The following is a 57671-nucleotide window of genomic DNA, read 5'->3' as shown; positions in this document are numbered from 1 at the left end:
GGCGCTGGATCTGCCGACCGGGTCGCTCTACCCCGCGCTGCGGCGCCTCGATCGGGCGGGACTCGTGGAGAGTGAGTGGAGCACGGTGGGTGGCCGGCGGCGCCGCACCTACCAGCTCACCGCCGCGGGCCGTCGGGCGCTGACCAACGAGCGGACGAAATGGCGGGATTTCTCCACCATGGTCGAGGGTGTCCTGCGCCCAGGGTCCGCGCCGGCTTGAGGGCCGCGAGGAGAGCGACGACCGGCACGGTTCACGAGCCGTGCCGGTGCTTTCGCATGACGTGCCCCCGGGGCGTCAGGGAGCAGGGAGACGCGGGGTCAGGAGCTTCCCGGTCCGGGAGCGCGCGTGCCCGGCCTCACGACGCCCGGCCGATCCGGAGGACGGGAACCGGGCCCTGTCACCTCGGCGCGGCGCCGACGAGCCGTGCACGCACGTACACGGTCAGGACGCGGCCAGGCAACGACGGCCCGCCACGGCGACCCCGGCCAGCGGAACGCCGAGCAGCAGGGCCGTCATCGGCAGGCCCGTGAGGCCCAGCAGCGAGTCCGTGGCCGGGCTGTAGAGCGTCAGCAGCAGGCCGAGGACGGCGAAGACCGCGCAGACGAGGAACGCGAAGAAACCGGCCGCACGGACCAGACGCCGGCGTGCGCCCACGTAGCGCACCCCGGCGCCGGTGGCGATCGCCACCGCGAGCGCCGTGCCGATGGCCCCGGCGCCGGTCCAGCGCACCACGTCGTCGACCAGGGCGTAATCCGTGTCGGCGCGGGCGTCCGCGCCGTGTCCGGCGAGGGTCAGCAGCAGCCACCACGCGACCGGCTGGACGGTCAGGACGACGCAGATCAGCAGTGCCGTACGCCGGCCCTCGGCCAGGGCCAGCTCCGGCTGGTACTCGGGAGCGATGATGTCGACGGGGCCGAAGTCGGCCACGGCACGCTGCTCGGCGCTGGTGCGGTCCAGGCCGCTCTCCTCGTACGCCTCGGCGGCATCGACGAGCCCGTCACGAGCCTCCGCGAGCATGTCCGCCTTGACCGCCCGTGGGCCGCGCAGGGCCTTGTCCAGTTCGGCGACGTATCGGTCAATCACCCGGGTCTCCCTGGAGTCCTCCGCCGCGTACGGTCCTTGGCAAGTATAGGGAGTTGAGAGCGAAGGGAGTTCAGGGAAATCCCTGAGGCGTCCCTGAACCGGCCCTCCTCCCCGCGGGCGGTCGCGGCCCCCGCCCGGCCGCGGTACGTGGAGCAGCGCGGCCCCGCGGCCCGTCACGGGTGTCCCGCACACGGTGCCCGAACCCCCGTCGGGGCCCGGACGCCACCCGGGCCCCGTGTCTGCCCCGGGTCAGCCCCCGCCGACGGGCGAGAGCAGCGCCGGGTCGTCGAGGAGATGGTCGGTCAGGTCGGGCACCGTGGGACGGTCGAAGACCAGTGTCGCGGGCAGCCGCAGGCCGGTCGCCGCGGTCAGGCGGTTGCGCAGCTCGACCCCGGCCAGGGAGTCGAACCCCATGTCCTTGAAGGACTGGTCGACATCGATCTCCTCGTCGTCGCCGTAGCCCAGAACGGTCGCCACCTCGCGCGTCAGCAACTCCGACAGGGCCGCGCGACGGCGGTCGGCGGGCAGCGCCGCCAGCTGCCGGGACCAGGCGGGAGCGTCCCCGGTGTCGTCCTGGCGGGCGGTGCGCCGGGCCGTCGGACGGATGCCGCCGAGGCCGCGCAGCAGCGGCGGCAAACTGTCCCGGCCCGCGAGGTCGCCCAGCGCCGGCCGGTCCCACCGGACCGGCAGCACCTGCGTGCCGCCCGTCGCCAGCGCCGCGTCGAACAGGGCCAGCCCCTCCGGCACCGAGAGCGCGGCCACCCCGCCGCGGCTCATGCGGGCCCGGTCGGCCTCGGACAGGTGCCCCGTCATACCCCCGGCCTGCGCCCACAGCCCCCAGCCGAGCGACGTGCCGGACAGGCCCTCGGCCCTGCGGCGGTGCGCCAGCGCGTCCAGGAACGAGTTGGCGGCGGCGTAGTTCGCCTGTCCCGCCGAGCCCAGCGTCGCGACCACCGAGGAGAAGGACACGAAGGCGGACAGTCTGGTCCCCCGGGTCAGCTCGTGCAGGTGCCAGGCCGCATCCGCCTTGGGAGCGAGCACCCGGTCCACCGCGTCCGGCGTGAGCGTCTCGACGGTGCCGTCCGCGAGAACGCCCGCCGCGTGCACGACCGCGGTCAGCGGATGGGTGTCCGGGACGTCCCGCAGCAGGCGGGCCACCGTCGCCCGGTCCGCGAGGTCACAGGCCGCGAACGACACCCGGGCACCGTGCGCCGCCAGCTCCTCGGCCAGTTCCGCGGCCCCGTCGGCGCTCGCGCCCCGGCGACCGGCCAGCAGCAGCCGCCGTACCCCGTGCCGGGTCACCAGGTGGCGGGTCAGCAGCCGGCCGAGGACGCCGGTGCCGCCGGTGATCAGGACCGTGCCGTGAGGGTCGAAGCCGGGCGGCGGCGTCAGCACCACCTTGCCCGTGTGCCGCGCCTGGGCCATGTGACGCAGGGCCTGTCCGCCCTCGTGCACCGGCCACGTGGTCACCGGCAGCAGTCCCGGCACGCCCCGGTCGAACAGGGCGAGGACCTCGGTCAGCATCCGCGCCACGTGGTCGGGTTCGGCCCGCAGCAGGTCGAAGACGTCGTAACGGACTCCAGGATGCCGCCGGCCGACCTCCTCGGCGTCCCGGACGTCGGTCTTGCCGATCTCGACCAGGTGCCCCGAGGATCCCAGCAGCCGCAGCGAGGCGTCCAGCAGCGGACCGGTGAGCGAGTTGAGCACGACGTCCATGCCCGCGCCGTCCGTCGCCCGGCGGAACGTCTCCTCGAACGCGTCGGTGCGCGAGCTCGCGATGTGGCTGTCGGCGAGCCCCTCCGCGCGCAGGACGTCCCACTTGCCGGGCGAGGCGGTGGCGAACACCTCCGCGCCCAGGTGCCGGGCGAGCCGGATCGCCGCGATGCCCACCCCGCCGGCTCCGGAGTGCACCAGGACCCGGTCGCCGGGACGGACCCCGGCCAGCTCGGCCAGGCAGTGGTACGCCGTCAGGAACACCACCGGCACCGCCGCCGCCTGCGTGAACGACCAGCCCCGCGGGATCCGCGCCAGCAGCCGCCGGTCCGTGACGGCCACCGGGCCGAACGCGTTCCTCGGCACCAGGCCCATGACATGGTCGCCGGGAGCCAGGTCCCGCACCCCGGCACCCGTCTCCAGGACCACGCCCGCGCCCTCCAGCCCCATGCCCTCCTGACCCGGGACCATGTCCAGAGCCACCACGACGTCACGGAAGTTGACGCCCGCCGCACGCATCGCCACCCGGACCTCCCCCGCGCCGAGCGGCCGCGAGCCGTGGTCGTCCGGGACCAGCGCGAGGCCGTCCAGGGTGCCCTTCGTACGGATGTCCAGGTGCCAGCTGCCGTCCGGGGGCGGCGTGAGCGTGCGGCGCGCGGATAGCGGGGCCAGCCGGGGAGCGTGCCAGGCGCCCCGGCGCCACGCCAGTTGCGGCTCCCCGGTCATGAGGGCGACGGCCACCTGGTCCGCCCCGCTGTCCGCGTCCTCGTCGGCGCCCTCGGCGTCCAGGTCGAGGAGCACGAAGCGGCCGGGATGCTCGCTCTGGGCGCTCTTCAGCAGCCCCCACACCGTGGCGGCCGCGAGATCCGGGCCGGGCTCCCCGGGACCGGTGGCGACCGCGCCGCGGGTCACCACCACCAGCCGCGCCGAGCGCAGCCGCCCCGCGGCCAGCACCTCCTGGACGAGCGCGAGCGCGGACCGGGCGGCCTCGTGGGCGGCCGCCACCGCGCGGCCCCCCTCGGACACGGCCCCTGCCGGACCGGGCGGCCAGAAGGCCACCAGCGCGTCGGGTGCGGTGTCCCGCTCGCCGAGCGCCGACAGCAGGGTCGGCAGATCGGCGTGGACCGGGGCCTGCGGCAGCCGCGGGTGGGCGGCACCGAGCACCGCCCAGCGCACGGCCGGTCCGGGCACCTCGGCAGGCACCGGTTGCCAGGTCACCTCGAAGAGGGCGTCCGCCGAAACGTCGTCCTGCGCGCGCAGCGCGGCACGCGAGGTCGGGCGCAGCGACACCTCCTGGACGGTGGCGACCGGCGCCCCGGACCGGTCGGTGAGCAGCAGCCGGGCGTGTCGCGGCCCGGTGGGCGTCACGCGGACGCGCACCTCGTCCGCCTCCACCGCGTGCACCCGTACTCCGGCGAAGGAGAACGGCAGCAGGATGCTCTCCGCGTCCTCCGCCGCGTCCAGCGCGTGCAGCACCAGGGCGTGCAAGGCCGCGTCCAGCAGCGCCGGGTGCACGGCGAATCCGGTCGGGTCGGTGTCCGGGGCGAGCCGGACCTCGGCGTACAGCTCCCCCTCCCGCCGCCAGGCGGCGCGCAGGTTCCGGAAGGCCGGGCCGTACCAGTAGCCGACGGCGGCGAGGCGGTCGTAGACCTCGGTGACGTCGAGCGTTTCGGCCCCGGCCGGCGGCCACTGCTCCGGCGCGGACGGATCCGGATCGGCGAGCGGGGCGAGGGTGCCCGAGGCATGGCGGGTCCACCGGGCGCCCGTCGCGTCCTCCCGCCCGGCGGGGCGGGAGTGCACGGTGAACGTACGACGGCGTGCGGCGTCGGGGCCGGCCACGGCGAGCTGCACGTCCACCGCGCCGTCGACGGGCAGCACGAGAGGCGCCTCCAGGACGAGATCGTCCACGGAGCCGTCGAGCCGGTCGGCGGCGTGCAGCGCCCAGTCCACCAGCGTCGTGCCCGACAGGAGCACCGACTCGTGCACGACGTGGTCGGCGAGCCAGGGCTGCTCGGCCACCGAGATCCGCCCGGTGAGCAACAGGCCCTCGTCGGCGGCCGACTCGACCACGGCGCCCAGCAGCGGATGCCCGGTCGCCGCCACACCGAGCCGGGCGGGATCGGTGCCCGACGGCTGCTCCAACCAGTAGCGGCGGCGCTCGAAGGCGTACGTGGGCAGCTCCGCCGCCTCCGGCCGTCCCGGGGGCAGCAGCGTGGACCAGTCCACGGGCGCGCCGCGCACATACCCCTCGGCGAGCGAGACCAGCAACCGGCGCCGGCCACCGGCGCCGCGGTTCAGGGTGCCCAGGGCGGCGCCGCGTACCCCGGCGGCGTCGAGAGCGTCCTGGACGGCGATGGTGAGCACCGGGTGCGGACTGCACTCGACGAACAGGTCGTGGCCCGTGTCGATCAGGGCGGTCACCGCGTCGTGGAACCGCACGGGGGCGCGCAGACCGCGGAACCAGTGCTCGGCGTCCATCGGCGTGGCCTCGTCCAGCAGGCCGCCGGTGAGCGTCGAGTAGAGGGGGACGTCGGGGCGGCGCGGGGCGACCGGGGCCAGCAGGTCCAGCACCTCCGGACGCAGCGCCTCCACGTCCGGGCTGTGCGAGGAGTAGTCGACGGGGACCACGCGGGCGTGCACGCCTGACGCCTCCCACGCGGCGACCAGCGACGACAGGAGTGCCGCCGGGCCCGCGATCACCGTGGCCGCGGGGCCGTTGACCCCGGCGAGGTGCACCCGGCCGGCCAGGTCGGGATCGGCGAGCCGCTCGCGCACCCGGTCGGCGGGCAGGGCCACCGACGCCATCCCACCGGTGCCCGCCAGTCGGATCAGGGCGCGGCTGCGCAGAGCCACCACGCGCGCGGCGTCCGACAGCGACAGGGCGCCCGCCACGCACGCGGCGGCGATCTCCCCCTGCGAGTGCCCCACGACGGCGTCGGGCTGCACACCGTGGGCACGCCACACCTCCGCCAGGGCCACCATGACCGCCCACAGCGCGGGCTGCACCACGTCGACCCGGTCGAGCGGAGGGGCCTTCGGCGCCTCGGTGAGCACGTCGGTCAGTGACCAGTCGGTGTACGGGGCGAGGGCCTCGGCGCACTGGTGGACGCGGTCCCGGAACACGGGGGACGTCTGGAGCAGTTCGCGCGCCATCCCCGCCCACTGCGAGCCCTGCCCCGGGAAGACGAACACCGTGCGCCCGGCCCTCGTCCGGCCTCGCACCACGCCCGGCACGTCCTCGCCGCGCGCCAGACGGGACAACAGCGCGCGGAACCCGGCCAGATCCTCGGCGAGCACCACGGCCCGGTGCTCCAGCGCGGCCCGGGTGCCGACCAGGGCGTGCGCCACGTCGGCGGGTCGGGGCGGGAGCGCGGTGGACCGGGTGCCGTCCGGGGCGTGGCCCGCGTCGGCCGGGCCCGATGCCGGTGCCTCGCCCAGGCTCTCGGCGAGCCGTGCCGCCTGCCGGGCCAGGGCCGGGGCGGTGCGCGCGGACAGGGGCCACGGGAGGGGGAACGGCTCCGGCTCCGGTGCGGTGGGTGACGTGGCCGGGGTCGGCTCCGGCTCCCGCGCGGTGGCCGCCGTCGCGTGGTCCCGTTCCGGCGCCTGTGCGGTGGCCGGTCTCGCCTGGTCGGGTGCCGTCTCCCCTGCGGTGGCCTTCGCCTGGCCCGGTGGCTGCTCCCGTGAGGTGGGCGACCTCGCCGGTTCCGGCTCCGGTGCCTCTTCGAGGATCAGGTGCGCGTTGGTCCCGCTGATGCCGAAGGACGAGACGCCCGCCCGGCGCGGGGTGCCGCGGCGCGGCCACGGACGGGCCTCGGTGAGCAGCCGTACGCCGCCCTCCCGCCACTCCACGTGCGGGGTGGGCGCGTCCACGTGCAGGGTGCGCGGCAGCTGCTCGTGGCGCAGGGCCTGCACCGTCTTGATGACGCCGCCGATCCCCGCGGCCGCCTGCGCGTGCCCGATGTTCGACTTCAGCGAGCCGAGCAACAGCGGGCGGTCCGCGGGCCGCTCCCGGCCGTAGACGGCGAGCAGCGCGCCGGCCTCGATCGGGTCACCGAGCCGGGTGCCCGTGCCGTGCGCCTCCACGGCGTCCACGTCCTCGGGCCGCAGCCCGGCCGAGTGCAGCGCGTCGCGCAGGACCCGCTCCTGGGCAGGCCCGCTCGGGGCGGTCAGTCCGTTGCTGGCGCCGTCCTGGTTGACGGCGGAACCGCGGATGACGGCCAGGATCCGGTGGCCGCGCCGGCGGGCCGCCGACAGCCGCTCCAGCACGATCAATCCGACGCCCTCCGCCCACGAGGTGCCGTCGGCGGCGGCCGCGAACGGCTTGCAGCGACCGTCCGCGGCCAGTCCCTGCTGCCGGGTGAACTCCAGGAACATCCCCGGCGTCGCCATCACACAGGCCCCGCCCGCCAGCGCGAGATCGCACTCGCCGGCCCGCAGCGAACGGCAGGCGAGGTGCAGCGCGACCAGCGAGGACGAGCAGGCGGTGTCGACGGTGAGCGCGGGGCCGCGCAGCCCGAGGGTGTAGGCGACGCGTCCGGAGGCGACGCTCGCGGTGGTCCCCGACAGCAGGTAGCCCTCCACGCCCTCGTGCCCGGTCCGGCTCAGCGACGCGTACTCCTGCGCCGTGACTCCGGCGAACACGCCGGTACGGCTCTCCCGCAGTCCGGTCGGGTCGATGCCCGCGTGCTCCACGGCCTCCCAGGCGCTCTCCAGGAGCAGCCGCTGCTGGGGGTCCATGGCCAGGGCCTCGCGCGGGCTGATGCCGAAGAACTCCGCGTCGAACTCGTCGGCGTCGTGCAGGAAGCCGCCGTGGGGCACGGGGGTGCCGGTGTCCCCGGCCGCGTCGGCGAGCCCGTCGAGCCGCCAGCTCCGGTTCGCCGGGAACGGCGAGATGGCGTCGGTGCCGGAGGCGACGAGCCGCCACAGGTCTTCCGGGCCGCGCACCCCGCCGGGAAAGCGGCAGGCCATGCCGACGATCGCGAGGGGTTCGCGGTCCCGGTCACGGAGCTCGGCGAGCTCCTGCCGCGTCCGGTACAGCTCCGTCGTGGCCCGTTTCAGATACGTCCGCAGTCTGGCCTCTGTCATGGCTGCCCCGTTTCCCGCCGCGGGGTCCGGCGTCGGCTCAGGCGTCGAACTCGTGGTCGAGGAGGGCGAAGATTTCGTCATCGGTGGCGGTTCCGATCTTCTCGGTGATGTCAGTGACGTCGCCGGGCACGGCGTGCGGCCGGCCGGAGGCATCCGGGCCGCCCGCGAGGGTGGACAGCAGCTCACGCAGTCCGTCGGCGAGCCGGTCGCCCGTGACGGGGTCCAACGGTGCGTCGGACAGCGCCGCCCGCAGCCGTTCGAGGGCCGACAGGGCGGCGGAGGACTCCTCCGGCGGGTGGGGCGTGAGCTCGGCGAGGAGGTGCTCGGTGAGGGCCGCGGGGGTGGGCCGGTCGAAGACGAGGGTGGCCGGCAGCGGCAGGCCGGTGAGCTCCCGCAGCCGGTCCCGGTACTCCACGCCGGTGACCGAGTCGAAGCCGGCGTCTCGGAAGGAACGCCGCGGGTCGACCGCGTCCGGCCCGGGATGTTCGAGTACGGCGGCGGCCTCGGCCCGGACCAGCTCCAGCGCGAGCCGGTACCGCTCCCGGCCGGTACGGCCCGCCAGCAGACGCTGCCAGTAGGGCTGGTCGGAGGGCTCGTCGGGTTCCGGGGACGGGCCGGTCTCCGGCAGGGCGGGTCCGCCGGTCCGCCGTGGTGGGGGCGCGGTGCCGTCCGCCGCGGTCGTGGCGGCCCGGATGCCGTCGTCGGCCGGTTGCTGCGGGAGCCAGTGGCGGCGGCGCTGGAAGGCGTACGTCGGCAGGTCGGCGCGGGGGCCCGGGCCCAGCAGCGCGGACCAGTCCACGTCCTGGCCCGCGACGTGCAGTCGCGCGACCGCGGTGAGCAGGGCCGTGGGTTCGTCGTGGCCGGGGCGGAGCGTGGCCGTGAGGGTGGGAGGCGGCGGGCCGTCCGGGTCGGCGGGGGGCAGACAGCGGGCGGCCTGGGGGGTGAGGGCCGGTTCGGGGCCGAGCTCCACGTAGGCGCCGGTCCCCTGCGCGTCGAGCGCGCGCACCGCGTCGGCGAACCGGACGGTGGCCCTGACGTGCCGGGTCCAGTAGTCCGGCGAACACAACTGCTCGGGGGTGGCCAGGGCGCCGGTGACGTTCGACAGGACCGGGAGCCGGGGCGGCCGGTAGGCGACAGTGCGGGCCACCCGCCGGAACTCCTCCAGGACGGGCTCCATCAGCGGCGAGTGGAAGGCATGCCCGACGCGCAGCCGCCGGGTTCTGCGGCCCCGCGCGGCCCAGTGTGCGGCGACCTGCTCGACCGCTTCGACCGTGCCCGAGACGACCACGGACCCGGGCGCGTTGACAGCGGCGATGTCGACGGCGCCGGCGGGCAGGGCCGCCCGTGCCTCCTCCTCGGTCGTCTGGACGGCGAGCATGGCGCCCTCGCCCGGGGCCTCGTGCATCAGCCGGCCCCGGGTGGCGACCAGTGCGGCCGCGTCCCGCAGCGAGAACACGCCCGCCGCGTGCGCCGCGGTCAGCTCGCCGACGGAGTGCCCGGCGAGCACGGCCGGTCGCAGGCCCCAGGACTCCAGCAACCGCAGCAGCGCCGTCTCCAGGGCGAACAGGGCGGGTTGGGCGTGGTCGGTCCGCTGGACGAGGTCGTCCGGGTCCGCCGGGTGGAGCAGCAGATCGCGCAGGGGCCGGTCGAGGTGTGGGTCGAACTGCTCGCAGACCTCGTCCAGGGCTCGCGCGAAGGCGGGGAAGGCCGCATACAGGCCGCGGCCCGCGCCCGGCCAGCGAACCCCCTGGCCGGTGAACAGCACCGCGAGCCCGGCCCCGGCACGGGCCCGGCCCCGGAGCACCGACGGATCGGGGCGCCCCTCGGCGAGCGCGTCGAGCGCGTCCGTGGGCAACCGCCCGGCGGGCACCCGCAGTACGGCCCGGTGATCGTGATGGGCGCGGCCGGTGGCCAGTGTGCGGGCGGCCGCTGAGGGGTCGGTCGCAGGGCGGCGGCGCAGGTGATCGGCCAGGGCACGGGCCTGGGCCCGCAGGGCGGACGCGGTACGGGCGGACAGCAGCCACGGCACCGGCGTGGGCCCGGGGTGGGGCATGCCGGGCGCCGGGCCAGGGGCGTGCGGTCGAGGGCGTGTCCCTCCCGACGGCGTGTCCGGGGCCGAGTGCGGCGCGTCGGCCATGCCCTCCTGCGCCACGAGCCCCACCTGCGCCGAGAGCCCCACCTGCGCCACGAGCCCCTCCTGGGCCGCGCCGGGCGCGGCCTGGACGGGCCCCCCGCCGGTGACCGCCTCCGGTGGCGGTGCGCCGAGTACGACATGGCAGTTCGCTCCGCCCATGCCGAAGGAGGACACGCCCGCGAGCGGGGGTTCGTCCGGGTGGGGCCAGTCCGTGAGGGCCGTCTGGACGCGCAGGCCCAGGTCGATGAGGGGGATGGCCGGGTTCGCGGTGCCGAAGTGGAGGCTGGGGACGAGTTGCCCGTGGCGCAGGCACAGGGCCGTCTTGAGCAGGCCCACCATGCCGGCGGCACCCTCCAGATGCCCCACGTTGGTCTTCGCCGACCCCACGCGCAGCGCGTCGGCGGGGTCGCGGCCGGTACCGAGGACCTCGCCCAGCGCCGCGGCCTCCACGGGGTCGCCGACCCGCGTCCCGGTGCCGTGCAGTTCGACGTACCGCACCCGGTCGGGGGCGACGCCGGCCGCCGCGCAGGCGTGGCGCAGCACCTCCTCCTGGGCCCGGCGGCCGGGCACCGTCAGCGGGTCCGGACCGCCGTCGGTGGTCATGGCCGAACCGAGGACGACGCAGTGCACGCGGTCGCCGTCGGCGAGGGCCCGGGTGAGCGGCTTGAGCACCACCAGGACGCCGCCCTCGCCCCGCGCGTAACCGTTGGCCCGGACGTCGAAGGTGTGGCAGCGGCCGTCCGGCGACAGCGCCCCGGAACGCTGGGCCGCGAGGAGGCTCCCGGGGGCGAGGTTGAGGTGCACGGCCCCCACGAGCGCGGTGTCGGTCTCCTCACGCCACAGCGACGCGCAGGCCACGTGCACCGCGGCGAGGCCGGACGACTGGCCGGTGTCCACGGTGAGACTGGGTCCGCCCAGCCCCAGGACGTGGCTGATCCGGTTGGCGATGAGGCCGCGGAGCAGGCCCGGCAGGGTGTGCGGGGTGACGGCGGCGCCGCCTCGCGCGTGGGCCAGCTGAGCGTAGTCGTCGGCCATCGCACCCACGAAGACACCGGTGTGCGTGCCGCGAAGCCTGTCGGGTACGACGTACGCGTCCTCCAGGGCCTCCCAGGCCAACTCCAGCATCAGCCGCTGCTGGGGGTCCATGGCGGCGGCCTCACGCGGGGAGATCCCGAAGAAGCCGGCGTCGAAACCGGCCACGTCGGACAGGAAGCCACCGCGCGGCGCCGTGTCCGGACCACCGAACCGCTCCGGCGGTGCTTCGGTGAGGGCGTCGCGGCTCTCGCGCAGCAGGTCCCAGAAGGCGTCGGGGTGCGGCGCGCCGGGCAGTCGGCAGGCCATGCCGATCACTGCGATCGGGTCGGGACGCACGGAGGTGCTCATGGTGGGTGCTCCCTCGTGGGTCGGGTCGCTGTGCCAGCCGATCGTGGGGGCAGGACATGGAAGACGCCTGAAGAATCGTTGGGGCGCACGGGCGCGGACAGCCCCGTGGGCGCCCGTGGCCGACGCCCTCCCGAACAGGCCGTGGTTCAGTCCCGGGCGAGGACGCGGGTGAGGACTGTCTCCAGGGCGTGCTCGGGGGAGGGGACCGCGGCCGTCGTACGCCAGGCGACGAAGCCGTCGGGGCGCAGCAGGACCGCGTCGCTCTCCGTCACCCCCATGGCGTCGTGCCAGGACCGCTCCCGCTCCCTGACGTCCTCGCCCAGGCGCAGGACGTCGAGGGCGACACCGGTCCGCCGGGCCACCGCGTGCGCGGCCTCGTACCACTCCGCGGCCTTGGCGCCCGCCATGAGCAGCGGCCGGCGGCCCACCAGGGAGAGCGTGGAGACCGTACGGCCGTCCTCGGTGACCAGCCACAGGTGCGGTGCCCGGGTGCCGGGGGCGCCCGACAGGGTGCGGGGCTCGGCGAAGTCGGCTGCGGCGTCCGTCTGTTCACCCTCGTCGGCGATCACCGCAGCCGACCGGTAGCGGTATCCGAACATGACGCTCAGGGTGTCCGCGACGGCCGCGCCCCCCGGGGCGCCGCCGCTGCCGGCCCGCGCCGCGAGGCGCAGCGCCGCCTGGCGCATGGTCGCCCTCCCCACGGGGAGGCGCTCGGTGTCGTAGGTGTCGAGCAGTGCCTGCCCCGCCTGTCCGTGCAGCACGGCGGCCAGCTTCCAGGCGAGGTTGTGGGCGTCCTGGATCCCGGTGTTGGCGCCGTAGCCGCCCACCGGCGGGATGACGTGGGCGGCGTCCCCGACGAGGAAGATCCGGCCCTCGGTGTAGCGCTCGGCGACCAGGGCGGCCATCTCCCACGGCAGCGTGCTCACGATCTCCACGGGCAGGTCGGGTACGCCGACGGCGGCGCGCACCAGCTCCGTGCAGCGCTCGGGCGTGTAGGCCGTGAACGGGTCGGTGCGCGGGTCGTGGGTGACGATGAGCGTGCCCCTGCGCAGGGTGTCGTCGTGCCCCAGCACCCCGTCCACCAGCGGGTTGGCGATCCGGCACACGGCGAAGCGGCGTTCGCCCAGGGGGCCGCGCAGGTCGGCGCGGAAGACGATGCTGATCTGGTGGCGCAGGGTGCCGCGGCCCTGCCGGGCGATGCCGAGGCGTTCGCGCACCGGGCTGTGGGCGCCGTCGGCCGCGACCAGGTACCGCGCCCGCACACGTCGCTCGGCGCCGGTCTCCCGGTCGTGCAGCGTGGCGGTGACGCCGTCGGCGTCCTGCTCCGGGTCGCGCAGCTCGGTGCCGAAGCGCACCTCGGCGCCGAGTTCGCGGACGCGGCGCAGCAGGATCGGCTCGATGCGGTCCTGGCTCAGCGAGAGGACGCGGGCCACGGGGCTGATGTCGCCGATGTCCTCGGGTTCCGGGATGCGGGTCACCGAAATCTCCCGCCCGGTCAGCGACTCGACCTTGCCGTTGAGGGTGTGTCCGGCGAAGCCGGCCGCCTCGGCCAGCAGGTCGTCGCTCACGCCGACGGCGTCGAGCAGTTCCAGGGTGCGCGGGTACAGGCCCCACGCGCGGGGATGGACGGAGGTGCCGGCGTGCCGCTCGACCAGGATGTGCCGCACGCCGTGCCAGGACAGGAACAACGACGTGGACAGTCCGACCAGGCCGCCGCCGACGACCAGAACGGGAGTGGTGTCCTCGTGCACGTCAGGCCCCTTCCACGAGTGCCGGGCCCCGGCCGGGGCCCCCGGTCCCGGCGAGCCTGACAGCGCCCTGTGAAGGACGGCTCGAACCGCGCTCGCGCGCCGGGACCCAGGGGCCCGAAGTGGCATCACCTCACCCGGAAGTTGGCCATCATCCCCATGTCCTCGTGCTCCAGGTTGTGGCAGTGGAAGACGTACCTGCCGCGGTAGCCGGTGAAGCGGGCGATGATCTCCATCTCCTTGCCGGACTCCAGGTCGATGGTGTCCTTCCAGCCCGAATCGTAGGGGCCCGGGTCGTTCTGGTTGCGGCTGAGCACCTGGAAGTGGGCGAGGTGCAGATGGATCGGATGGTGGGCGTCGCCGTCGAAGCGCCAGATCTCGGTCGCGCCGAGTTCCGGTACGGCGTCGTCCCGCTCGGGGTCGTACGCCTTGCCGTTGATGTCCCAGCCGTCGTCGCTGCGCTGGTTGAAGTCGAACTTGCGGGTCACGGTGGCGGAGGAACGGCTGAGTGGCTCGAAGTCGACGAGTTTGGTGGGCACCCGGCTGTTGTCGGCGGCCTTGCGCACCACATGGAACTGCATGACCTTGCCGGTGTCGCCGTCGTCCAGCTTGTTGACCATGTCGATCCGGGTGCCGACGGGGAACTTGGAGAAGTCCACCACCACGTCGAAGCGTTCGGCCGGGGCCATCTGGATCTCGTCGTGCCCGATGGGCCGGCCCAGCAGCCCCACGTCGCTGCCGACCTGCACGAAGGCGCTGCCCGACTGCGGGCCGGGGTCGAGGGCGAGCCGGTAGCGACGGGCGTTGGAGGCGTTGAGCAGCCGGAAGCGGTAGCGGGCGGCGTCGACCTCCAGGACCGGCCAGGGCGCCCCGTTCACCAGGATGACGTCGCCGAGGACGCCCTCCATGAAGTCCTCGGTGACACCGTGTTCGCCCTTCAGGCTCGGTTCGACGGCCGGGTAGTCGAAGGCGCCGTCCGCCGTGAACGAGCGGTCGCATATCATCAGCGGAATGTCACGCTCGCCCTTGGGCAGCGGGAGGTTGTCCTCCGCCTCGTCGTGGACGAGATGGAAGCCGGCGAGGCCGTAGTAGACCTGCGGGCCGGTGAAGTCCATCCGGTGGTCGTGGTACCAGAGGGTCGCGGCCGGCTGCTCCAGCGGGTAGTGGTACTCCCGGCTGCCGCGGGAGAGGTCGCCGCCGTGGGTGTCGTGCCCCTCCCAGCCGTTGCCCGGCAGGATCAGGTCGGTCGGGAAGCCGTCGTGCTCGGGCGGGGTCTTGCCGCCGTGCAGATGGACGGCGACCGGCACCTCCAGCTCGTTGGTGTGGCGTACGACGATCGGCCGGCCGCTGCGGGTGGCGAGTGTGGGCCCCGGGAACTGGCCGTTGTAGCCCCAGATCTCCGTCTTGGTGCCGGGCAGGATCTCCACCTGGGCGGGCTTCTGGACGATGTCGTAGTAGTCGACGCCGCCCTGTGTCCTGGAGGGCTTCAGGACGGACGGGACGGGCAGCGGCGTCCTGAACGGGGCCGGGGTGCGGGCCCGGCTCTTGCGCACCGCGCCCGTGCTCCCTCCCCCGTCGCTGCAACCGGTCAGGGCGGACGCGACGGGCAGTGCCACGGCGGCGCCCCCGGCGAGCCGCAGCATCTTCCGACGGGTCAGGGACATCCCAGGCTCCTCACTGATGGTGGGAGCGGCCGCCGGTGTGCGTCCGGCCTGTGCGCGTGCCGACGGCCGGCCCCTTGGTGATAGGCATTCTACATGTAGGTCTTCTACCTATGGACGTATCCAGGCACCGTCCTCAGGACCCGCTCCGGGTGGGTGCCGGCGCCCCGGCGTCGGCGTGCGCGGCCAGCCGGGTGCGCAACCTTCCCGAGGCCGCGGTGAGCGCGGTGCCCGCCAGCAGCCCCAGCACGGCCAGCAGCAGGTAGTAGACGGCGTCCGGGACGACGTCGATCAGCTGCGCCAGCCGGCCGCCGGCGGCCGCGCCCACGGCGGCGAAGAGCCAGAACAGGCCGAGCATCCGGCCCGCGTAGCCGGGCGGGGCGACCTCGGCCGCCAGACTCAGCCCGATCGGCGCGACGGCCAGTTCACCGCAGACCAGCAGCAGATAGACCACCACCAGCCACAGCGGCGACACCCGACCCTGGGTCGCGGCGGACGCCGCCGCGGCCATCGCCACGAAAGCCGCGCCGCCCAGCAGCAGTCCGGCGGCGAACTTGGCCGGCGCGCCCGCCCGGCGGCCCAGCCGCACCCACAGCGCGGCCGCGACCGGCGACAGCAACAGCAGGAACAGTGGCTGCACGGACTGGAACCAGCTGGCCGGCACCTCGAACGTCCCCAGGGTGCGGTCCACGTCGTCCCGCGCGAACAGGTTGAGCAGCGCGGGCCCCTGGGCGAACAGCAGCCAGAACACCGAGGACGCCGACAGCATCCAGGCCATCGCCCGCAGCCGTACCCGCTCCACGGGACCGACCGCCGGTGCCCGCAGCAGCGCCCGGTAGTACAGCACCGGGACCGCCAGCACGACCAGTCCGACCAGCATCAGCACCCGCTCCGGCGGCAGCGCGCCGCTCACCGCGGCGACCGTCACCGCCACCGCGGGCAACCCGCCGAGCAGTCCGGCGCGGCGCAGCACCGGCCGCAACTCCCCGTCGGCCAGCGGTCGTTCCGGCCGTGCGCCCACCTCACCGAAGTGCGACCACCCGGCCGCGTAGCAGACCACGCCGATGACCATGCCCAGCGCCGCGGCGCCGAACCCCAGATGCCAGTGGACCGTCTCCCCGAGGAAGCCCGTCACCAGGGGCGCGAGGAGCGCGCTGACCTGGATGCTCATGTAGAAGAGGGAGAACGCCGCCTCCCGGCGCTCCGGGCGTCCCTGGTACAGGCGGCCGACCATCGCCGCCATACCGGGCTTGACCAGTCCGCTGCCCGCGATCACCAGCCCGAGCCCCGGATACAGCCACCCCTCGGACGGCACGGCCAGCAGGCCGTGCCCCGCGGTGATCAGCAGCCCGCCGTACAGGGTGGCCCGGCGGGCGCCGAACAGCCGGTCGGCCAGCCAGCCGCCCGGCAACGCCGACATGAAGACGAGGGCCATGTACAGACCGGACAGCGCCGCGGCGTCGGCCTCCGACAGACCGAGCCCGCCCTCGTCCGGGTCCGCCACCAGATAGAGGTAGAGAATGGCCAGCATCCCGTAGAAGCTGAACCGCTCCCACAGATCGACCACGAACAGGGTGCCGAACCAGCGCGGCTGTCCCAGGAATCCGGTACGCGCCCGCCCGCTCACCGCGTCTCCTCGCCCCCGGCCGCCTCCGGCCGGTGCAACAGCTCCACGACCGCACAGGACCAGGAGAAACCGGCGCCCACCCCGGCCAGCAGGCACAGCTGACCCGGTGCCAGCGTGCCGGAGTCCACCAGGTGCCCGAAGCCCGCGAACTGGTCCCCGGCGCCCAGGTGTCCCACGCGCCGGCCCCACGACCACGTCGTCCTGTCCACGTCGATGCCGAGCGGCCTCAGGAAATGGGCCTCCAGACGGGGACGGCCCAGGTGCGGCAGCACGAACCAGTCCAGGTCCGCAGCCGTCACCCCGGCGTCGGCCAGGCAGCGCTTGAGCACCGCGCGCTGGCCGTCGTCGATTCGGCCGAGCACGGTGTCGAGGCCGGTCGCGGCCACGAAGTCGCGGCGCGGCGGCTCCAGGTCGACCGGCCGGCGGACCGCGAACGGCTCCTCGCTGAACGGGTCGTCACCCCGGTGCATCCGCTCCAGCCCCGGATCGGAGTGCGTCGCCAGGGCCCGCACCCGCGCGAAACCGCCCCGCCGCGACAGCACCAGGGCCGTCCCGCCGTCGCCGTACGGGGTGCCTGCGTCGCTGCGCCAGCGGTCGAAGCCCGGCGGGCAGAACCGGTCCCCGGTGGTGATCAGGGCCCCGGAGCGGTCCGGGGCGCCGGCGAGGTAGCCGGCCGCCAGGTCCAGGGCGGCCATCCCGCCGTTGGACATCTGGCGCACCTCGATCGCCGGGCAGGTGTTGCCCAGGGCCGTCCGTTGCACGTAGGAGGCGGGCGCCCACATGTCGTGGCCCTGATAGAAGGTGGTGGCGTGCAGCACCAGGTCGATGTCGGCGGGGGCGGAGCCGGACTGCGCCAGGGCCGCCCGGGCCGCCCGCGCCGCCATCTCCGGCCCGGACTCCCCGCGGGAAACACGGACCGACTCGACCTCGGTACGCCACAGCGCCCGCCGCCGGCCCGGCCCGGCGGCCTCGGCCACGGTCACCGCCGGCGGGAGCCGACGGCCGACGCCGGCGATGTAGAGGTCGGTGAGGCTCACGTGGGCGCCTCCACGAAGGCGGCGACGACCTCGTACACCTCGAAGAACCTCTCCCGCGCACGGTCCTGGTAGGGGCGCAGCGGCGAGGTGGACGGCCGGTGCTGAGTGGTCTCCTCCCAGGCCCGGAAGGCCGCGAGGCTCTCCCACTCGCTCATCACGACGAGGCTGCCCGCATCGTCCGCGGACCGCAGCAGCTCATTGCCCAGCAGCCCCGGCGTGCCCGAGAGATGACGGCTGATCTGCTCGTACGCCCGTTCCACCGCGCCCGGGTCGCCCGCGGGGGCCCGGTGCCACAGCAGCACACGGGCCCGCGCGGTCATCGGGCGCCCCCGGCGGAGGCCGGGGCGGAGGCCGCGGGCAGGAAGTGCACCCCGCTCATGATGTGCATGGCGCCGCCGCGCCGGTACGGATGCAGCTTCGTACGGTGCTCCACATGGGCGTCGCTGTGCTCGAACTCCCTGAAGCGCTTCTCGTCGACCCAGTCGCTGATCACGTAGTACACCGACTCCTCCTCGGCGCTGCGCATCAGCCACTGGCCCAGGTTGGCCGGGTGCCCGGTGATGACGTTGCCGATGGACAGCCAGGTGCGCTCGAAGTCCGCCTCCATCCCCGGGTTGATCTCGAACCGCAGCAGTACCCGGAAGAGTTCGCCGTCGTTGTCCGGCATCCTCAGATCCCCCCGTCCACCGCGATGGCACCGCCGGTCACGTACCGGGACAGGTCGCCGACGAGGAACAGCACCACGTCCGCGACCTCGTCGGGGGCGCCGAGCCGCCCCAGCGAGGTCAGCGCCCGGTAGCGGGCCTGCAGCGCCTCGTACTGCTCGGGCGGGAGCTCGGCCGCCGCCTCCGTCTCGATCACGCCCGGGTCGACCATGTTGACCCGGATCCCGCGTCCGCCCAGCTCCTTGCAGAGCGTCCGGGTCAGACCGATCAGGCCGGCCTTGGCGGCCGTGTAGTGCGCCCGCTGGGGGAGACCGACCGTGGCCACCCGGGAGCCCACGTTGACCACCGAAGCGCCCTCGCCGAGCAGCGGCAGCGCCTGCTGCGTCACCAGGTAGGCGGCCGTGAGATGGGTGTCGAGCACCCGGTGCCACTCGTCCTCGGGAAGCTTCTCGAAGGGGATGTGGCTGATGACACCGGCGTTGTTGACCACGGCGTCCAGCGAGCCGTACCGGGAACGCGCCTCCTCCAGCAGCCGCCGCACCTGCGCCGGATCCCCGACGTCCGCGCGGACCAGGTGGTGGTCGCCCGGTATCTCCTTCAGCTCGCGGGCGAGCGAGGAGGCCGCCTCGTTCTCCTGCCGGTGGCAGGTCAGGACGTTGGCCCCGGCCCGCGCCAGGGTGAGCACGATCGCCCGCCCGATGCCCCGGGTGCCGCCCGTCACCAGCACGTTCCGGTCCGTCAACTGCACGCTCGTCATGGCCTCTCCACAGTCCGTGCGGCGGCGGCCGCCTCGACGCGTTCCTTGATGTGCGCCATCTGCACGGCGCTGTTCTTCTCCAGGTGCGCGGCCATCGCCCCGTCGTCGAAGGGCATCTCGTCCTTGACGTGGAACTCCTGGACCCAGCGCATCTCCACGCCGCCGTCGGTCTCGCGGTAGTCCCAGAACAGGCGCATGAACTCGAACGGGCCGGTCTCCACCCGGTGTGCCCGCACCGTGCGGGTCGCCGGGTCGGCCGTGCGCAGCGAGACCCAGCTGTTCACCTCGCCGTTCTCGTCCGGGTACATCGTCAGGCGGAACCGCACGGTGTCGCCCTCGCGCTCCAGGACGTCGACCCGGGCGTACTCGGTGAACAGCCGCGGCCACGACTCCACGTCGTTGGTCATGTCCCAGACCAGGTCCATCGGCGCGTCGATACGCACCGAGCACTCCGTGCGGGCGGTCACGAGGCCACCGCCCCGGGCAGCCGGCCGCGGACGTACTCCGCCAGCTTCCCGGGCGTGGTCAGGTCCTGGACCGCGTCCTCGGGGATGGCCGTGCCGTACTCTTTGTCGATCTTGGCGACGATCTCCAGCAGGGCCAGCGAGTCGTAGCCCAGGTCGGTGAACTCGGTGTCGGCGATGTCCGACTCCAGTTCCACCGAGTCGTCGACGCCCACCGACGCGCGCATCACGCGCCGCAGGTCGTCCAGGGTGAAGTCCTGCATGAGTTCCTCCAGTTGGCGTGCGGGTGGGTTCAGTCCTGCGCGGCCCGGACCACGAGGGCGGAGTTGAAGCCGCCGTGCCCCCGGGCGAGCACCAGCGCCGTGGAGACGGGCGCAGGCCGAGGGCGTTCGACCACCAGATCGATGTCGTAGTCCGGGGCGGGCTCGGTGACGTTGGCGGTGGGCGGGACGACGCCGTCGCGGATCGACAGCAGCGCCGCCACCACGTCGAGGGCGCCGGCCCCGGCGTAGAGCCGCCCCGTCATCGACTTGGGCGCGGTCACCGGCACCCGGTGCGGGCCGAAGACCGCCGAGATCGCCTCGGCCTCCGCGCGGTCCAGGTGCGGGACCCCGTAGGCGTCCGCGAACACCACGTCCACGTCGGCGGGGGCCACCCCGGCATCCGCCAGGGCCCGTTCCATGGCCACGCGCAGCGTCGGCGGCCGCCCGCGCCCGGGAGCCGGGTCGAAGGTGGCGGCGTATCCGGCGATCTCGCCGTAGCGGTGCGCGGCACCGCGCTCGGCGGCCCGCCGCGCGTCCTCGACGATCAGGATGGCGCCGCCCTCGCCCGGCACGTAACCACAGGCGTCGGCGGCGAAGGGCAGATACGCCCGGGCCGGGTCGTCGCGCCGGCTGAGGTGCCCGGGCAGCTGGGCGACCAGGCCCGCCGGCGACATGGCCGACTCGGTCCCGCCCACCATGACCATCCGGTGCCCGCCCCGCAGCAGCCGACGGCCCTGACCGATGGCGTCGAGGCCGCCGGCCTGCTCGCTGACCACGACACCGCACTGTCCGCGCAACTTGTGCCGGATCGACAACTGCCCGGTGGTCGCCGCGAAGAACCAGGCGATCGACATGTAGGCGCCCACGTCCGAGGGCGAGCCGCTCCACAGGTTCTGCAGCTCCCGCTGGCCGAACTCCACGCCACCGGTGGCGTTCGCAGTGACCACGCCCATCTCGTACTCGGGCAGCTCGGCCGGCACCACACCGGCGTCCTCGATCGCCATCTGCCCGGCCGCCAGCGCCAGATGACTCATGGTGGAGGTCTCCACCAGCAGCCGGCTCGGCACATGGTCCGCCGGATCGAATCCGCTGACCTCGCCGGCCAGCGTCACCGGGTACGACGAGGGGTCGAACCGCTCGATGCGGTCGATGCCGCTCTTGCAGTCCAGCGTCGCCGCCCAGTACGCCTCGGTGTCCGTCCCGTTGGGGGCCATCACGCCCAGCCCCGTGACCACGGCCGTCATGCGGGCACCGCCTCGGGATCGGCCACCACGATGGCGCTCTGGAAACCACCGAACCCGCTGCCGACGGACAGCGCGACGTCCGTACGGTGCTCACGCGCCGTCACCGGCACGTAGTCCAGGTCACACTCGGGGTCGGGGCGGGTCAGGTTGGCGGTGGGCGGCACCACGTCGTGCGCGACGGCCAGCGCGCAGGCAGCCACCTCGATGGAACCGATCGCGCCGAGCGAGTGCCCCACCATCGACTTGATCGAGCTCATCGGCACCCGGTAGGCGTACTCGCCCAAGGTCGCCTTCACCGCCGCGGTCTCGTGCCGGTCGTTCTGCCGGGTGCCCGAGCCGTGGGCGTTGACGTAGTCGACGGCCTCCGGGTTGAGCCGGGCCTCGTCGAGGGCCACCCGGATCGCCTCCGCCATCTCCCGGCCGTCCGGCTTGAGCCCCGTCATGTGGTAGCCGTTGGCGCGCCCGCCGTAGCCGGCGATCTCGCAGTAGACACGCGCGCCCCGGCGGCGGGCCGCCTCCAGCGACTCCAGGACGAAGAAGGCGGCGCCCTCACCGAGGACCAGCCCGCGCCGCTCCGCGTCGAAGGGACGGCAGGCCGTGTCGGGCTGGTCGTTGTAGGTCGAGGTGGCCTTGATGGCGTCGAAACAGGCCAGGGTGATGGGGGAGATGGGCGCGTCGGTCGACCCGGCGATCACCACGTCGGCGCTGCCGTCGCGCAGCAGCGCCGACGCGTGCCCCAGCGCGTCGATGCCCGAGGTGCACCCGGACGAGACCACCGCGGCCGGTCCTTCGGCCCCGCACGCCCAGGCCACCTCCCGCGCCAGCGAACTGGGCGCGAAGTAGTCGTACAGATGGGGCACCGCGTACTCGTGGTCGACGAGCCACTTGCGGCCGCCGTCGCTGACCACCCGGTACTCCTGCTCCAGGCCCATCGTGCAGCCCACCGCGTTGCCCACGGTGACCGCGGTGCGGGTCGGTTCCTGGGCGTCCAGGTCCAGCCCGGAGTCCAGCAGCGCCTCGCGGGTGGCGACGACGGCGAGCTGAGCGGCGCGGTCCATCCGCCGGATCTCCCGCGGGCTCAGCCCGTGCGCGGCCGGGTCGAAGTCGGCCTCGGCGGCCACCTGGCAGCGGAAGTCGGCCGGATCGAAGAAGGTGATGCGCCGGGTGGCGGTGCGCCCCGCCGTGAGCATCGACCAGAAGGCGTCCCGGCCGACGCCTCCGGGAGCCACCACGCCGATGCCGGTGACGGCGACACGCAGGGCGTTCATCGCGCGCCGCCGACGGGCGGGGCCGGCTCGTCCGACCGCTCGGGCAGGAACTCCGTGTCGACGTGGCCCAGTTCGGGCCGCGGCGCCAGCGGTGCCAGGTGGAAGATGACCTGGGCCCGCTCGTCGCACAGGTTGACCATGCGGTGCCGCATGCCCTTGGGCACCATGACCGAGTCGTCCGCCGCCAGGTCGATCAGCTCCTCGCCGATCCGGATCTGCAGCCGGCCGGCGATGACGTACACGAACTCCTCGGAGTACGGGTGGAGGTGCTCGCACACGTACTCTCCGGGCTCCAGCGTGAGCGAACCGCCGAAACCCGACGTCGAGTGGACGGTGCGCGGACTGAGCAGGATGCGGACGTCACCGCCGCGCTTCCGGTTCGGTTCGACCGCGGCGCGGCTGACCTTGCGCACCACAGGTGGGGGAGTCACGTTCTTCTCCTCGTCGCCGGGGACGCCGGCACCGGTGGCGCTCACCGGCTGGGCGTCCAGGTGTAGAAGGCCTCGGCCATGGCGTCCTTGGGCTCGCGCCAGTCGGGGTCGTACGGCGTCATGAACCGGGCGAGCTTGGTGTGGATGTCCTGGTAGAGGGGGTGGCTGCGGGCCCGGTAGAGGTTCTCGGTGATGTCCTGCTCGGCCTCGACCAACTGGAAGTACAGGCCGTGGAACCGGAACAGGGTGCGGCGCGAGACGCCGACCATGTACGGCAGTTCGGTCGCGTCCGACTCGGCCCAGATCTCGGCCACCGCCTCGGTGTCCTCCGGGTCCATCTTCGCGACGACGAGCGTCCTGTGCGCCATTGATGCCTCCTCGTTCCTGTGGGTCGATCGTGCTGGTGGGGTCTCAAGCCCGTGTGAAGGGCGACTGAAAGCCGTCAGCCGGTGATCCGGAACCGCCCGACCCGCACCCGCGAGCCCGCCAGCAGCAACTCGTCACGGGTGGGCTGCCGGTCGCCGGGCAGCCCGACCCGCAGGGCGGCGACCGCGCGCGGGCCCTGCCGGGCGGCGAGCTCGCCGAGCAGGTCGGCGACCTGTGCCGGGTCCTCCACGACCCGCGGTTCGGCCGTCCGCCAGCGGCCCCGCAGGCGCAGCCGCACCGGCCGGCCCCCGCGCAGGTTCACGGGCCAGCCGGTGCCCACGCTGGTCGCGAGGACCTCGTCGCCGTCGTCGCCCCAGGGCCGGTAGGCCACCGGGATCCGGTAGCGGGTCCCGGTGCGGCGGCCGGTGTACTCAAGCAGCATCAGCCGCCGGCTGACGAGGACGTGCAGGCGGGACAGCAGCAGCGGCCGCACGATCCGGTTGGCCGCCCGGGCGATCGCGACCGGCGGCGGTTTCCAGTCGTCGGCGGTGTCGGCCCTCCCGCTCACGCCAGTGTCACCAGCTTGTAGAAGCCGTCGAACACCCGGGGCCGGCCGGTGGTGGTGCTGGTGATCCACGAGCTGAGCACATAGCCACCGGGCCGCAGCCGCAGCCCCACCCGCGCCGATCGGCCCGGGGACAGCGGCGGGGACCCGGCGGCACCGCCGGTGATCGGGTACGTCGGCGGTGTGGTGCCGTCGCGCAGCGCCGCGAAGAACGCGTCCACCTCGGCGGCGGTCGTGCCCGGCCGCACGGGCAGCAGCACGGCCTCGTTGAGCACACCGGAGTCGTTGACGACCAGGTGTGTGCCGCCTGCGTGCAGCTGTCCGCCGCCGGACACCCAGAACCCGGACGGGGTGTGCCGGATCACGTCCACCGGCACGGGAGGCTCCCCGTTGCCCACCCCCTCGACGGTCAGCCGGTGCGCGACCGGACGCTCGCTGCTGTCGAAGTCGTAGGCGATGAAGTAGTACGTGCCCGGCCACAGGATCTGGGTGAACACCGCGTCGGTACCGGGCTGGACCGCGGCACCGCCGAGGTTCACCGACTCGCTCTCGACCACGGCGGCGGCCGCGGCGGCCTCGGCGGGCGTGGGCGCGTTCGTCATCGCGGTCAGGTCGTCGAGGTACTTGTCGACGGGGACCCGCAGCTGGACGAGCGGCAGCCCCATGCCGCCCTCCGTGGGCGTGCCGACCCGGAACGACACGGGTCCGGCGGGCACCTTGGCCGGCGCGGTGACCGAGCCCGCGGCGACGACGACGTCGTACACGGGGGCCTTGGCGGCCGCGGCCGCCCGGGAGGCGCCGGGCAGCGCGCCCAGCAGGGCGCCCGCGGTCAGGCCGGCGCCGAGGAGCATCCGCCGCCTGGACAGGCCGGCGTCGGCACTGAGGGGGAGAGAGGTCACGGTACGGGTCTCCTTACGGGGTGGGGCATACGTCGATGGGGGACAGCCGGGGCAGGGCCTAGGCGGCCGTGCCGCCCTTGTGGCCGACGATCAGGGAGTCGGCGTCCGTCAGCGGCAGCGTCTCGGTGCGCTCGAAACCCGCCTGCGCGAGCCAGCCGCGGCAGTCGGCGCCGGTGTACTCGGAGCCGCCCGCGGTGACCAACTGCATGTTCAGGCTGAGCAGCAGGTTCTTCGGGTCGCGCCGCTCGTCGTCGATGAGGGCGTCGTAGATGAGGACCGCACCGCCCGCGGGCAGCGCGTCGTAGGCCTTGCGCAGCAGGGTCAGGCGCTGTTCGTCGTTCCAGTCGTGCAGGACGTGGCCGAAGATCAGCACGTCGGCGGAGGGCATCGGACCGGTGAAGAAGTCGCCGGCGTGGAAGTCGAGCCGGTCCGCGAGACCGAGCCGGGCCACGTGCTCGGCGAAGAACGGCTCCACCGGCGGCAGGTCGAAGCTGCCGCCCCGCAGGTGTGGGTGCTCCTTCACGATCGCGGCGGCGAGGTTGCCCCGGGCGCCGCCGACGTCGATGAACGAGGCGCGGCCGCTCCAGTCGAACTCCTTGGCCAGCGCGGGCCCGACCAGCGCGTTGGCGCCGTCCATGGCGATCATGAAGCCGCGGACCGCCTCCGGCTTGGAGTAGAAGTCGTCGAAACGCGTGGGCCCCTTCGTCTGCGGAGCGCCGGTGCGCAGCAGGTCCGTCAGCTGCGCCCACAGGTTGAACTGCCAGTTCAGCATCTTCAGGAAGCCGCCCCGGTAGGGCAGCTTGGCCTGGTCGAGGTAGAGGTCGGCGGCGGGGCTGTTGCGGTAGACGTCGCCCTCGCGCTCCAGCGCGCCGAGACCGACCAGCGCGTCCAGGAAGTCGCGGGTGGCGCGAGGGTGCAGCGAGAGCCGCTCACGGATCTCCGGTTCCGGCGCCGGCTTTTCGGCCAGCAGGCTGAACAGTCCGAGTTCGACGGCGCTGAGCAGCGTCTTGGACGCCCAGTAGCTCTGCCCGAGCTCCAGCAGGGCGGCGGCGTCGGGGGCGTCCGTGGCGTCGGACGCGCTGGGGGCGTGCGTGTCGGGCATGCGGAACTCCCTGGGATGTGGACGGATGGAAGAACGGTGGGCCGCCTGAGGGCTCACAGGGCCAGGCGGACCCGGTAGCGGTCCAGCCAGTCGTTGAGCTGGAAGAGCATCTCGACGTGGGTGCGGGCCACCCAGGCACGAGGTCCGGTGACCAGGGCCTCGGGGTCCTCGGTGAACACCCGGGCCGCCTCGGTGTCGATCAGCCCGGCGGCCGGCGCGTCACGGTCTGCCGCCAGGCGGCGCAGTCCGTCGCACAGGGCGCGCGCGTACGCGACGTCCTGTGTCACCGGGTAGGGCGACTTGCGCCGCTGCAGGATCGACTCGGGCAGGACGTCGGTGAGCGCCGCGCGCAGCAGGCTCTTCTCCCGGCCGTCGAAGCCCTTCATCGACCACGGCGCGTTGAACACGTACTCGACCAGCCGGTGGTCGCAGTACGGCAGGCGTAGGGCCAGGCCCAGCGACTGCGCCACCGACTCGCTGTGCGGCAGCAGGGTCTCCAGCCAACTGGTGACGTTGAGGTACCAGATCTCCCGCATCCGGCGCTCCTCGCCGGAGGCCCCGGGCACGTGCGGGACGCGTGCCATCGCCTCCTGGTAGCGGTCGGAGCAGTAGCCGGGCACGTCCAGCTTGGCCAGCAGTCCGGCCTCCAGCAGGTCGGTGCCCATCCCGTTGCGGCCGCCGCTCCACTGCGCCATCGCCGTCCACGGGAACGTCCGCGCCTTGAGCAGCGGCGGCATGGACATCCACATGGTGCCGCCGAAGATCCCGTCGGCGGCGTCGCCGAGGACCGCCACGTCGGCGTGCTCCCGGATCGCCCGGAAGAGCACGTACAGCGAGGTGTTCATGTTGCCCAGCGGACTCGGCACGTCCTTCGCCCGCAGGGTGTTGGCCTTCACCACGGGATCCAGCAGGTCCTCCGTGCCGAGCACCACGTCGGTGTGCTCGGCACCGACCTTCTCGACCAGTTCCCGTGCGTAGGGGGCGTCCGGCGTCGACCACACCTCGTCGGCCTGGAACTCCTCCTCCTGGCGGAAGGAGGCGGTGAACGTCCTGAGCGGCGGCGCGCCCCGCTCACGCAGCGCCCGGGCGGCGAGCGCGGTCACCCCGCTGGAGTCGAGACCGCCCGACAGCATCAGGCACAGCGGCACGTCGGCGTCCAGCTGCTCGGCCACCGCCTGCTCCAGCAACTCCCGTACGGTGCGCACGGTGGTGTCCAGGTCGTCGGTGTGCTCCCGGGCCTCCAGCGCCCAGTACGTCTCCTCGCGCAGGCCCGCGCGGCTGACCCGCACCAGATGGCCGGGGCGGACTTGGTGCATCCCGCGGAAGACACCGTGCCCGGGCGTCCCGGCGTACGAGAGGATCTCCCGCAGGCCGTCCAGGTCGACGACCGGCTCAACGAGCGGATGGGCCAGGATCGCCTTGCGCTCCGAGCCGAAGACCACTCCGTGCTCGGTGGGGTGGTAGAACATCGGCTTGTTGCCGAGCCGGTCCCGGGCCAGCAGCAGTTCCTGGGCGCGGTGGTCCCACACGGCGATGCCGAAGACGCCCACCAGCCGCCGTACGCAGTCCGCGCCCCAGCGCAGGTAGGCGGCGAGGACGACCTCGGTGTGACCGTCGCCGCGGAAGCGGTGCCCGCACGCCTCCAGTTCCCGGCGCAGCCCGGCCGCGTTGTAGATCTCCCCGTCGAGCGCGGCCACCGCCACCGTCTCGCCGTCGGAGAGGAACGCGACCGGTTCGGGCGGCGCCTGCGGGGCCACGGTGATCTGCCGGCGGTGGCCGAGCACCGCGCGCTCGCTGGACCACAGTCCCTCTCCGTCGGGGCCGCGGCAGGCCATGGTCGCGGTCATCGCGCGGACGGTGGCCCGCTCGCGCGTCAGGTCGCGACGGTGGTCGACCCATCCGGCGATACCAGACATGTGCGCTCCTCGTGTTGGGATGTCGGCCGGGGCGGTGAAGCCGCACCGCACGCCCGGCGGCGGAGGGCGGGACGCGCTCTCCGGCGACGTACGGCGCGTACGGCGGACGCGGGCCGCACACGGCTCGGCGCGACCGGTGCCGACAGGCTGTCCGGCACCCCTCGGGCGTTTGTCGAGCCACGATGGAGCGCACTGGCCCCGCCCCGGACGCGGGGCCGGTGTCGAGCCCGGCTCGAATGGGTCTTGAGGCCGCGCGGGCACTGTCCAGCGACGTCGTGTCATCCGTCGCCATCAGTCGTCGTCCGCCGCGGGGCGGGCGCGGAAGTGAGGGGCCCATGATCGAACTGCTGGGCACAGCTGCCGTCATCGGCAGCGGCGTCGTGGCGGGAGTGTTCTTCGCCGTGGCGGTCAGCGTGCTGCCGGCGGTGCAGACACTGCCCGCGGACCGGTACGTGGAACTCCACCGCAAACTCGGCGAGGGCTACCACCCGGTGATGCCGCTGGTGGTCACGGTGGGAGTCCTCGCCGACCTCGCCTTGCTGTTCGTGGCCGACGGCGGCACCGTCCGCGCGCTGTTCGGCGTGGCGCTGCTGGCCATGGTCGGAGTACAGGTCGTCTCCCAGTTCGGCAACGTGCCGATCAACAAGAAGGTGCACGCCCTGGACCCGGCGGCCCTCCCGGCCGACTGGCAGGACCCGCGGCCGCCCTGGCGCTCCTGGCACCGGCTGCGGACCGCGTTCGCGCTGACCGCGCTGGCCGTCAACGCCCTGGCCGTGGCGCTGCTGCCATGAGCGCCACGCCCAGGCCCCCGGTGGCCCCGGAGGGCCCGCCGACCGCACCCGCGACCCGGCGCCCGATGCGGGCGCTGGCCGTGGTTCTGCTGGCCGCGTTCATGAACCAGTTCGACGTCATGGGCGTCAACGTCGCCGTGCCCGAGATCCAGCACGATCTCGGCGCCGGGGAGGCCGCGGCGCAGTGGGTGCTCGCCGGATACGCCCTGCCGTTCGCCCTGCTGCTGGTCACCGGCGGCAGGCTGGGCGACCTCGTGGGGCGCCGCCGTGTCTTCCTCGCCGGGACCGTGGGGTTCACCCTCGCCTCGGCGTTGGCCGCGGCGGCCGTCAGCGTGCCGCTGCTGGTGCTCGCCCGGGTCCTCCAGGGGGCCTCGGCCGCCCTGATGGGACCTCAGGTCCTCACGGTGCTCCAGCTGATGGTGCCGACCGCCCGCCGCGGCCCGGCGATGGGCCTGTACGCCGCCGTGATCGGCCTGGCCAGCCTGGCCGGACCCGTCCTGGGCGGGGTTCTGGTGCAGGCCGACCTGTTCGGCTGGGGCTGGCGCGCCCTGTTCCTGGTGAATCTGCCCGTCGGTGTGCTGGCCGTGATCGGCGGACTCCGCTACCTGGGGGAGTCCCGGGAACCGGACGGCCGCCGCCTCGACCTGGCCGGGGTGGGGCTCGCGGCCGTGGCGCTGCTGCTGTTCCTGTGCCCCCTGACCTACGGCAGGGAACTGGGCTGGCCCTGGTGGGCGTGGGCGGCGCTGGCCGCCTCGGCACCGGCGCTGGGACTGCTCGTGGCACACCAGCGACGGCGCGAACGGGCGGGCGGAGCCCCGCTGATCGCGCTGCACCTGTTCGGCGGGCGGGTCTTCACGGCCGGCGTGCTGGTGACGTTCAACCTCGCCGCGCTGATGACCGGGTTCTTCTTCGTCTTCGTCCTGTTCCTCCGGCACGGCCTCGGCTTCGACGCCCAGCAGGCCGGACAGTGCCTGCTGCCGTGGGCGCTCGGCACCACGCTCGCCTCCTTCCTGGCGATCCCCCTGGCCCGCAAGCACGGGCGGCGGGTGCTGGTCGGCGGCAACCTCGCGGCGGTGGCCGGCGTGACGCTGCTGACGGTCACCGTCGCGGCCGCGGGAGACTCCCTCACGATGCCTGCGGTGGTGCCGGGCCTGCTGCTGTTCGGAATCGGCGTCGGCCTGGTCAGCACACCCGTCCTCAACGTCACGCTCAGCGGTGTCGCGCGGGCCGACGCGGGCTCCGCGTCCGGGGTGTTCTCCACCTTCCGGCAGGCGGGCGCCGCCGTCGGCGTCGCCGTCACCGGCGGGGTGTTCTACGCGCTCGTGGACGATCCGGCCGCCGCGCGCCCGGGGGACTACGTGGACGCCGTCGTCGTGACCATGCTGGCCCAACTCGCCGTCGTCCTGGTCACGTTGGGCCTGGTGTTCCTGCTGCCCCGGGAGGACGGCGCCTCGCACGGCCGTAAGTGAGCCCCGCGCGGACCAACGTCGGCCCCGGCCGCCGGACGAACCGGCGGCCGGGGCCGCGGCGACGCAGGAGGGGGCGCCTCAGCCCGCCGCCGGCGTACGACGCCGCAGTCGCCGTACGCCCCGGACGACGGCTGTGACGATGCCGATGAGCATGATGCCGCCCCACAGCATGTCCGGCACGTTCGTCCCGGCAGGGATCGCGCACACCAGGAACAGCGCGGCCAGCGCCCAGGTCCGCCGGTCCGGGCCCGGAGCGGCACGACGGGCCCGCAGCGCCAGACAAGCCGCCGGCAGCAGCAGGACCAGGGACCACCACATGGGCGGCTCGTAACCGTCCACCGCGTCCTTGACCGGGCCCGTCACCAGCGCCAGCGGCAGTACCCAGACCGCGACGAAGTAGCAGCCGGTCACCACCGCGGCAAGCGTCCACCACCTCCCACCGGGAGAGGTGCGGAAGGCGATGGCGGCCCGGTCGGCGATGTTGAACGGCGAGTACAGCCGGTGCCGGCGCCGCCCGGTCACCAGCGCGGGCAACGCCGTCACCTCGGCGCCCGCGTACCGGGTCAGCGGGCACAGCACGAACCCGAGCAGCGTGTACAGGCCCAGCCCGTCGTGCAGGGCGGCCGGGCCGATGTCCAGCGGGTAGAGCAGCGACGGCAGCAGGAACAGCGCGGTGCCCGTCCACGGGCTCACTCGGTCCAGCAGCCGCGCCGACAGCAGCCGGTAGGCCACCGTGTACGCGACGGCGACCAGGACGCAGCACAGCACCGTGCGCAGGAAGTAGGCCCCGTCGAACCGGCTGTCACGGTCCACCCGGTACCACACGGCGACGGCCGCGAACAGCAGCCGCAACGCCCGTCCGGCCGCCGGCATGTCCAGGCCGACGACGGGACGGCCCTCCGCGTCGGGGACGGTCTCAGGCGGCCGCAGGGCCGCCCGTGGTTCGCTCGTCATTGCGCACACCTCCGGAGTGCGGAAAGGGAAGAGCCCCGCGGCAGAGGCGCCCAGGTGTGCTCGCCCGCGGGGCGGGGCCCGGAGCGCGGCGGCAACGCCACGGAGATCCATCAGAAGGACCCTGGCTGGGCAGTACAGCTAGATCAGCACGCCGATCGCCACGCCGTTGACGCCGAGCGCGACGAGGGTGAAGGAGGCGCGCACCAGGTTCCAGTTGCGCCAGCGCACCCGCCGGTGCACCAGCCGGTCGAAGTCCGGCGGCAGACAGTCGGGGTCGAGCGTCTTGAGCCACTTGTTGATCGGGACGTTCCGCGTCAGCGAGACGAGGACGGTACCGGTCAGCAACACGACCGCCACGGCGTACAGCGCCTGCGCGGCGCCCCGGGGGGCCACCACCGCCAACGCCAGGTTCGCCGCCAGCGCTGTGAGCAGACAGGCCGGCATGAAGGGGTCGAACCGTGTCACCAGCAGCTGGTGCAGGGCGACGTACCGCTGTGGCGGCAACGTCAGCAGAAGGGGCGCGCCGAGTACGGCGATCATCATGCCGCCCGCCGCCATACCGCCGGCGACCGCGGCCACCGGCACCAGGATGTGAGTCCACCAGTCCATGGCTCAGAGCTCTCCGTCCGCCCGGGCCTCACGGCCGCCGACCTGGGGCGCCCAGCGTCGGGGGGCGATCTCAAGCACGCGCGGAGGATCGCTGGAGAGACGCGCCCCCGGGCCGCCTCAGCCGGGGGTTCAGGACGCCTCCATGGGTATTCGAGAGGCCGTGCCCAGGCTTCGTCGGGTCGAGCCTGGAGGTGAGTGCGGTGGAACCCACGCGAACGGCCCCGTATCTGCTGCTGTGGTCGGCGCCGGACGAGAATCGCGAGAGCCGTCGGCGGTACGCGATGCGCCGGTACCTGACCCTGGACGACGCGCCGGGCCGGCTGCCGCGCGCGGTCCGTCTCGTCGCCGACCGGCGCGGCACGGGCGCCGTGCGGGGCGCCGCCGTCGCCGGTACCGTCGACGAGGCCGTGGGGGCCCTGAGCGGCGGTCACCCGCCCCGCCCGCCGCGGCACCGGCCCGTCGTCCTGCTCTTCCCCGGCCAGGGCACGCAGCACCTCGGCATGGCCACCGGCCTGTACGGCTACGAGCCGCTGTTCACCCGGGCACTCGACCAGGTCTTCGCCGCACTCGGACCCGAGGGACACCGGCTGCGCGACGAATGGCTCTCGGGCGACCCGGACGTGCCGCTCGACGACGCGACCCGCGCCCAGCCGCTGCTCTTCGGCATCGGGTACGCGCTGGGCCGCATGGTGCTCGGCTGGGGCGTCACCCCCGCCGCGCTCCTCGGACACAGCGTCGGTGAGCTCGTGGCGGCCACCGTCGCGGGCGTGTTCACCCTGCCGGACGCCGTCCGTGTGCTGCGCGACCGGGTCGACGCGGCCGTCGCGACCGGGCCGGGCGGCATGCTCGCGGTCGCCGCGTCCGTGGACGAACTCGCCGGATACCTGCCGACCGGCGGGCAGGTGGCGGTCGCCGCCGTCAACGCGCCCCGGCAGACCCTCCTGGCCGGCCCCGACCCGCAGCTGCGGGAGGTCGAGGAGAAGCTGCGCGCCGACGGCCTGACCTGCCGCCGGGCCGCCGCGCGGCAGGCGTTCCACAGCCCCGTCATGAACCGGGCCGCAGAGCGGGGCCGCGACCTGGTGGCGGCGGTCCGGCCCGGGGCACCGGCCTGGCCGCTGTACTCGGGTTACACCGGCGGCCCGCTCGACGCCGCCCGCGCGGTCCGGCCGGAGTTCTGGGCCCGGCAGCTCGCGGACCCCGTGCTGTTCTGGCCCGCCCTCGACGCGCTGCTCGCCACCGGCGACCACCTGCTGCTGGAGGCCGGCCCCGGGCAGGGCCTCACCGCCATCGCCCGTCAGCACCGCTCGGTCCGTTCCGGCGCCAGCACCGCCGTCCCCCTGCTTCCGGCCCGGCCGGGCCCGCCGGAACACGACCGGCGCACGCTGCTGACCGCGGCCGGACAGCTGTGGACCGAGGGCCACGCCCTGGAACCGCCCGCCCCGGACCCGGTTTGCCCGTGACACCGGTGCGGCCGCGGCGGTGCCGTCGAGGTGACGCCGGTGCCGACACGACGGCGTGTTGCGGCACCCGGCACCCGGCACGCGCGTGTGGCTGACCGGCCCGCGTCTGCGCCCGTGCCGTCCTTGCGCCCGTGCCGTCCGTACGTTCCCTGACCGTCCTCCTTCCGCCCCGTTCCGGTCGGCCGACCGTCGTCCGCACCGTCCCGTCCGGTCGGCCTTCGACCGTTCCGCCCCGCTTCAGGAGACGCCACCGTGTTCGAGATGCTGCTCAACGCCGACATGCAGGCCGCGGCGCTCAACGTACTGATCTGGACGACGGCCGCGCTCTGCGCGGGGCGGTGGCCGGTGGAGCGGTCCCGGCGGCGTGGCCGGGCGCGGGCCGTGACGCTGCTGGCCCTCGTGGGGATCGGCACGCTGGTCGTCCTGATGAGGATCACCACCGTCACGCTGATGGGCCGGGAGAGCTGGCTGTTCGCCGTCGACCGGGTCGCCGTGGCCCTGCCGGCGCTGGCCGTGCCGGCCGCCGCGGCCCTTGCCGGCACCCTGCCGCGCCTGGTGGCCTGGGCCCGGCGACCGTCCCTGGAGACCCGTGTCGCGGCCTTCTCGCCGACGGCCGTCGTGCCCCTGCAGACCGCCGCCCTGGGCGCACTCGTCGGGCTGTGGACAGCGCTGTTCACCGTCCTGGCCCCGCCCCTGCTGGGGCCCGCGCTGCTGATCCACTCGGCGGTGGTGCTGTTCGCCGCTCTCGCCTGGTTCCGCCAGACCCGCCGCTGGCTCGCCGCCCGCTCCCGCCCGCGCCGCCGCGCCCCCCGCCCGGTGCGGGCGTTGCGGGCCGTGGCCATGGTGACCGCGGTCGCCGTCGCCGGCACCGTGACGGTGAACCTGGCCGCCGCGAGCAGCAAGTTGCCGGACAACATGAACATGGCGCCCGCCGACGGCATGCCGGGCGGACACCACGGCGGCGGGGAGTCCGCCGCCGCGCGCGGCACGACCTCGGTGACCGCCCTGACCGGCCCCCGCGACGAGCGCCCCGACCGCCGCTTCACGCTGGTGGCCGCCGAGAGGACCGTACGTCTCGCCTCCGGCCGTACCGTGCGCGCCTGGGCGTTCGACGGCCGGCTCCCGGGGCCGACCCTGCGGGTGCGGCAGGGCGAGCTGGTGGAGGTCACCGTACGGAACGAACTGCCCGGCACGAACGTCGCCGTCCACTGGCACGGGGTCGACGTGCCGAACGCCGAGGACGGCGTCCCCGGCGTCACCCAGAACGCGATCCGTCCCGGCGGCACCCATGTCTACCGCTTCCGCCCCGACGAGTCCGGCACCCACTGGTACCACTCCCACCAGCAGACCTCCGTGCAGCAGATGAAGGGGCTCTTCGGCGCGCTGATCATCGATCCGCCGAAGCCCACCCCGGTGGACCACGACTGGTACCTCGCCATGCATTCCTGGAAGACCGACGACGGCGCCACCGTGCCCGCGCTCGGCCTCGCCGACCGCCTGGAGCGCCGCCGGGCAGCGCCGGGCGAGCGGGTACGGCTGCGGCTGCTGAACTCCGACCGTCTCACCCACGAGTTCTCCCTCACCGGCACCTCCTTCCGGGTCACCGCCCTCGACGGCAACGCCGTGCGCGGTCCCACGCCGGTGAGCGACCGGAAGCTGGCCATCGGCGCGGGCGGCCGCTACGACATCGAGTTCGTCATGCCGGACCGTCCCGTACGTCTCACCGAGATCCAGGACTTCGTGGGAGCCCGTGACCAGGGCCTGCTGATCAGCGCGGACGGGCGCGGCGAGGTGACACCGGACCTCCCCTCGCGCGAGTTCGACCCCACGGCCTACGGCACGCCCGCGCCGACACCGTTCGGTCCCGACAGCCGCTTCACCCGTACCAAGACGATGGTGTTCGACAACGAGATCGGCTTCTACGACGGCCGGTTCCGCGTCACCTGGACGGTCAACGGCACGGCCTTCCCCGATGCCCCGAACCTCACCGTCCGCGAGGGCGACCTGGTCCGGCTGCGGTTCGCCAACCGCAGCCACTTCGACCACCCCATGCACCTGCACGGCCATCACGTCCTGGTGCTGAGCCGCAACGGCCGCCCGGTGACCGGAAGTCCGGTGTGGCTGGACACGGTGAACGTCCGCGTCGGCGAGGTCTGGGAGGTCGCCTTCCGGGCCGACAACCCCGGCATCTGGATGGACCACTGCCACATCGGCGACCACGCCGTGCTGGGCATGATGATGCATCTGTCGTACGAGAACGTGACCTCGCCCTACCGGGTCGGGCGGGCCACCGCCAACCGGCCCGAATGACCCGCCGCGCGGACCGCAGACCCACGATGCCCACGAGACGAGGATCAGGAGAGCGGACGTGACGGACACGCACGACAGGCCCCGCGACGCCGGGCGGCGGTTCTCGCCCGGTGCCCTGCCCGGCATGACCCCCGGCCACCAGCTGATGTTCTTCCCGGTGGCCGCCGCGGTCAGCCGCGCGATCTGGGCGCTGGCCCGGCTCGGCGTCGCCGACCGCCTGGTCGACGGCCCGCGCGACGCGACCGACCTGGCCGAGGCCGTAGGCGCCGCCCCGGACGCGCTCGCCCGGGCACTGCGGGCGGCCGCCGCGCTGGGCGTTTTCACCCAGGGGCCGGACGGCCGCTTCGCCCTCACCCCGGCCGCGGAACTGCTGCGCTCGGACGTGCCCGAGTCCCGCCGCGACCAGGTGCTGCTGTACGGCGACCCACTCACCTGGCTGCCGTACGGCGACATCCTCGACACCCTGCGGACCGGCGAACCGGCCTTCCCGAAGATCTTCGGAAAGCCGTACCACGACCATCTGCGGGCGGACGCCGACGCCGCCGGACGCGTTGCCCGTGCCGTGGCGAGCACCCACCGCGGCAATCTGGACTACCTGACCTCGCTGATCGACCTGGGCCCCGTCTCCCGCGTGGCCGAACTGCGCGGGGACGGCCTGTTCCTCCAGGCGCTGCTGGACCGTCACCCGCACTGCTCCGGGACCGTGGCCGACGACACCGCGACCGTGCCCCCGGACACGCAGGCCCTCGTGCTCAAGCAGGTGCTGCACGACCTGCCCGACGCGGACGCGGTGCGTGTGCTGCGGACCGTGCGGGAGGCTTGGGGACTGGACCCCGAGCGGCGGCTGTTCGTCCTGGAGCGGGTGGTCGGCGCGGCCTCCCCGGATCTCGCGGCCGTCGTGGACCTGGACATGCTGCTGATCACCGGCGGTCGCGAGCGCACCGCCACCGAATGGGGCGAGCTGATCACCGCCGGCGGCTTCGAGCTGCTCGCGGCCCCGGCCGGGAGCGGCTGGACAGCTTTCGAGTGCCGACCGGCCCACGGCCCGACCACCGCCCCCGCGGGCTGACTCGGCGAAGGGCTGCGACTGGGACTGGGCTTGACCGCGTCGGCGTGTCGGCGGAGACGTGCCGGGACGGCGGCCACCCGCGGGTCCCCCGTCCCGGAGAGGGAGAAGCGCAGCTCCCGGACCACCGCAGCACTCGACGTGGTCGTCTCCCAGTCCGTGCGCAGCCCCGTTCATGCCGTACTTCGGGCAGACGCGCGGCAGCCATCGCCGGCCCACGGCGGGGCCTGGCTCAACGGCCAGGTCACACGCGCACCGCCCACAGTGTGCCGCTGCCGTCGAGGACCACGATCGAGTCGCCGCTCGCGGCGGGCTCGCTGATGGCCGTGCTGTCGAACTGGCCTGCCCAGAGCGTGCGGCCGTGCTCCACTCCGACGATCCGGGCGCTGGTCCAGCGCTGGAGCACTCGTGCCTGCTCCGTCCGGGAGAGCAGGGCGTATGTGCCGGTGGTCTGCGCCCTCTGACGATCGGCGTGCCACCGTTGTGTGCCGTCGTCGGCGGCCAGGCACACCAGCCCCGATCCCGTGAGCAGGACGAACCCGCCGGCCACGCTGGTCGTCGCCCGAGTCTCCAGGCCAACCTCTTGGTACGAACTGCCGTAGGTCCAGGTCTGCTCGCCGGTGAGTCCGTTCAGCGCGGTCGGTTTCCGGCGGGACCCCGCGGCCAGCGGAAGAAACACCGTGGTGCCCGACACCAGCTCGTCGAGTGGCTGGAAGGCGTCGGTCCTGAGCTGGTCCGGTTTGGTCTTCTGGAACGGGCTCCGCCACATCACCTCACCCGTGTCCGCCTTGCGGCAGACGAGGTCGACCGGGTCCTTCCTGCCGGCCTCGTAGCAGAGCAGGCCCTCACCCAGGGGCTGCGCCAGGTCGCCCAGCGGCTGGAAGCCGGAGCGTGTCCACAGTTCCTTGCCCGTCTTGCCGAGCACTGCGGTTCCGTCGCTGAAGAGGATCAGGTCGCCGGCCAGGAGCCATGCGGCGTCGTAGGGGGAGGATGCGTCGATCCCCCATCGCGAGGCGCCGGTGCGCGGATCGACTCCGGTCACGTAACCGTCCTCACCGGTGATCAGCAGGCCGCTGGGCCGGTGCACATCCAGCCTCATGGCGCTGTAGGAGACCGACTTCTGCCATCGGCGCTCGCCGGTGGCAGCGTCGAAGGCGTGCACCAGTCCGCCTTTGTTCCCGGAGTCCTGGGTCAGGGCCAGTACCGTGCCGCCGACGACGGTGAAGCGTGTTTCCCGGGACCAGGCCGCGTTGAGGGACGCCGTCCACAGACGCTTACCGGTGGCGACGTCGAAGGTGTGGAGTGCGGCCGTCTCCTTGTAGTAGTGACCGGCGGCCACATGACACCGGCCGTCGGCCAGGACGACGTTCGGACCGTCGGAGTTGATCACGTCGACGTCTGCGATCCTCTGCGACCAGGCGACCGGGTCCCGCTCGGGGTCGCCGGTCAGGTACATCGCCGCCGCCCCTCCGGCGACCGCGACCGCGGCGACACCCGCGCCCCTCATGAGCAGGCTGCGCCGGCTCATGCCTGTTCCACCGGACGGCCCGGCGGGCGCCTGAACCGTGGATGCCGCCGCGAGATCGTCCGACACGGGCGCAGCCGAAGGCGGTGAGCTCGCTCCGCGCGCTCCCTGGTCGGCGACGGTGGGGGTGTAGCGACGGGCCGCGGGTACGGCCTGCCGTTCACCACCGAGGCGCCGCAGCTCGTCGGCGAGCACGGCGGCCGATTCGTACCGCTCGCGCGGGTCCTTGGCCAGCAGCCGACCGACCAGGCGGTCCCACGGAGCGGAGACGCCGGGCAGGAGGCTGCTCGGCGCGGGGGGCGGATCGTGAAGGTGCGCCGTGACGTACCCGAGGGTGTCCGGGGCGTCGAACGGCAGCCGTCCGGTGAGCAGTTCGCACAGCACACACCCGAGGGAGTACAGGTCGCTGCGCTGCTCGGGGCGCCCGCGTGCCTGCTCCGGTGCCATGTACGCGGCCGTGCCCACCATGAAACCGGTGTGGGTCAGCCGGTCACCGGTAGCCGAGGGGTCGGCGGCGCGGGCGATCCCGAAGTCGAGCACCTTCAGGCCGCCCGAGGCCGCGACGAACAGATTCGCGGGCTTGATGTCGCGGTGGAGGATGCCGGCGGCATGCGCCTCACCCAGCGCGTCGCACACCTGCGCCCCCCACCGCGCCACCTCCTCCTCGCCGACAGGTCCGCGCCGGACAACGGCGTCCAGGCCCTCGCCCCGGAGCAGTTCCATCACGAGGAACGGCGTCGTGCCCTGGCCGGTGGTTGCCTCACCGAGGTCGTGGACGGTCACGATATGGGGGTGCTGAAGCGCGGCGGTGATCCGCGCCTCCCGCAGAAACCGGGCGCGCGCCTCGTCGGCCCGACTGCCGCCACCCGCAAGGACCGAGATCACCTTGACCGCGACCGGCCGCCGTAGGCTGGTGTCCTGTGCCTCCCACACCTCGCCCATCCCGCCGCGCCCCAGCGGGCGCACCAGGCGGTAGCGGTCAGCGAGTATCAGATCACCGTCGTCCATAGCCCGAAGTCCCCCGGCGGTAAGCGGTTTTTCACTCGGCAGCGTTGATCGTAGACCGCGCTCCCCGATGACACAGGCCCCGGGCGACAGCAGACCTCGCCCGTCCGCTCTCGCGCAGGAGCGCACCGGGGGCGGCAGACTCGGACAGGGCATACGCCCCTTATGAACGTCAGTCAGGCGAGTTCGGCGTCGGGGGCGCGCCCGGCGGGGCTGCGGGTGTGGTCCCACGCGGGCAGGGCGGTCAGCGCTGCGAGGGTCCGCACCGACATGACGTTTCGCCGGTTGGAGTCGGCGGACGGCGGCGGTCGCCGGCTGCGCGGGCCCTGCCCGCGCAGGGGCGCGAGCCGAGTGGCGGGCCGTGCGGCGCGGGAGAGCTCCGCTGGTCAGGCCTCGGCCGTCTCCTCGGCAGCCTTCTTCCTACGGGCTTGGCCGAACTGGGCCATGGCATGGAAGGCGGCCTTGGGCTCCCACCCCAGTTCCGCATACGGTCCTTCGGCTGCGCCGGGCGGCAGGACCCTGACCACACCGAAGCTGGCGGTGTCGAAGTCGTGCTCCGGATCGTGGCGGGCTGTGGTCGCCAGGTCCCAGCGGGCGAAGGTGTAGACGAAGGCGGCGTCGACACCGGCTGCGTCATAGATGTCGAGCATCTCCCGGATGTAAGAGGCCTGTTCCTGCTCGTCGCGCACCGTCCCGGCGGTCATCCTCACCGGCCGCGCGTCCTCGCTCCACTCGACGATCGAGTCCCCGCGTCCGCCCAGGTCGAAGGCGCCGCGGAAGGTCCCACAGCCGAATTCGGTGACGCCGAACGGCTTGCCTTGCGCCACCTGCGCGCGCAGCGCGTCGGAGAACGTGTCGGCGTTGGTCGCGTCGCGATAGCCGGCATCGGTGGCGGCGACATCGAACGGTGTCCAGTCCACGCCCTCGAAGGCGACGGACGCGTAGCCGATCGGGCCGCCGAAGCGGGCACGGACCTCGGTGACGACTCGGGCGAGGAACGTGTTGAGCGTGGTGTGCAGTCGGGGAAGCAGGGCGCGGAACGCGACGGGATCGGCCAGTGTCGCCGACCGCTCCCGCAGCGTGTCGCCCGGCAGGAAGCCGTGGGTGAACAAGGTGATCTCGGAGCCGGTGAGGTACACGATGCGCGCACCGTCACGGCGCAGGCGCTCGGCGCGTTCGGCACCGTCAATGAGGAACGCCAGGAGTTCGTCCTGGGTCAGGCCATGGGTGAACGGCGAGTACCAGACCTCCAGACCCGCGTCGGCGGCGGCGCGCGCGGCGGTCTCCAGGCGGTCGGCGTGGCCGCCGGTGATGCGGACCGCGTCGCAGTGCAGGTCCTCGCGGATCACCCGCATTTCACGCTGGACAATGTCCGGGAGGAACGGTTCATGGGTGGTGGTCCCGCCGGAAGTGAAACCGGTGTCGTAGTTGATGCCGAAGGCGCGCACCGCTGCTCCGATTCTTTCGATCTGCGATTCATTTAGGGTACGAACCGTACCCTAAATGGGGAGGAGGGTCCACGATGGCGCCTGAACAACAGCGCGGCGGCGCTACCCGGCGCCGTGGCGCGGCGTTGGAGGACGCGATCCTGCGCGCCGCGGCCGAGGAACTGCGGACCGCCGGCTATGCGGGCATGACGATGGACCGGGTCGCGCAGCGCGCGGGCACCAACAAGAACGCGATCTACCGGCGCTGGCCGGGGCGCGCGGTGCTGGGTGTCGCGGCCTACCGCTACCTGGCCGACGCGGAGTTGCAGGTCCCGGACACGGGGACGCTGCGCGGCGACGCGCTGGCGCTGCTGCGCGCGGCGAACAAGACATGGTCGTCACCGCAGGGGGCTGTGCTGCGCGACCTGCTCGCGGCAGCGGCCGACGATCCCGGCTTGCTCACGCTGCTGCGGGAGCAAGCCGGTGGGAGCAGCACGGACGCGGCGTGGCTGACGCTGCTTGAGCGCGCCGTGGCTCGGGGCGAGGCGGCGGCCGGTGTGGTGCATCCGCGCGTGGCGTCGGTGCCGATGATGCTGTTGCGCGGCGAATACGCCCTGCGTGGTCTGCCCGAGGTCCCCGACGAGTTGCTGAGCGAGATCGTGGACGAGGTCTTCCTGCCCCTCGTTCGCGGCCGCACAGTCGAAGGCGGATCCACACCTTGAGCCGTGGCAGGCAGTACCACTTGGCGCGGACCAACGTCCTCGAACATCAAAGGTGCGCCGGCTTCCTCAGGCACCAAATCGCACGGATGGGATCTCGAATGCTGACTGCCCGCCCCGGGATGCCGCACGGATGGACGCTGCTGCGCCACCGCGCCGTCACTGGACCCCTCGGGGCGCGCTCACTGCTGTCTGCTGCCCATTTCGGCGGTGAAGAGCACCGGGTCACTGTCAAATCCCCGGATCATCTCGCGCATCTGCCAGGCTCCCGAGGCATCCCTGGTGAACTCGCTGACCGTCGCGGCCGTCGCATCGGCGACCTGCTCGAAGTCGTCCACCAGCAACTGCTCGTATCCCTGGACGACGACCACCCCCGCGTTGGACACCTCCCCGAACGTCAGGGGCCCACTGTTCTGGTGGATGGCCACACCGACCACCACACGCCCGTACGCGGGTGACAGCCTGTCGAATTCCAGGACCAACACCTCGACGAACCCGAAGCCCATGCCGGTCTGGCTGTGCCGGGTCATGTTGATCGTGCCGTCCGGTGACCGGCTGTCGTAGTGCACGACATACGCCGGCTGCCCGTAGGGGGCGTCCGCCGAGTAGGTCGCGGCGATGATGTCGAGATGCCGGGGCGGCTTCCCGAGCGGGCTCGGATCCCACTTGAGCCGCACCTCGACCTTGCCCAGCCCCTTGCCTCCACCGCTCACCTTGCCGCTCCCCTTGGCCATCACTGCGGGGCCTTCCCGCAAGGTCAAGTATGAGTTTTTGACAGCACTTTGATGCCTGATCAGCGAAGACAGGCAGGCGTTCGGGGTTGCTTATGTGCGCAATGACGCAACAAGGGGCGTTTTTTGAGGTCGGCTCCCGTGCGGGCGCTGAGCGTATGCCGGCCCCAGAGTGTTGTCCGGCTGTCTCCCCAGGCGCTTCACCGGTAGCGCAGCAGCAGCATGGCGGCGTCGTCCTGGAGCGGGCCGCAGACGTGCTGGAGCAGGTCCTGGCGGAGGGTGTCCAAGGCGCTCTCGGGGTCGTCCTCCTTGAGCAGATGGGCGCGTTCGGTGAGCGGGTAGAACCGGCCGCCGCCGTCGCGGGCCTCGATGATGCCGTCGGTGTAGAGCAGCAACTGGTCGCCGGGAAGAAAGGCCGCGTGGTACGGCTGCGGGTCGACGGTGCCGTGTGCGCTCAGGCCGAGCGGCAGCGCGTAGGACTCCGGTTCGGGCAGGTCCACGGTTCCGCCGCCGCGCACCAGCATGGGCGCCGGATGACCGAAGTTGAGGAACGTGACCTGGTGGGCGCTCACTTCGGCGAGGATCGCGGTGACGAACTTCTCGCCGTCCAGTTGCCGATCGACAGAGCGGGCCAGCCTGCTGCCGACCGCCACCAAGTCCGCTTCGTCGAGGGCCGCCTCGCGGAACGCTCCAAGGACCAGCGCCGCCGTCTCCACCGCCTCCAGCCCCTTGCCCTGGACGTCACCGACGATCACCCGAACCCCCTGCGGCGCGGCGACCACCTCGTACAGGTCCCCGCCGATACGGGCCTCAGCCACGGCGGACGTGTAGGAGACGGCCGCCCGGAGCCGCCCGGCGAGCTTCGGCACCGGCTTGAGCAGTACCCGCTGCGCGGCCTCGGCGATCGACCGGACGCTGTCCAGCTCCGCCTCCCGCCTGCGACGCATGGCCACGGCGACCAGCCCGGCCAAGGTGACCCCGACGACCGAGACGACGACCACCGAGCCACGGCGCAGAGTCGTCATGTCGTCGTACCAGCCCAGCACGAGGCACAGCAGCAGCGCTGTTCCGCCGACGTACGCGGTGCGCCGCCAGCCGCCCACCAGCGGGGCGAACGCGGGCCCCACGGCCATCAGCGGCAGAAAGCCCATCGACGGTCCGGCCGCAACGTCGGCCAGGGCCACCACACCCATGACCACGAAGGGCAGCACGGACAGCACCCTCGACTGACGGCCTTGTGCGGACACGTCGCCCAAACCCCTCCCCGCGTACCCGGACCGGCACGGCACATCATCGCAGACGTACCCATTGCTCCCCATAAGTAGGCGACAGCGCGGCCGAGCAGCCTCACGCGCCACCCCCGCAGAGACGGGCACAGCGGACCTGCGGCGGGAAAGCCCCGCTTGCGTCACCCGGTCCGGGCGACCGGCGATGCGGGATCGGGATCCAGGACCGGAGCCGTCGGGCGGGCAGTTGCTGGATGGAGCGGGTCGGGAACGTCCTCGGGCTGCATCGACGTCGCTTCACCGTCTCTCTCGGAGGGGGTGCCCGAGCCGGAGGACAGATGGGACGCCGCCCCCAGGACCACGACGACGACGGCAACCGTCATGAGTGCCCGGCCGGCCCGGCGGCGTCTGGCCCGCCCGTCCATGTCGCGCCATGCCGGTCCGGTCGTTGTCTCCTCCGGCTGCCAGAGCTCGCCGACCGCCTCCTGCCGGTCCTGCTCAGCTGCGTCTGTGACGCGCCGCTGATGGTGAGCGTGCTCCCGCTCGGTGTCGTTGGCCGTGCCGTGGGGCCTGGGCAGGGCTGTCCGCTCCCTGGCGGATGGTTCCTTGGGCGCGGAGTCCCTGATGGTGCGTTCGTTGTCCTCAAGGAACCTCTGCCACACCTCGTCAGGGATCGATGACGCCTCGTTCCGATCTCCGGGCGCCCCAGTACTGTCCGGTTCCCGAGTGGCCACTGTTCCCCCTTGTGCGCGGTCTGCGGACGACAACAGAGGCAGGGCCCTCCCGTCGCCCTGCGCCTGCTGGGTATTGAATGTACGTCCCCTGCGTCACCCGGCCGCCTTCAGGCAGGGATTTCCCGGCGACCGCATCAGGGCACGCCCGGGAATCGGCACCATCGGGACGGCAGCCAGGAGCCACCTCTTGCGACGTGTCCGCGGGCCCGCTGTCCGCCGAGCGGCAATGATGACCGCGTTGAACCGGGCTCCCTTCCAGCGAGTGGTGACCTTGGCCCGGATCCTCGCCGGAGCCCGGCATCAGAACCGCGTAAAGATTGCCGGAAGCAGGCAATGTCATGCGTCGTATCGCTGTGCGAGCATGCGTGTGCCGACGGGGGAGTGCAAGGAGAGGCGGTGAGCGCGGATGGACTGGTTTCTGGGTCTCGGCATCGCGGGTGTCGTCCTCCTTGCCCTGTCGCTCATCTTCGACGGAGTGATGGAAGGGCTTTTTGACGGCGTCGGCGCGCTCGACGGAATCTTCGACGGGTGGCTGTCTCTGCCGGTCGTCGCGGGATTCATGTCCATGCTGGGTTTCTCCGGCGCGATCGTCATGGGTACCACCGAACTCGGTGCGGCCGGAGCCATCGCCCTGGGCACGCCTGCCGGTGTGGCCACGGGTTGGCTCGCGTACCGCCTGAGCCGGACACTGATGAGTGACCGGTCCGGCGCGGCTCCCGGCGAGGACGATCTGATCGGGGCCCCGGGGTCCGTGGTGACCGCCATCCCCGTCGGCGGCTACGGCGAGGTGCTGGTTCAACTGGCCGGGCAGCCAGTGAAGCTCGCGGCCAGGAGCGCGGTCCCCGTGGCCCGCGGAACCGAGGTCTGGGTGGACGAGGCACTGTCACCCACAGCCGTCTCCGTACGCCCGGTCGAACGCTGAGCGCCCGACCACCACTCACCTCGCCTCACCTCACGGCACCGGCCCGCCGTGCCGTACATCGACCTGACACCTACCGATTCGCCGTCCCCCGGGAGGGCTGAGGGGAAACCATCGTGAGTTCAGTTGTCATCGCCGTGGTGGGAGTCGTCGTACTCCTCGTGCTCATCGCGCTGGTCGTCATCACCCGCTACAAGGTGGCGGGTCCCAGCGAGGCGTTCATCGTCACCGGGCGGCGCGGCAAGAAGGCCACCGACCCGGAGACCGGCCGGGTCTTCACCGACAACAGCGGGCAGAAGGTCGTGGTCGGTGGTGGCGTGTTCGTCGTGCCGTTCGTGCAGCAGAAGTTCAGTCTCGACCTGTCCTCGCGGCACATCCCGGTCGCGGTGCGCGGTGCGGTCACCCTGCGCGGGGTGAAGGCCAACCTGGAGGGCGTGGCGATCGTCAAGGTCGGCGGTACGGAGGACTCCATCCGCGCCGCCGCGCAGCGGTTCCTGATGCAGCAGAACGGCATCGTCGGCTTCACCCAGGAGGTGCTGTCCGGTGCGCTGCGGGCGATCGTGGGCCGGATGTCGGTGGAGGACGTCATCCGGGACCGGGCTGCCTTCGCCGGGCAGGTGGCGGAGGAGGCGGAGGCGAGCCTGTCCGGGCAGGGCCTGGTGCTGGACGCCTTCCAGATCCAGGACATCACCACCGAGGGCTCCTACCTGGAGGACCTCGGCCGCCCGGAGGCCGCCCGGGCCAAGCAGGAGGCCGACATTGCCGAGGCGATCGCCCGGCGTGCCGCCGAACAGGCGCGGCTGAAGGCCGAGGAGGAGATCGCGGTCGCCCAGCGGACGTTCGCGCTGAAGCAGGCGGAGATCAAGGCCGAGACCGACGAGGCCGCGGCCCGTGCCGCTGCCGCCGGACCGCTGGCCGAGGCCGCTCGGCAGCAGGAGATCCTCGCCCAGCAGGAGAAGGTCGCCGAGCGGCAGGCCGCGCTGACCGACCGTCAGCTCGACACCCAGGTCCGCAAGCCCGCCGACGCCCAGCGGTACGCCGCCGAGCAGGAGGCCGAGGCCAAGCGGGTGGCCCGGGTCAAGCAGGCCGAGGCCGAGCGGCTGGCCGGGATCGCCGCCGCGCAGGCGGAGGCCGAGCGGGCCCGGTTGACCGGTGAGGGCGAGAAGCAGCGGCGCTCCGCGCTGGCCGAGGCGGAGGCCGTCGAGGGTCTCAGGCAGGGTGAGGCCGAGCGGGCCCGCCGCGCGGCGATCGCGGAGGCGGTCCGGCTGGAAGGCGAGGCCGAGGCGGCCGCGATCGGTGCCAGGGGTGCCGCCGAGGCCGAGGCGATGGTGAAGAAGGCCGACGCGTTCGCGCGGTACGGCGACGCGGCCGTGCTGCAGATGCTCGTCGAGGTGCTGCCGCAGGTCGTCGCCAAGGCGTCCGAGCCGCTGAGCGCCGTGGACAAGATGACCGTCATCTCCACGGACGGTGCCGGCCAGTTGTCGCGCACGGTCGCCGACAACGTGGCCCAGGGCGTCGAACTCCTCAGCTCCACCACGGGAGTCGACCTCGCCGAACTGCTCAAGGGCATCACGCGGCGGGCCGGCGGCACCCAGCCCACGACTACGGCACCCGCCGAGGCCAACGGAAAGATCGAAATCGCCGGCTGACGTCGGCAACGAGCACTCCGGGGAGGCCGGGCGCCACTGAGCCGCCCGGCCTCCCCGGACAGCTGACGGATGGCCGGCAGGTGCGGGGCCGCAGGGGAGCACGCGCAGCAACGCCACAACCCCGGCAGGAAGCCGTGGGCGCGGCGGGCGAGGGGCGGGCCACACCAAACTGCCCGTCCCACGGCGAGCCGCTGCCCCGCCCGCGGCGCCGGACCCGAAGCCGCCGCATGCTCCCGGCGTACGGCCGTGAACACGGTCGACGACGAGGGCCCGCGCACCGGCCCCTCCGAACCATGCGGCGCTCAACCATGGTTGGGGAGTTCCGCCGGAGGCGACGGCCGCGGTGTGCCCCGGCGGCGTTACTAGGGTTTTTCCCGTCCTCGCCGACCCAGACTCTCACCGTGCCGCATCCGAGAGAACCCGCAGAACGCGCCGTAGAACGCGCAGAACACGCCGTCTGACCCGAGCCGACGCCCCGCGTCACGACCCGGGTCCCGGCCCAGGTCATTGAGACGGGGCGGTCGCCCATCCCCCGGGGCGGCCGCCCTCTGCGTGCACGCGCGTGCCCGTGCCCCCGCGCCGGGCAGACGCCCGGTCCGTGACCACCCCGGCCCGGGCCCGGCCGAGGACAACCCGCACCGGTAACCGCTGTCGAGGTGACGTGAGATGGACAACGAACACAAGCTCAGGGACTACCTGAAGCGGGCCACCGCCGACCTGCGGCACAGCCGGCAGCGCGTCCAGGAACTGGAGGCCGCCGCCCACGAACCCATCGCCATCATCGGGATGGCCTGCCACTACCCGGGCGGGGTGACCGACCCCGACGGCCTCTGGGACCTGCTCATCGACGGCAGACACGGCATCGGACCCTTCCCCGACGACCGCGGCTGGGACCTCGAAGCGGTCTCGGCCGCCGCCTCCGGCGGAGGCTTCCTCCACGACGCCACCGACTTCGACGCCGAGTTCTTCGGCATCAGCGCGCGCGAAGCGGTCGCCATGGACCCCCAGCAGCGGATCGTGCTCGAATCCACCTGGGAAGCCATCGAGTCCGCGCACATCGATCCCACCACACTGCGCGGCAGCGAGACCGCCGTGTTCATGGGCGCCATGGCCCAGGAGTACCGCGCCGGAGCCGAGGACGGCGCCCGCGGCCTGCACCTGACCGGCAACGCCGGCAGTGTCCTGTCCGGCCGTATCGCCTACACCCTCGGCCTGACCGGTCCGGCCCTGACGGTGGACACCGCCTGCTCCTCCTCCCTCGTCGCCCTCCACCTCGCCTCACACGCCCTGCGCACCGGGGAGTGCTCCCTCGCTCTCGCCGGTGGCGTCACCGTCATGTCGACGCCCTCCACCCATCTGGAGTTCGGCCGCCAGGGCGGCCTGTCGGCCGATGGCCTGTGCCGCTCCTTCGACGACGACGCCGACGGCACCGGATGGTCCGAGGGCGTCGGCGTCCTGCTGCTGGAGCGCCTGTCCGATGCCCGCCGGGGCGGCCACCGCGTCCTCGCCGTCGTCCGTGGCTCCGCCGTCAACCAGGACGGCGCCAGCAACGGCCTCACCGCACCCAACGGCCCCTCCCAGCAACGCGTCATCGAACAGGCCCTGATCAATGCCCGCCTCTCCGCCGACCAGATCGACGCCGTCGAGGCACACGGCACCGCCACCACCCTCGGGGACCCCGTCGAGGCCCAGGCCCTCCTCGCCACCTACGGCCGCGCCCGCACCGCCGAACGCCCCCTGCTGCTCGGCTCGGTGAAGTCCAACCTCAGCCACACCCAGGCCGCGGCAGGCGTCGCCGGCGTCATCAAGATGGTGCAGGCCATCCGGCACGGCATCGTGCCCCGCACCCTGCACGTCGACGAGCCCAACACCCACGTCGACTGGTCGGACGGCACCGTACGCCTCGTCACCGGCAACACGCCCTGGCCCGACACCGGGCAGCCCCGCCGCGCCGCCGTCTCCTCCTTCGGCATCAGCGGCACCAACGCTCACGCCGTCATCGAACAGGCCCCCGCCGACAGCACCCCCGACCCGTCCGACGAGGCCACGACCACCCCGCCACCCCTCACCCCCGTACCGCTCGTCCTGTCCGGCCGCACCCCGCAGGCCCTGGCGGCCCAGGCGGCCCGCCTGCGCACCGCCCTGGACCGGTCCGGCGAACCACTGCGACTGGACGTCCTGGCCCGCGCCCTCGCCACCACCCGCACCGGCTTCACGTACCGCGCCGCCCTCGTCACGGCCCACCCCACCACCGTCCCGGCCGGCCTGACCGCCCTCGCGGACGGCACCCCCGCCCCCGGCCTGCTGCGGCACACCGCGACCGACAGCCCCGCCGCCTTCCTCTTCTCCGGCCAGGGCGCCCAACGCCTGGGCATGGGCCGCGAGTTGTACGACGCCTTCCCGGCGTTCCGGGGCGCCCTGGACGAGACGCTCGCCCTCCTCCGGCCCGGCGTACGCGATGCGATGTGGGGCACGGACGCATCCGCCCTGAACCACACCGGCACCGCCCAGCCCGCCCTGTTCGCCGTGGAGGTGGCACTCTTCCGCCTCCTCGAATCGTGGGGCGTACGGCCCGACTTCGTGGCCGGGCACTCCATCGGCGAGGTCGCCGCCGCCCACGTCGCCGGCGTGCTGTCCCTCGCGGACGCCTGCACCCTCGTCACCGCCCGCGCCTCGCTGATGGCCGACCTCCCCGAGGGCGGCGCCATGACGGCCGTACGCGCCTCCGAGGAGCAGATACGCCCGTATCTCACGGCCGACGTCGCCGTGGCCGCCGTCAACGGCCCGGCCTCCGTGGTCCTCTCCGGCCCCGCCGATGCGGTGGGCGACGCCGCCGAACGACTCACCGCCGACGGCCACCGCACCACACCCCTGCGGGTCTCGCACGCCTTCCATTCGCCACTGATGGACCCGATGCTGGCCGATTTCGCCCAGGCCCTGTCCGGCATCACCTTCCACCCGCCGCGCATCCCGCTCGTCTCCAACCTCACCGGCGCCGTCGCCACCCCCGAGGACCTGAGCGACGCGGAGTACTGGGTCCGCCATGTCCGGGAGACCGTCCGCTTCGCCGACTGCCTGCGCACCCTGGACAGACACGGCGTGCGCACCTTCCTCGAACTCGGACCCGACGGCGTCCTCACCGGCCTGGTCCCCGAGACGGCATCCCGGGACAGCGTCGCCCTCGCCACCCTCCGCAAGGACACCCCCGAGACCACCGCCCTGACCACGGCACTCGCCGCCCTGCACACCACCGGCGCCCCCGTCGACTGGACGCGTTACTTCGCCGACACTCCCGCCCACCCCGTCGACCTCCCCACCTACGCCTTCCAGCGCCGCCGGCACTGGCCGGCCGCGGGCGTCGGCGGCGCCGGGGACGTCCGCGCCGTCGGCCTCGCCCCCGCCGAACACGGCCTCCTCGGCGCCGCCGTGTCCCTCGCCGACTCCGACGGCGCCCTCCTCTCCGGCCGCCTCTCCTTCGCCACCCACCGCTGGCTGGCCGACCACCGCATCAACGGCCGCGTCCTCCTGCCGGGCGCCGCCTTCGTCGAACTCGCCCTGCGCGCCGGCGACGAGTTCGGCTGCGACCACGTGGCCGAACTCGCCCTCCCGGCCCCGCTCGAACTCCCGGAACACGGCGCCGTCCAGATCCAGACGTTCGTCGGCGCCGCCGACTCCTCCGGCCATCGACCCGTGACCATCTACGCCCGCCCTGACGGCCGGCACGGGCCGTACGGCCAGGGCGGTCACGAGGGCCTTGACGAGCACGCATGGACGCTCCACGCCACCGGTCGACTGAGCCCCGGTGCCGAGACCGAAACCGCCACACCCACTGCCCTGGACCCCGCACAGTGGCCCCCTGCCGGCGCCGAACCCGTCCCCGTCGAGGGCGCGTACGACGCCCTCGCCGACCACGACTTCGCGTACGGCCCCGCCTTCCGCGGCCTCAGCGCCGTCTGGCGCCGGGACGGCGACCTCTACGTCGAGGCCGAACTCCCCGCGGGAAACCGCGTCGCCGGCTTCGCCGTCCACCCCGTCCTGCTCGACGCCCTCCTCCACGCCGTCGCCCACGCCGGCGACGGCCGCCTCGGTGTGCCGTTCGCCTGGGAAGGCGTCAGCCTGCACGCCACCAGCGCCACCAGGATCCGCGCTCGTATCGTCCCGCAGGGCGAGGACACCATCGCCATCGACGTCATGGACACCATGGGCGCCCCCGTCCTGACCGTGGACGCGCTCACCACACGCCCTGTCGACGCCGCGCGCTCCGGCGCATCGACGGCCGCCGACACGCTGTACCGGGTCGACTGGGTCCCGGCTCCCGAGACGCCTCCCTACGAGGGCACCCTCGCCCTGCTTGCCGACCCCGCCAACTCCACCGAGTCCTCCGACGCCTCGTTCGCCCAGGAGATCAGCGACGCCCTCGGCGGCGCGCCCCTACGCGTCGCTGCGGACCTCACCGAACTCGCGGACACGGCGCCCCTGCCCGACGTGGTCCTGGCCCCACTCATGGCCGGCCCCGACGAGGCGAGCCCGGTCACGGACCCGGTCGGCGAACTGCACATGCTCACCACTCGGGCCCTCGGCCTCGTCCGCCGTTGGCAGCGCGACGAGCGCCTGCGCGGCTCCCGCCTGGTCGTCGTCCTCCGTGACGACCGGCTCGCGCCCGCCGCGGTCCGCGGCCTGCTGCGCGCCGCCGAGTCCGAACACTCCGGCGGCATCGGCCTGTTGGTCCTCGGTACCGGCCCCGTGGACGGGACTCACCTCCGCCGGGCCCTCGCCGTCGGCGAACGGGAGACCGCCCTCACGGACGGTCACGTGAGCGTTCCCCGGTTGGTGCGTGCTGGTGGGGCGAGTGGTGGGGCGGTGGAGTGGGCCGGTCCGGGTGTCGTGGTGGTGACGGGCGGTACGGGTGGTCTGGGTGCGGTGGTGGCGCGGCATCTGGTGCGGGTGCATGGGGTGCGGGAGTTGGTGCTGCTGTCGCGGCGGGGTGCGGATGCGCCCGGGGTGGGTGAACTTCTCGCTGAGCTGGGTGGGTTGGGTGCTCGGGTGGAGGTGGTGGCGTGTGATGTGGCGGATCGTGGGGCGTTGGCGGGTGTCCTGGCGGGGCGGTCGGTGCGTGGTGTCGTGCATGCCGCGGGGGTCCTGGACGACGGGCTCATCGGCAGCCTGACCCCCGAGCGCCTGCACGCCGTACTCGCCCCGAAGGCCGACGCGGCCTGGCACCTGCACGAACTCCTGCCCGACGTCCGGGCCTTCGTCCTCGTCTCCTCCGCCGCCGGCACTTTCGGCCCCGTGGGCCAGGCCGCCTACGCCGCCGCCAACGCCTACCTCGACGCCCTCGCCGCGCACCGCCGTGCCCAGGGCCTGCACGCGGTGTCCCTGGCCTGGGGACCGTGGCAGCTCGACGGCGCCGGCATGGCGGCCGAACTGCCGCCCGCCGACGCGCACGACGAGGCCGCGCTCATGCGCCCGGTGTCCGCGGAGGAGGGTCTGAGCCTGTTCGACGCGGCCCTCGCGAGCGGTGACGACGTCGTACTCCCCGTCCCGCTGGACCTTCGGGCGGCACGGGCCCGCACGGAAGTCCCCGCACTCCTCCGTGGACTCGTACGACCCCGCCGCCGCACCGCGAGCAGCGGCACCGGCGCACCCGACCTGGTCCGCAGGCTCGCGCCGCTCGACGAGGTGGAGCGGCGCGAGGTGCTGCTCGATCTGGTGCGGGGGCAGGTGGCGCTGGTCCTGGGGCACGAGGGCGCCTTGGGCGTGGACGCGTCGCGTTCGTTCCGGGATCTGGGCTTTGACTCGTTGCTGGCCGTTGAGCTGCGTAACGGCTTGCAGTCGGTGACGGGGCTGCGGTTGCCGGCGACGTTGGTGTTCGACTATCCGACGGTCGCGGTTCTGGCCGGCTTCCTGCTGGGTGAGGTGCTGGGGGCGCGGGCGGCGGCTCCGGTGGCCTCGTCGGTGGTGGCTGTGGCCGATGACCCGGTGGTGGTCGTGGGTATGGCCTGTCGTTTCCCCGGTGGGGTGTCGTCGCCCGAGGACTTGTGGCGGCTCGTCTCAGAAGGTGTGGACGCGGTGGGGGAGTTCCCGGCCGACCGTGGCTGGGACCTGGAGCGGCTCTACCACCCGGATCCGGAGCACCTGGGCACCTCCTCCACCGGGGCCGGTGGCTTCCTCGAAGGGGCCGGTGGCTTCGACGCCGACTTCTTCGGGATGAGTCCGCGGGAGGCGTTGGCGACGGATGCCCAGCAGCGGCTGTTGCTGGAGTCGGTGTGGGAGGCCATCGAGCGGGCGGGTATCGACCCGACCTCGCTGCGCGGCAGCCAGACCGGTGTCTTCGCCGGTGTCATGTACAACGACTACGGGCTCCTCCTCGACGGCCGTGAGTTCGAGGGCCTGCGCGGCAACGGAAGCGCGATGAGCATCGCCTCCGGCCGGGTCGCCTACTCCTTCGGCTTCGAGGGGCCGACCGTCTCGATCGATACGGCGTGTTCGTCGTCGCTGGTGGCTCTCCATCTGGCCGCGCAGGCGTTGCGTGGTGGTGAGTGTTCGTTGGCGGTGGCCGGTGGTGTGACGGTGATGTCGACGCCGACGACGTTTGTGGAGTTCTCCCGGCAGGGTGGGCTGGCGCCGGACGGCCGGTGCAAGGCGTTCTCGGACGCGGCTGACGGGGTGGGCTGGGCTGAGGGCGTGGGTGTGCTGCTGCTGGAGCGGCGGTCGGATGCGGTGCGCAACAGGCATCGGATACTGGCGGTCGTTCGGGGGAGTGCGGTCAATCAGGATGGTGCGTCGAATGGGTTGACGGCGCCGAACGGTCCGTCGCAGCAGCGGGTGATCCGTCAGGCGCTGGCGTCGGCCGGGTTGTCCGCCGGTGAGGTGGACGCGGTCGAGGCGCACGGTACTGGTACGCCCCTGGGTGACCCGATCGAGGCACAGGCGCTGTTGGCGACCTACGGTCAGGATCGCGAACGGCCGCTGTTGCTGAGCTCGGTGAAGTCCAACCTCGGCCACACCCAGGCTGCTGCCGGTGTCGCCGGGGTCATCAAGTCGATCATGGCGATGCGGCACGGTGTCGTCCCGCGCACCCTGCATGCCGACACGCCGTCCTCGCACGTGGACTGGTCGGCCGGTGCGGTGGAACTGGTGCGGGAGCAGGTGGCATGGCCGCGGACGGGGCGGCCGCGTCGTGTCGGTGTGTCCTCCTTCGGGCTGAGCGGTACCAACGCGCACGTCATTCTGGAGGCGGGGCCGGAGACGGCACCGACGCCGACGACGCCTCCGACGCCGATGGCGGTTGAGCTCGGCGTACTGCCGTTGGTGCTGTCGGCTCGGTCCCAGCAGGCGCTGGACGCGCAGATCGAGGCGCTGCGGGCGGTCGAGCCGTCGGCGGACGTCGCGTACACGCTGGCGGCGGGACGGGCCTCGTTCGGGCACCGGGCTGTGTTGCTGGCCTCGGAGGACGGCGTCGCCGAGGTGTCCAGGGGAACGGCGTCCGAGGAGCCGCTGGCGTTCGTGTTCTCCGGGCAGGGCGCCCAACGCATAGGGATGGGGCGGGAGTTGTATGCCCGGTTCCCCGTGTTCGCCCAGGCGCTGGACGAGGTGCTCGCCGAACTCGACCCCGCCCTGCGTGACGTGATCTGGGGCGCGGACGAGGAGGTTCTGCATCGTACGGAGTTCGCGCAGCCTGCCCTCTTCGCGATCGAGGTCGCGCTGTTCCGGCTGGTGACCTCCCTTGGTGTCACTCCGAAGTACCTTGCGGGACATTCGGTCGGTGAGATCGCGGCCGCTCATGTCGCGGGTGTGGTGTCGCTGGCGGACGCGTGTGCGCTGGTGTCGGCGCGAGCGAGGCTGATGCAGGCGCTGCCTGCGGGTGGCCTGATGCTCGCGGTCGAGGCCGCGGAAGCCGAGGTCGCCCCGTACCTCGTGGAGGGTGTGTCGATCGCGGCGGTCAACGGGCCGTCCTCAGTGGTGCTCTCGGGTACGGAAGAGGCCGTACTGGCTGTTGCCGCCGCTCTGCCGGATCGGCGTACGGCGCGACTGCGGGTCTCGCACGCTTTCCACTCGCCGCTGATGGAACCGATGCTGGAGGAGTTCCGCGAGGCGATCGCCGGTCTGCGCTTCGACGAGCCGCGCATTCCTGTCGTGTCGAACCTCACCGGAGGTCTCGACCCGTTGAACACGGCGGACTACTGGGTCCGGCATGTGCGGGGCACCGTGCGTTTCGCCGACGGGCTGCGCACCCTCACCGACCAGGGCGTGACGCGCTTCCTGGAGATCGGCCCGGACGGCGTGCTGTCCGCGCTGGTACGGCAGTCCGTGCCGGACGAGGCGCTCGTCGTGCCCGTACTGCGCAAGGACCGGCCCGAGCAGGCGGCCGCGCTCACCGCCCTCGCGCAGCTTTTCACGCACGGCGTGCCCGTGGACTGGCCGACGCTGTTCAGGGGCACGGGCGCCCGGCCGGCGGACGCTCCGACCTACCCGTTCCAGCGCCGGAACTACTGGCCGGTCGGGGGATACGGGACGGGCGCCGGGGATGTGCGGGCCGCGGGTCTCGCCGCTGCCGACCATCCACTGCTCCGGGCCGCCGTGGCGTTGGCCGACTCCGAGGACGTAGTGCTGTCGGGGCGGCTGTCGTCGGCCACTCACCCCTGGCTGGCCGATCACATGGTCTTCGGGCGGGTGGTCGTCCCGGGCACGGCCTTCGTGGAACTGGCGGTGCGGGCCGGCGACGAGGCCGGTTTCGGCACCCTGGACGACCTCACCGTGTCGACGCCCCTCGTCGTCCCGGACACGGGCGCCGTGCAGATCCAGGTGCGGGTCGCGGAGACCGATGACGCCGGCCGCCGCACCGTGACGGTGCACGCGCGCCCCGACGACGCGGCCGTCGATGCCCCCTGGACGCAGCACGCCTCCGGTGTCCTCTCCCACGAACCGCTTCCGACCGACTGGGCCGATGCCGAGCAGTGGCCGCCCGCCGGTGCCGAACGCGTCGAGACGGGCGACCTGTACGAGGACATGGCCGACGCCGGCCTCACCTACGGCCCCCTCTTCCAGGGGCTGCGCGCGGTCTGGCGGCGCGGTGACGAGATCTTCGCCGAGGTGACGCTGCCGACCGGAACCGAAGCCGGGGGGTTCGGACTGCACCCGGCGTTGCTCGACGCCGCACTGCACGCTGTCGCCGCCGCCGGGGGGACGGGTGACCCCGCGCTCCCCTTCGCCTGGGAGGGCGTCGCACTGCACGCGTCCGGCGCGACCGAGGTACGTGCCCGACTGGTCCGGCGGAGCGAACGGAACGCCATCGCCGTCGACCTCGCCGATGCCGAGGGACGTCCGGTGGCGCGTGTGTCCGGGCTGGTCGTCCGGCCCGTCACGAGTGACCAGCTGGGTGGGGCGAGTACGGCGGCCGGGTCACTGTTCCGGGTCGACTGGACCGAGGCGCCGGAGACGTCGACGGAGCTTCCGGCTGTGGCGCTGCTCGGGGGCGGAGAGGCGCTCGCCGATGCGATGCGGGACGCGGTGGCCGACGTTCGGAGCTACGCCGACCTCGACGAACTGGCAGCGGACGTGGACTCCGGTGCCGCCTCCGATGCCGGTGCGAGTGCCGGTGCCGATGCAGGTGCCGGTGCCGACGTGAACCGGCCGGTTCCGGGGCTTGTCGTGGCAGTCCTCGGGGCCGCCGAGGACACGGTGCGGGACGTGGCAGGGCAGACGCACGCGGCTGTCGCGCAGGTGCTGGCGCTCGTGCAGGCGTGGGTCGCGCAGGAGCGGTTCCGTGGCGCGCGGCTGGTGGTGCTGACACAGGGCTCGGGCGTGGTGTCCGCCGCAGTGCGCGGGCTCGTGCGGTCTGCCGGTGCCGAGTATCCGGGCCGTTTCGCGACGCTGGACATCGCGGATGCCGACGCCGACCGACTCTCCGCCGCACTGCGCGCGTTGGCCGCCGATGAATCGGACGTCGCTGTACGTGGCGGGACCGTGAGCGTTCCCCGGTTGGTGCGTGCTGGTGGGGCGAGTGGTGGGGCGGTGGAGTGGGCCGGTCCGGGTGTCGTGGTGGTGACGGGCGGTACGGGTGGTCTGGGTGCGGTGGTGGCGCGGCATCTGGTGCGGGTGCATGGGGTGCGGGAGTTGGTGCTGCTGTCGCGGCGGGGTGCGGATGCGCCCGGGGTGGGTGAACTCCTGGCCGAGCTGGGTGGGTTGGGTGCTCGGGTGGAGGTGGTGGCGTGTGATGTGGCGGATCGTGGGGCGTTGGCGGGTGTCCTGGCGGGGCGGTCGGTGCGTGGTGTCGTGCATGCCGCGGGGGTCCTGGACGACGGGCTCATCGGCAGCCTGACCCCCGAGCGCCTGCACGCCGTACTCGCCCCCAAGGTCGACGCGGCCTGGCACCTGCACGAACTGCTCCCCGACGACGCGCCGCTCGTCGTCTTCTCCTCCGTCGCCGGTGTGCTCGGCAGCGTCGGACAAGCGGCCTACGCGTCGGCCAACGCCTTCCTCGACGCGCTGGTGGCCCTGCGCCGGGACATGGGTCTGCCCGCGGTGTCCCTCGTATGGGGCCCCTGGCAGCAGGAGGCCGGAGGCATGACGGCCGATCCGCAGCGGATGGCCCGCACCGGCATTCCCGCGATCACGGTCGACCAGGGCCTCGCCCTGTTCGACGCGGCGCTACGGACGCCCGAACAGGTGGTTCTACCCGTACCGCTCGATCTGCGCGCTGTCCGGGAGCTGGGTGAAGTACCGCCCGCCTTCCGCGCGTTGGTGCGGCCGCGTCGACGGATGGTCGCTGCGGGCGGCCTGCTCCAGCGGCTCACCGGTCTGGACGAGGTGGAGCGGCGCGAGGTGCTGCTCGATCTGGTGCGGGGGCAGGTGGCGCTGGTCCTGGGCCACGAGAGTGCCTCGGGTGTTGATGACACTCGTTCCTTCCGGGATCTCGGCTTTGACTCGCTCCTGGCTGTCGAGCTGCGTAATGGCTTGCAGTCGGTGACGGGGCTGCGGTTGCCGGCGACGTTGGTGTTCGACTATCCGACGGTCGCGGTTCTGGCCGGCTTCCTGCTGGGTGAGGTGCTGGGGGCGCGGGCGGCGGCTCCGGTGGGCTCGTCGGTGGTGGCTGTGGCCGATGACCCGGTGGTGGTCGTGGGCATGGCCTGTCGTTTCCCCGGTGGGGTGTCGTCGCCCGAGGACTTGTGGCGGCTGGTCTCAGAAGGTGTGGACGCGGTGGGGGAGTTCCCGTCCGACCGTGGCTGGGACCTGGAGCGGCTTTACCACCCCGATCCGAACCACAGCGGCACCTCCTCGACCCGGGCCGGTGGCTTCCTGACCGACGTTGCCGGGTTCGATCCCGAGTTCTTCGGGATGAGTCCGCGTGAGGCGTTGGCGACGGATGCGCAGCAGCGGTTGTTGCTGGAGTCGGTGTGGGAGGCGATCGAGGGGGCGGGGATCGATCCGTCGTCGTTGCGGGGCAGCCAGACCGGTGTCTTCGCCGGTCTCATGTACAACGACTACGGCGTCCTGCTGTCCGGCGACGAGTTCGAGGGCTTCCGGGGGAGCGGCAGCTCACCGAGTATCGCGTCCGGCCGGGTTGCTTATGCGCTGGGCCTTGAGGGTCCGACGGTGACGATCGATACGGCGTGTTCGTCGTCGTTGGTGGCGGTGCATTTGGCTGCGCAGGCGTTGCGTGGTG

The 57671-nt window shown here is 73.3% G+C and carries 37 protein-coding genes (1 of these 37 running past the window's edge); 10 read left to right on the top strand and 27 right to left on the bottom strand.

What is annotated here, in order from left to right; genetic code table 11:
- Positions 1-220, top strand: partial view of a PadR family transcriptional regulator gene (locus IE262_RS18965; RefSeq protein WP_134027788.1) — the 3' portion only. The gene continues 113 nt to the left of window position 1, outside the view; the window shows 220 of its 333 coding nt (coding positions 114-333); the start codon falls outside the window, past its left edge; its stop codon occupies positions 218-220.
- A 222-nt stretch (positions 221-442) separates the two neighbouring features.
- On the opposite strand, the gene IE262_RS18960 is transcribed toward IE262_RS18965, so the two are convergent.
- The 20 genes from IE262_RS18960 to asnB form a co-directional block, all read right to left on the bottom strand.
- Positions 443-1084 (bottom strand): permease prefix domain 1-containing protein, encoded by a 642-nt coding sequence (locus tag IE262_RS18960; RefSeq protein ID WP_134027786.1) that lies wholly within the window; start codon positions 1082-1084, stop codon positions 443-445.
- Positions 1085-1333: 249 nt separating this feature from the next.
- Entirely contained in the window at positions 1334-7882 is a 6549-nt protein-coding gene (locus IE262_RS18955; RefSeq protein WP_189875064.1) for a type I polyketide synthase, read from the bottom strand.
- 37 nt (positions 7883-7919) lie between these two features.
- On the bottom strand, positions 7920-11399 hold the full coding sequence (locus IE262_RS40200) for a type I polyketide synthase (protein ID WP_189875062.1): 3480 nt from the start codon (positions 11397-11399) through the stop codon (positions 7920-7922).
- A gap of 146 nt (positions 11400-11545) precedes the next feature.
- A complete protein-coding gene (locus tag IE262_RS18945; RefSeq protein WP_189875060.1) occupies positions 11546-13150 on the bottom strand; it encodes an FAD-dependent monooxygenase in 1605 nt (534 codons plus the stop codon).
- A gap of 125 nt (positions 13151-13275) precedes the next feature.
- Positions 13276-14811, bottom strand: a complete 1536-nt coding sequence (locus IE262_RS18940; RefSeq protein WP_189875058.1) for a multicopper oxidase family protein — start codon at positions 14809-14811, stop codon at positions 13276-13278.
- Positions 14812-14944: 133 nt separating this feature from the next.
- Complete coding sequence (locus IE262_RS18935) at positions 14945-16435, bottom strand: peptide MFS transporter (protein ID WP_189875056.1); 1491 nt, start codon at positions 16433-16435, stop codon at positions 14945-14947.
- On the bottom strand, positions 16432-17472 hold the full coding sequence (locus IE262_RS18930; RefSeq protein ID WP_189875054.1) for a ketoacyl-ACP synthase III family protein: 1041 nt from the start codon (positions 17470-17472) through the stop codon (positions 16432-16434). The genes IE262_RS18935 and IE262_RS18930 overlap by 4 nt, the downstream gene beginning before the upstream one ends.
- The gene (locus tag IE262_RS18925; protein ID WP_134027772.1) at positions 17469-17792 is read right to left on the bottom strand and encodes an antibiotic biosynthesis monooxygenase family protein; all 324 of its coding nucleotides are present in this window, start codon (positions 17790-17792) and stop codon (positions 17469-17471) included. Before IE262_RS18925 ends, IE262_RS18930 begins: the two co-directional genes overlap by 4 nt.
- Positions 17789-18139 carry an antibiotic biosynthesis monooxygenase family protein gene (locus tag IE262_RS18920; protein WP_134027769.1) on the bottom strand — a complete coding sequence of 117 codons (351 nt, stop codon included), beginning with the start codon at positions 18137-18139 and terminating at the stop codon, positions 17789-17791. Before IE262_RS18920 ends, IE262_RS18925 begins: the two co-directional genes overlap by 4 nt.
- Before the next feature lie 2 nt (positions 18140-18141).
- Entirely contained in the window at positions 18142-18894 is a 753-nt protein-coding gene (locus tag IE262_RS18915) for an SDR family NAD(P)-dependent oxidoreductase (RefSeq protein ID WP_134027767.1), read from the bottom strand.
- A complete protein-coding gene (locus IE262_RS18910) occupies positions 18891-19361 on the bottom strand; it encodes an SRPBCC family protein (protein ID WP_134027765.1) in 471 nt (156 codons plus the stop codon). Before IE262_RS18910 ends, IE262_RS18915 begins: the two co-directional genes overlap by 4 nt.
- The gene (locus tag IE262_RS18905; protein WP_134027763.1) at positions 19358-19621 is read right to left on the bottom strand and encodes an acyl carrier protein; all 264 of its coding nucleotides are present in this window, start codon (positions 19619-19621) and stop codon (positions 19358-19360) included. Before IE262_RS18905 ends, IE262_RS18910 begins: the two co-directional genes overlap by 4 nt.
- 29 nt (positions 19622-19650) lie before the next feature.
- Positions 19651-20865: a ketosynthase chain-length factor gene (locus IE262_RS18900; protein WP_134027761.1), complete on the bottom strand. Its 1215-nt coding sequence runs from the start codon at positions 20863-20865 to the stop codon at positions 19651-19653.
- Positions 20862-22133, bottom strand: coding sequence for a beta-ketoacyl-[acyl-carrier-protein] synthase family protein (locus IE262_RS18895; protein ID WP_134027759.1), 1272 nt, complete (start codon positions 22131-22133; stop codon positions 20862-20864). Before IE262_RS18895 ends, IE262_RS18900 begins: the two co-directional genes overlap by 4 nt.
- A complete protein-coding gene (locus IE262_RS18890; RefSeq protein WP_229877335.1) occupies positions 22130-22609 on the bottom strand; it encodes a cupin domain-containing protein in 480 nt (159 codons plus the stop codon). Before IE262_RS18890 ends, IE262_RS18895 begins: the two co-directional genes overlap by 4 nt.
- Positions 22606-22932, bottom strand: coding sequence for a TcmI family type II polyketide cyclase (locus IE262_RS18885; RefSeq protein WP_134027757.1), 327 nt, complete (start codon positions 22930-22932; stop codon positions 22606-22608). The genes IE262_RS18890 and IE262_RS18885 overlap by 4 nt, the downstream gene beginning before the upstream one ends.
- Positions 22933-23006: 74 nt before the next feature.
- Positions 23007-23498 (bottom strand): nitroreductase/quinone reductase family protein, encoded by a 492-nt coding sequence (locus IE262_RS18880; RefSeq protein ID WP_229877334.1) that lies wholly within the window; start codon positions 23496-23498, stop codon positions 23007-23009.
- The gene (locus IE262_RS18875) at positions 23495-24394 is read right to left on the bottom strand and encodes a hypothetical protein (RefSeq protein ID WP_189875052.1); all 900 of its coding nucleotides are present in this window, start codon (positions 24392-24394) and stop codon (positions 23495-23497) included. The genes IE262_RS18880 and IE262_RS18875 overlap by 4 nt, the downstream gene beginning before the upstream one ends.
- Before the next feature lie 58 nt (positions 24395-24452).
- Entirely contained in the window at positions 24453-25496 is a 1044-nt protein-coding gene (locus tag IE262_RS18870; RefSeq protein ID WP_189875050.1) for a methyltransferase, read from the bottom strand.
- A 53-nt stretch (positions 25497-25549) separates the two neighbouring features.
- Positions 25550-27412: an asparagine synthase (glutamine-hydrolyzing) gene (gene asnB, locus IE262_RS18865; RefSeq protein WP_189875048.1), complete on the bottom strand. Its 1863-nt coding sequence runs from the start codon at positions 27410-27412 to the stop codon at positions 25550-25552.
- A 335-nt stretch (positions 27413-27747) separates the two neighbouring features.
- Here asnB and IE262_RS18860 point away from each other — a divergent pair, with 335 nt between their 5' ends.
- Positions 27748-28203, top strand: a complete 456-nt coding sequence (locus IE262_RS18860; RefSeq protein WP_189875046.1) for an anthrone oxygenase family protein — start codon at positions 27748-27750, stop codon at positions 28201-28203.
- Positions 28200-29672: an MFS transporter gene (locus IE262_RS18855; protein WP_189875044.1), complete on the top strand. Its 1473-nt coding sequence runs from the start codon at positions 28200-28202 to the stop codon at positions 29670-29672. The genes IE262_RS18860 and IE262_RS18855 overlap by 4 nt, the downstream gene beginning before the upstream one ends.
- Positions 29673-29750: 78 nt before the next feature.
- On the opposite strand, the gene IE262_RS18850 is transcribed toward IE262_RS18855, so the two are convergent.
- Entirely contained in the window at positions 29751-30626 is an 876-nt protein-coding gene (locus IE262_RS18850) for a DUF6410 domain-containing protein (RefSeq protein ID WP_134027743.1), read from the bottom strand.
- Between the two features lie 138 nt (positions 30627-30764).
- Positions 30765-31235: an anthrone oxygenase family protein gene (locus IE262_RS18845; RefSeq protein ID WP_134027741.1), complete on the bottom strand. Its 471-nt coding sequence runs from the start codon at positions 31233-31235 to the stop codon at positions 30765-30767.
- 200 nt (positions 31236-31435) lie between these two features.
- On the opposite strand from IE262_RS18845, the gene IE262_RS18840 reads away from it, so the two are divergent.
- From IE262_RS18840 to IE262_RS18830, 3 genes are all read left to right on the top strand, one after another.
- Positions 31436-32695: an acyltransferase domain-containing protein gene (locus IE262_RS18840; RefSeq protein ID WP_229877333.1), complete on the top strand. Its 1260-nt coding sequence runs from the start codon at positions 31436-31438 to the stop codon at positions 32693-32695.
- 261 nt (positions 32696-32956) lie between these two features.
- Positions 32957-35005, top strand: coding sequence for a multicopper oxidase family protein (locus IE262_RS18835; protein ID WP_229877355.1), 2049 nt, complete (start codon positions 32957-32959; stop codon positions 35003-35005).
- Between the two features lie 58 nt (positions 35006-35063).
- Entirely contained in the window at positions 35064-36074 is a 1011-nt protein-coding gene (locus IE262_RS18830) for a methyltransferase (protein WP_189875040.1), read from the top strand.
- 241 nt (positions 36075-36315) lie between these two features.
- Here IE262_RS18830 and IE262_RS18825 read toward each other — a convergent pair whose 3' ends face one another.
- Entirely contained in the window at positions 36316-38604 is a 2289-nt protein-coding gene (locus IE262_RS18825; protein ID WP_189875038.1) for a serine/threonine-protein kinase, read from the bottom strand.
- A gap of 383 nt (positions 38605-38987) precedes the next feature.
- Entirely contained in the window at positions 38988-40049 is a 1062-nt protein-coding gene (locus IE262_RS18820; RefSeq protein WP_189875036.1) for a glycoside hydrolase family 113 protein, read from the bottom strand.
- Between the two features lie 74 nt (positions 40050-40123).
- Between IE262_RS18820 and IE262_RS18815 the strand changes: the two genes are divergently transcribed.
- Entirely contained in the window at positions 40124-40750 is a 627-nt protein-coding gene (locus IE262_RS18815) for a TetR/AcrR family transcriptional regulator (RefSeq protein WP_134027731.1), read from the top strand.
- 179 nt (positions 40751-40929) lie between these two features.
- Here IE262_RS18815 and IE262_RS18810 read toward each other — a convergent pair whose 3' ends face one another.
- The 3 genes from IE262_RS18810 to IE262_RS18800 all read right to left on the bottom strand — a co-directional run bounded on the left by IE262_RS18810 (position 40930) and on the right by IE262_RS18800 (position 43366).
- Positions 40930-41481, bottom strand: a complete 552-nt coding sequence (locus IE262_RS18810; RefSeq protein ID WP_134027729.1) for a TerD family protein — start codon at positions 41479-41481, stop codon at positions 40930-40932.
- Positions 41482-41678: 197 nt separating this feature from the next.
- Entirely contained in the window at positions 41679-42671 is a 993-nt protein-coding gene (locus IE262_RS18805) for a PP2C family protein-serine/threonine phosphatase (protein ID WP_229877354.1), read from the bottom strand.
- 215 nt (positions 42672-42886) lie between these two features.
- Entirely contained in the window at positions 42887-43366 is a 480-nt protein-coding gene (locus IE262_RS18800; protein ID WP_229877332.1) for a hypothetical protein, read from the bottom strand.
- 478 nt (positions 43367-43844) lie between these two features.
- Between IE262_RS18800 and IE262_RS18795 the strand changes: the two genes are divergently transcribed.
- The 3 genes from IE262_RS18795 to IE262_RS18785 all read left to right on the top strand — a co-directional run.
- A complete protein-coding gene (locus IE262_RS18795) occupies positions 43845-44360 on the top strand; it encodes an NfeD C-terminal domain-containing protein (protein ID WP_134027723.1) in 516 nt (171 codons plus the stop codon).
- A gap of 113 nt (positions 44361-44473) precedes the next feature.
- Positions 44474-46006, top strand: a complete 1533-nt coding sequence (locus tag IE262_RS18790) for an SPFH domain-containing protein (protein ID WP_134027721.1) — start codon at positions 44474-44476, stop codon at positions 46004-46006.
- A 696-nt stretch (positions 46007-46702) separates the two neighbouring features.
- The coding region (locus tag IE262_RS18785; protein ID WP_444545231.1) for an SDR family NAD(P)-dependent oxidoreductase at positions 46703-57671 on the top strand (10969 nt) is incomplete at its 3' end.

It is taken from the genome of Streptomyces bluensis (genome assembly GCF_014650715.1).
GTDB classification, from domain to species: Bacteria; Actinomycetota; Actinomycetes; order Streptomycetales; family Streptomycetaceae; genus Streptomyces; species Streptomyces bluensis.
Note: the sequence above shows the minus strand (reverse complement) of the source record. Positions and strands in the feature narration are given on the sequence as shown.

What these genes read in the sequence shown, in the direction of transcription:
- IE262_RS18955 (WP_189875064.1), bottom strand. Translation starts at nt 7,882, where the DNA reads ATGACAGAGGCCAGACTGCGGACGTATCTGAAACGGGCCACGACGGAG.
- IE262_RS40200 (WP_189875062.1), bottom strand. Translation starts at nt 11,399, where the DNA reads ATGAGCACCTCCGTGCGTCCCGACCCGATCGCAGTGATCGGCATGGCC.
- IE262_RS18940 (WP_189875058.1), bottom strand. Translation starts at nt 14,811, where the DNA reads ATGTCCCTGACCCGTCGGAAGATGCTGCGGCTCGCCGGGGGCGCCGCC.
- IE262_RS18925 (WP_134027772.1), bottom strand. Translation starts at nt 17,792, where the DNA reads ATGACCGCGCGGGCCCGTGTGCTGCTGTGGCACCGGGCCCCCGCGGGC.
- IE262_RS18920 (WP_134027769.1), bottom strand. Translation starts at nt 18,139, where the DNA reads ATGCCGGACAACGACGGCGAACTCTTCCGGGTACTGCTGCGGTTCGAG.
- IE262_RS18915 (WP_134027767.1), bottom strand. Translation starts at nt 18,894, where the DNA reads ATGACGAGCGTGCAGTTGACGGACCGGAACGTGCTGGTGACGGGCGGC.
- IE262_RS18905 (WP_134027763.1), bottom strand. Translation starts at nt 19,621, where the DNA reads ATGCAGGACTTCACCCTGGACGACCTGCGGCGCGTGATGCGCGCGTCG.
- IE262_RS18900 (WP_134027761.1), bottom strand. Translation starts at nt 20,865, where the DNA reads ATGACGGCCGTGGTCACGGGGCTGGGCGTGATGGCCCCCAACGGGACG.
- IE262_RS18895 (WP_134027759.1), bottom strand. Translation starts at nt 22,133, where the DNA reads ATGAACGCCCTGCGTGTCGCCGTCACCGGCATCGGCGTGGTGGCTCCC.
- IE262_RS18885 (WP_134027757.1), bottom strand. Translation starts at nt 22,932, where the DNA reads ATGGCGCACAGGACGCTCGTCGTCGCGAAGATGGACCCGGAGGACACC.
- IE262_RS18870 (WP_189875050.1), bottom strand. Translation starts at nt 25,496, where the DNA reads ATGCCCGACACGCACGCCCCCAGCGCGTCCGACGCCACGGACGCCCCC.
- asnB (WP_189875048.1), bottom strand. Translation starts at nt 27,412, where the DNA reads ATGTCTGGTATCGCCGGATGGGTCGACCACCGTCGCGACCTGACGCGC.
- IE262_RS18860 (WP_189875046.1), top strand. Translation starts at nt 27,748, where the DNA reads ATGATCGAACTGCTGGGCACAGCTGCCGTCATCGGCAGCGGCGTCGTG.
- IE262_RS18855 (WP_189875044.1), top strand. Translation starts at nt 28,200, where the DNA reads ATGAGCGCCACGCCCAGGCCCCCGGTGGCCCCGGAGGGCCCGCCGACC.
- IE262_RS18850 (WP_134027743.1), bottom strand. Translation starts at nt 30,626, where the DNA reads ATGACGAGCGAACCACGGGCGGCCCTGCGGCCGCCTGAGACCGTCCCC.
- IE262_RS18845 (WP_134027741.1), bottom strand. Translation starts at nt 31,235, where the DNA reads ATGGACTGGTGGACTCACATCCTGGTGCCGGTGGCCGCGGTCGCCGGC.
- IE262_RS18835 (WP_229877355.1), top strand. Translation starts at nt 32,957, where the DNA reads ATGCTGCTCAACGCCGACATGCAGGCCGCGGCGCTCAACGTACTGATC.
- IE262_RS18825 (WP_189875038.1), bottom strand. Translation starts at nt 38,604, where the DNA reads ATGGACGACGGTGATCTGATACTCGCTGACCGCTACCGCCTGGTGCGC.
- IE262_RS18815 (WP_134027731.1), top strand. Translation starts at nt 40,124, where the DNA reads ATGGCGCCTGAACAACAGCGCGGCGGCGCTACCCGGCGCCGTGGCGCG.
- IE262_RS18810 (WP_134027729.1), bottom strand. Translation starts at nt 41,481, where the DNA reads ATGGCCAAGGGGAGCGGCAAGGTGAGCGGTGGAGGCAAGGGGCTGGGC.
- IE262_RS18805 (WP_229877354.1), bottom strand. Translation starts at nt 42,671, where the DNA reads ATGGGTGTGGTGGCCCTGGCCGACGTTGCGGCCGGACCGTCGATGGGC.
- IE262_RS18795 (WP_134027723.1), top strand. Translation starts at nt 43,845, where the DNA reads ATGGACTGGTTTCTGGGTCTCGGCATCGCGGGTGTCGTCCTCCTTGCC.